Source organism: Caballeronia sp. HLA56, from assembly GCF_054655155.1.
The window spans coordinates 800315-857703 of record NZ_BAAHOB010000003.1; the positions used below are offsets into that span (position 1 = coordinate 800315).

50 protein-coding genes and 1 pseudogene (2 of these 51 running past the window's edge) are annotated in these 57389 nt (G+C 62.1%); 33 read left to right on the plus strand and 18 right to left on the minus strand.

What is annotated here, in order from left to right:
• Nucleotides 1-521: the 3' portion of a LysR family transcriptional regulator gene (locus ACYQ47_RS15560; RefSeq protein ID WP_250469903.1), read on the plus strand. The gene continues 397 nt to the left of window position 1, outside the view; 521 of the gene's 918 nt are visible here — the last part of the coding sequence; its start codon lies beyond the left edge, outside the window; it ends in the stop codon at nt 519-521.
• Nucleotides 522-677: 156 nt separating this feature from the next.
• Here the strand turns inward: ACYQ47_RS15560 and ACYQ47_RS15565 are convergent, their stop codons facing one another.
• The 3 genes from ACYQ47_RS15565 to ACYQ47_RS15575 all read right to left on the minus strand — a co-directional run bounded on the left by ACYQ47_RS15565 (nt 678) and on the right by ACYQ47_RS15575 (nt 3634).
• Nucleotides 678-1832: a hypothetical protein gene (locus ACYQ47_RS15565; protein ID WP_459905882.1), complete on the minus strand. Its 1155-nt coding sequence runs from the start codon at nt 1830-1832 to the stop codon at nt 678-680.
• Nucleotides 1816-2697 (minus strand): aspartyl/asparaginyl beta-hydroxylase domain-containing protein, encoded by an 882-nt coding sequence (locus tag ACYQ47_RS15570; protein WP_459905883.1) that lies wholly within the window; start codon nt 2695-2697, stop codon nt 1816-1818. The genes ACYQ47_RS15565 and ACYQ47_RS15570 overlap by 17 nt, the downstream gene beginning before the upstream one ends.
• Nucleotides 2698-2848: 151 nt before the next feature.
• The gene (locus ACYQ47_RS15575; RefSeq protein ID WP_244831408.1) at nt 2849-3634 is read right to left on the minus strand and encodes an iron-containing redox enzyme family protein; all 786 of its coding nucleotides are present in this window, start codon (nt 3632-3634) and stop codon (nt 2849-2851) included.
• A 362-nt stretch (nt 3635-3996) separates the two neighbouring features.
• Between ACYQ47_RS15575 and ACYQ47_RS15580 the strand changes: the two genes are divergently transcribed.
• Both ACYQ47_RS15580 and ACYQ47_RS15585 read left to right on the plus strand, forming a co-directional pair.
• Complete coding sequence (locus tag ACYQ47_RS15580; protein ID WP_459905884.1) at nt 3997-5280, plus strand: cystathionine gamma-synthase family protein; 1284 nt, start codon at nt 3997-3999, stop codon at nt 5278-5280.
• A gap of 446 nt (nt 5281-5726) precedes the next feature.
• The gene (locus ACYQ47_RS15585; RefSeq protein WP_459905885.1) at nt 5727-6428 is read left to right on the plus strand and encodes a 4'-phosphopantetheinyl transferase family protein; all 702 of its coding nucleotides are present in this window, start codon (nt 5727-5729) and stop codon (nt 6426-6428) included.
• Here ACYQ47_RS15585 and ACYQ47_RS15590 read toward each other — a convergent pair.
• Nucleotides 6383-6919 (minus strand): annotated as a pseudogene (locus ACYQ47_RS15590) (penicillin acylase family protein); the annotation flags it as partial. The gene ACYQ47_RS15585 and the pseudogene ACYQ47_RS15590 sit on opposite strands and share 46 nt — an antisense overlap.
• 488 nt (nt 6920-7407) lie before the next feature.
• Between ACYQ47_RS15590 and ACYQ47_RS15595 the strand changes: the two are divergent.
• The 3 genes from ACYQ47_RS15595 (at nt 7408) to ACYQ47_RS15605 (ending at nt 11185) form a co-directional block, all read left to right on the plus strand.
• Complete coding sequence (locus tag ACYQ47_RS15595) at nt 7408-7965, plus strand: hypothetical protein (RefSeq protein WP_459905886.1); 558 nt, start codon at nt 7408-7410, stop codon at nt 7963-7965.
• A gap of 26 nt (nt 7966-7991) precedes the next feature.
• Nucleotides 7992-9374 carry a DUF1254 domain-containing protein gene (locus ACYQ47_RS15600; RefSeq protein ID WP_459905887.1) on the plus strand — a complete coding sequence of 461 codons (1383 nt, stop codon included), beginning with the start codon at nt 7992-7994 and terminating at the stop codon, nt 9372-9374.
• Nucleotides 9375-9664: 290 nt separating this feature from the next.
• Nucleotides 9665-11185, plus strand: coding sequence for a DUF1254 domain-containing protein (locus ACYQ47_RS15605; protein WP_459905888.1), 1521 nt, complete (start codon nt 9665-9667; stop codon nt 11183-11185).
• Between the two features lie 433 nt (nt 11186-11618).
• Here the strand turns inward: ACYQ47_RS15605 and hutG are convergent, their stop codons facing one another.
• Together hutG and ACYQ47_RS15615 are read right to left on the minus strand one after the other, a co-directional pair.
• On the minus strand, nt 11619-12431 hold the full coding sequence (hutG, locus tag ACYQ47_RS15610) for an N-formylglutamate deformylase (protein WP_459905889.1): 813 nt from the start codon (nt 12429-12431) through the stop codon (nt 11619-11621).
• Nucleotides 12432-12473: 42 nt separating this feature from the next.
• Nucleotides 12474-13442, minus strand: coding sequence for a LysR family transcriptional regulator (locus ACYQ47_RS15615; protein WP_250528563.1), 969 nt, complete (start codon nt 13440-13442; stop codon nt 12474-12476).
• Nucleotides 13443-13706: 264 nt separating this feature from the next.
• Here ACYQ47_RS15615 and ACYQ47_RS15620 point away from each other — a divergent pair, with 264 nt between their 5' ends.
• The 10 genes from ACYQ47_RS15620 (at nt 13707) to ACYQ47_RS15665 (ending at nt 24934) form a co-directional block, all read left to right on the plus strand.
• On the plus strand, nt 13707-14456 hold the full coding sequence (locus ACYQ47_RS15620; RefSeq protein ID WP_244831416.1) for an ABC transporter permease: 750 nt from the start codon (nt 13707-13709) through the stop codon (nt 14454-14456).
• Entirely contained in the window at nt 14453-15682 is a 1230-nt protein-coding gene (locus ACYQ47_RS15625; RefSeq protein ID WP_310390755.1) for an ABC transporter ATP-binding protein, read from the plus strand. Before ACYQ47_RS15620 ends, ACYQ47_RS15625 begins: the two co-directional genes overlap by 4 nt.
• A complete protein-coding gene (locus ACYQ47_RS15630) occupies nt 15679-16401 on the plus strand; it encodes an ABC transporter permease (RefSeq protein WP_459905891.1) in 723 nt (240 codons plus the stop codon). The genes ACYQ47_RS15625 and ACYQ47_RS15630 overlap by 4 nt, the downstream gene beginning before the upstream one ends.
• Before the next feature lie 100 nt (nt 16402-16501).
• Complete coding sequence (locus tag ACYQ47_RS15635; protein ID WP_250528570.1) at nt 16502-17344, plus strand: glycine betaine ABC transporter substrate-binding protein; 843 nt, start codon at nt 16502-16504, stop codon at nt 17342-17344.
• A gap of 10 nt (nt 17345-17354) precedes the next feature.
• Nucleotides 17355-18200 (plus strand): nitrilase-related carbon-nitrogen hydrolase, encoded by an 846-nt coding sequence (locus ACYQ47_RS15640; RefSeq protein ID WP_459905892.1) that lies wholly within the window; start codon nt 17355-17357, stop codon nt 18198-18200.
• Nucleotides 18201-18284: 84 nt separating this feature from the next.
• Nucleotides 18285-19538: an aromatic ring-hydroxylating oxygenase subunit alpha gene (locus ACYQ47_RS15645; RefSeq protein WP_459905893.1), complete on the plus strand. Its 1254-nt coding sequence runs from the start codon at nt 18285-18287 to the stop codon at nt 19536-19538.
• Entirely contained in the window at nt 19531-20634 is a 1104-nt protein-coding gene (locus tag ACYQ47_RS15650) for an FAD-binding oxidoreductase (RefSeq protein WP_459905895.1), read from the plus strand. The genes ACYQ47_RS15645 and ACYQ47_RS15650 overlap by 8 nt, the downstream gene beginning before the upstream one ends.
• Before the next feature lies 1 nt (nt 20635).
• Nucleotides 20636-22000, plus strand: a complete 1365-nt coding sequence (locus tag ACYQ47_RS15655) for an MmgE/PrpD family protein (RefSeq protein ID WP_459905896.1) — start codon at nt 20636-20638, stop codon at nt 21998-22000.
• A gap of 31 nt (nt 22001-22031) precedes the next feature.
• Complete coding sequence (locus tag ACYQ47_RS15660) at nt 22032-23678, plus strand: FAD/NAD(P)-dependent oxidoreductase (RefSeq protein ID WP_459905897.1); 1647 nt, start codon at nt 22032-22034, stop codon at nt 23676-23678.
• 53 nt (nt 23679-23731) lie between these two features.
• Complete coding sequence (locus tag ACYQ47_RS15665; protein WP_250469920.1) at nt 23732-24934, plus strand: NAD(P)/FAD-dependent oxidoreductase; 1203 nt, start codon at nt 23732-23734, stop codon at nt 24932-24934.
• A 30-nt stretch (nt 24935-24964) separates the two neighbouring features.
• On the opposite strand, the gene ACYQ47_RS15670 is transcribed toward ACYQ47_RS15665, so the two are convergent.
• Nucleotides 24965-25981: a GlxA family transcriptional regulator gene (locus ACYQ47_RS15670; RefSeq protein WP_244831425.1), complete on the minus strand. Its 1017-nt coding sequence runs from the start codon at nt 25979-25981 to the stop codon at nt 24965-24967.
• 139 nt (nt 25982-26120) lie between these two features.
• Between ACYQ47_RS15670 and ACYQ47_RS15675 the strand changes: the two genes are divergently transcribed.
• From ACYQ47_RS15675 to ACYQ47_RS15735, 13 genes are all read left to right on the plus strand, one after another.
• Nucleotides 26121-27122 (plus strand): LysR family transcriptional regulator, encoded by a 1002-nt coding sequence (locus ACYQ47_RS15675; RefSeq protein WP_250528569.1) that lies wholly within the window; start codon nt 26121-26123, stop codon nt 27120-27122.
• 134 nt (nt 27123-27256) lie between these two features.
• Entirely contained in the window at nt 27257-28267 is a 1011-nt protein-coding gene (locus ACYQ47_RS15680) for an ABC transporter substrate-binding protein (RefSeq protein WP_250469924.1), read from the plus strand.
• A gap of 9 nt (nt 28268-28276) precedes the next feature.
• Nucleotides 28277-29050, plus strand: a complete 774-nt coding sequence (locus ACYQ47_RS15685) for an ABC transporter permease (RefSeq protein ID WP_244831428.1) — start codon at nt 28277-28279, stop codon at nt 29048-29050.
• Entirely contained in the window at nt 29038-29823 is a 786-nt protein-coding gene (locus tag ACYQ47_RS15690) for an ABC transporter ATP-binding protein (RefSeq protein ID WP_244831429.1), read from the plus strand. The genes ACYQ47_RS15685 and ACYQ47_RS15690 overlap by 13 nt, the downstream gene beginning before the upstream one ends.
• Nucleotides 29824-29936: 113 nt before the next feature.
• Nucleotides 29937-31124, plus strand: a complete 1188-nt coding sequence (locus tag ACYQ47_RS15695; protein ID WP_250469925.1) for an NAD(P)/FAD-dependent oxidoreductase — start codon at nt 29937-29939, stop codon at nt 31122-31124.
• Nucleotides 31105-31713 carry a HutD/Ves family protein gene (locus ACYQ47_RS15700; protein ID WP_459905899.1) on the plus strand — a complete coding sequence of 203 codons (609 nt, stop codon included), beginning with the start codon at nt 31105-31107 and terminating at the stop codon, nt 31711-31713. Before ACYQ47_RS15695 ends, ACYQ47_RS15700 begins: the two co-directional genes overlap by 20 nt.
• 46 nt (nt 31714-31759) lie before the next feature.
• Nucleotides 31760-32509, plus strand: coding sequence for an electron transfer flavoprotein subunit beta/FixA family protein (locus ACYQ47_RS15705; RefSeq protein WP_459905900.1), 750 nt, complete (start codon nt 31760-31762; stop codon nt 32507-32509).
• 14 nt (nt 32510-32523) lie between these two features.
• Nucleotides 32524-33465: an electron transfer flavoprotein subunit alpha/FixB family protein gene (locus ACYQ47_RS15710; RefSeq protein WP_309965008.1), complete on the plus strand. Its 942-nt coding sequence runs from the start codon at nt 32524-32526 to the stop codon at nt 33463-33465.
• Nucleotides 33466-33634: 169 nt separating this feature from the next.
• Nucleotides 33635-34384: an IclR family transcriptional regulator gene (locus tag ACYQ47_RS15715; RefSeq protein ID WP_309965011.1), complete on the plus strand. Its 750-nt coding sequence runs from the start codon at nt 33635-33637 to the stop codon at nt 34382-34384.
• A 40-nt stretch (nt 34385-34424) separates the two neighbouring features.
• Nucleotides 34425-35198 (plus strand): transporter substrate-binding domain-containing protein, encoded by a 774-nt coding sequence (locus tag ACYQ47_RS15720; RefSeq protein WP_459905901.1) that lies wholly within the window; start codon nt 34425-34427, stop codon nt 35196-35198.
• A gap of 17 nt (nt 35199-35215) precedes the next feature.
• Entirely contained in the window at nt 35216-35884 is a 669-nt protein-coding gene (locus tag ACYQ47_RS15725; RefSeq protein WP_250469534.1) for an amino acid ABC transporter permease, read from the plus strand.
• Nucleotides 35881-36645, plus strand: a complete 765-nt coding sequence (locus tag ACYQ47_RS15730; RefSeq protein WP_244831437.1) for an amino acid ABC transporter ATP-binding protein — start codon at nt 35881-35883, stop codon at nt 36643-36645. The genes ACYQ47_RS15725 and ACYQ47_RS15730 overlap by 4 nt, the downstream gene beginning before the upstream one ends.
• A gap of 36 nt (nt 36646-36681) precedes the next feature.
• The gene (locus ACYQ47_RS15735) at nt 36682-38082 is read left to right on the plus strand and encodes a formimidoylglutamate deiminase (protein WP_459905902.1); all 1401 of its coding nucleotides are present in this window, start codon (nt 36682-36684) and stop codon (nt 38080-38082) included.
• 86 nt (nt 38083-38168) lie between these two features.
• On the opposite strand, the gene ACYQ47_RS15740 is transcribed toward ACYQ47_RS15735, so the two are convergent.
• The 6 genes from ACYQ47_RS15740 to ACYQ47_RS15765 form a co-directional block, all read right to left on the minus strand.
• Entirely contained in the window at nt 38169-39011 is an 843-nt protein-coding gene (locus ACYQ47_RS15740) for an IclR family transcriptional regulator (RefSeq protein ID WP_250494786.1), read from the minus strand.
• Between the two features lie 73 nt (nt 39012-39084).
• Entirely contained in the window at nt 39085-40626 is a 1542-nt protein-coding gene (locus ACYQ47_RS15745) for an AMP-binding protein (RefSeq protein WP_459905903.1), read from the minus strand.
• 57 nt (nt 40627-40683) lie between these two features.
• Nucleotides 40684-42465 carry an ABC transporter permease subunit gene (locus ACYQ47_RS15750; protein WP_250469538.1) on the minus strand — a complete coding sequence of 594 codons (1782 nt, stop codon included), beginning with the start codon at nt 42463-42465 and terminating at the stop codon, nt 40684-40686.
• Nucleotides 42466-42475: 10 nt separating this feature from the next.
• The gene (locus tag ACYQ47_RS15755) at nt 42476-43537 is read right to left on the minus strand and encodes an ABC transporter ATP-binding protein (protein ID WP_459905904.1); all 1062 of its coding nucleotides are present in this window, start codon (nt 43535-43537) and stop codon (nt 42476-42478) included.
• A 10-nt stretch (nt 43538-43547) separates the two neighbouring features.
• Nucleotides 43548-44609, minus strand: a complete 1062-nt coding sequence (locus tag ACYQ47_RS15760; RefSeq protein ID WP_250469540.1) for an ABC transporter substrate-binding protein — start codon at nt 44607-44609, stop codon at nt 43548-43550.
• A gap of 54 nt (nt 44610-44663) precedes the next feature.
• Nucleotides 44664-45425, minus strand: coding sequence for an enoyl-CoA hydratase/isomerase family protein (locus tag ACYQ47_RS15765; protein WP_250469541.1), 762 nt, complete (start codon nt 45423-45425; stop codon nt 44664-44666).
• A gap of 338 nt (nt 45426-45763) precedes the next feature.
• Between ACYQ47_RS15765 and ACYQ47_RS15770 the strand changes: the two genes are divergently transcribed.
• A complete protein-coding gene (locus ACYQ47_RS15770; protein WP_459905905.1) occupies nt 45764-46024 on the plus strand; it encodes a hypothetical protein in 261 nt (86 codons plus the stop codon).
• A gap of 192 nt (nt 46025-46216) precedes the next feature.
• On the opposite strand, the gene ACYQ47_RS15775 is transcribed toward ACYQ47_RS15770, so the two are convergent.
• A complete protein-coding gene (locus tag ACYQ47_RS15775; protein WP_244831439.1) occupies nt 46217-47551 on the minus strand; it encodes an MFS transporter in 1335 nt (444 codons plus the stop codon).
• 85 nt (nt 47552-47636) lie between these two features.
• Entirely contained in the window at nt 47637-48422 is a 786-nt protein-coding gene (locus tag ACYQ47_RS15780; RefSeq protein WP_309845815.1) for an SDR family oxidoreductase, read from the minus strand.
• 600 nt (nt 48423-49022) lie between these two features.
• On the opposite strand from ACYQ47_RS15780, the gene ACYQ47_RS15785 reads away from it, so the two are divergent.
• Nucleotides 49023-49259 (plus strand): Flp family type IVb pilin, encoded by a 237-nt coding sequence (locus ACYQ47_RS15785; RefSeq protein WP_459905907.1) that lies wholly within the window; start codon nt 49023-49025, stop codon nt 49257-49259.
• Nucleotides 49260-49309: 50 nt separating this feature from the next.
• On the opposite strand, the gene ACYQ47_RS15790 is transcribed toward ACYQ47_RS15785, so the two are convergent.
• Entirely contained in the window at nt 49310-50194 is an 885-nt protein-coding gene (locus ACYQ47_RS15790) for a LysR family transcriptional regulator (protein WP_250469544.1), read from the minus strand.
• 123 nt (nt 50195-50317) lie between these two features.
• On the opposite strand from ACYQ47_RS15790, the gene argC reads away from it, so the two are divergent.
• Nucleotides 50318-51256 (plus strand): N-acetyl-gamma-glutamyl-phosphate reductase, encoded by a 939-nt coding sequence (gene argC, locus ACYQ47_RS15795; protein WP_250494792.1) that lies wholly within the window; start codon nt 50318-50320, stop codon nt 51254-51256.
• 2 nt (nt 51257-51258) lie between these two features.
• Here the strand turns inward: argC and ACYQ47_RS15800 are convergent, their stop codons facing one another.
• Nucleotides 51259-52935: an ABC-F family ATP-binding cassette domain-containing protein gene (locus ACYQ47_RS15800; RefSeq protein WP_250494793.1), complete on the minus strand. Its 1677-nt coding sequence runs from the start codon at nt 52933-52935 to the stop codon at nt 51259-51261.
• 880 nt (nt 52936-53815) lie between these two features.
• On the opposite strand from ACYQ47_RS15800, the gene dld reads away from it, so the two are divergent.
• A complete protein-coding gene (gene dld, locus ACYQ47_RS15805) occupies nt 53816-55555 on the plus strand; it encodes a D-lactate dehydrogenase (RefSeq protein ID WP_459905908.1) in 1740 nt (579 codons plus the stop codon).
• A 232-nt stretch (nt 55556-55787) separates the two neighbouring features.
• Here the strand turns inward: dld and ACYQ47_RS15810 are convergent, their stop codons facing one another.
• Nucleotides 55788-57389, minus strand: partial view of an ABC transporter transmembrane domain-containing protein gene (locus tag ACYQ47_RS15810; protein WP_459905909.1) — the 3' portion only. 228 nt of this gene lie beyond the right edge of the window; the window shows 1602 of its 1830 coding nt (coding positions 229-1830); its start codon lies beyond the right edge, outside the window; its stop codon occupies nt 55788-55790.

The window sequence follows — 57389 nt, forward strand, 5'->3', positions numbered from 1 at the left end:
GGAAGATGCTTGAGTCCATGGAGACTGAAAACATCGACCTGGTTATCGCGACGAAATATCCCTCCCGCCCCGACGGCGTGCCCTTGGGACATGAGCGTTTGATGTGGGTCTGCAAACAGGGTAGCGACGTCTATCAGCAAAAGCCTGTGCCGCTGGCGGTGTTTCCAGACGGATGCCTTTATCGGCGCGCGGGAATCGCAGCGCTCGACGCGAAAAAGAAAGATTGGCGCATTGCCTACACGAGTTTGAATCACGAGGGACTTCTCGCTGCCGTGGAAGCCGGCAGTGCTGTGTCGATCATGATCGAGAGCGCCGTGACCGAGCATCACCGGGTTTTGGAACCGTCGGACGGTTTTCCAACGTTGGAGCCGACCGCGATTGAATTGTATTCACGCCGATCCGATGTATCACCGGTCGTTCGCAACGTCTCCGAAATCATCCGCAAGCATTTTGCGGCACGTCTGTGCGAGCGCAAAGTCAGCACCATACAGTCTTTAACTGCGCCGGCGATTATCGACTGACGAGCAGAGATAAGCCATCTGCGGATGTCCGGGCTGATGGCTTCATCGCGCTTCACTCGCCCTACGCGCGGTGACGAAAATGCGTCTTTGTCCTGACGCAGTACGGTGAGCCTTTAGGCGCGACACGCTTTTCGGCGGTCTCGTCTTGATACGGCTTCAGATTTCCGCTTCGCTCGCCGCGTCTGAAGTACCGGCATCGACATGCGAAGCTGTCTTAGCCATTCCATTGAAGACATGCGCGATCGCATTGTGAAGACCCCAGAACTCCTGGTAAGGAGGCCAACGTGAGTCACCCGATCTCAGGTCTTCTTCTCGTGCGTACGTTGCGGTAGTCCAGCGCAAGGTAGATGGCATTCGATGATGAAAATCGTGTTGCGATAGATCGCCGGGAATGACAAACAAACGGACTGGCAAATGGTAAATTGCGTGTTCGACGGTCCATGCAATCCAGGACAAAACGTAAAGCGCGACATGCCTTTCGTCCCGCTCAGGAGTTCTTCGTCCGCAAAAACGCCCCCACGAATGCGTCGCATGAATGTACTTAGGCTGATCCCACCTTTGCGCCGGCACAAACCACGCGTGCTCGCTGATAAACTCAAGCAGCACGCTTATTTGGTATAGAACAACGATTGGAAACAGCAGGCCGAAAACCAGCGTTGTTACGGGGCAAAGTTCAATTGCGCCCCAACACGCTAGTGCACCGCCAGCCGCAGCGACTGGCTTGAATTTCGGTGGCAGATTTCGAACCAGGCTCATGAGCCTATGCACGAAGAACGAGACGTGGAATCGCGGCGACAGCAGGGTGACGAAGAGCTTAAGCCAGAGTGACCTGACCGACATTCCAGACTTAAAGCCTGCGCGCCATAGAAAGGCGCCAGCCGGATCACTGATCGTCGTGAATACGGCAGGCCGATGATGCTGGTTGAAATGCTCTTCGCGATAGTCACCCGCGGTCTGCGTCAGCGTCATTACTGCGAGAAGATCGGCGATGAAAAGATCACGAGAAGCTATCCCTGTAAAGCGACCGTGAATGCACTGGTGCGCGACCGTGCTGATCATGCGACGCGCTCCATTCACCGCCATAATCCAGCCGCACGATAGCGCGAGAATGAAGCACGGACCTTCGGTCCTGAAGGCAATGACGGCAAGCGAGAGACCCGTCACATAAGTCGCCACCGCACTCAAGGCGTAAAGCGTCGGCGTCGGTTCGAAAAGAGGTGTTTGTCCGGGCGCCGGCTTTCCTGTCAACCAGGTCCAGAACCTGGCTGTCCACCACGGAAATACCTGATAACTTTCACGCGTCGAGGCCATTTTGCACCTCATCTTGCAGCGTGAAGCGCTCGCCAACGCTGCGTTTGTCGCGGAGGAAACGAACATAGCGATCTGCCTTCGATCGCAACGAGGCGTCGCGCGAATGTTCCGCTACGTAAGGCAGCCACTCGAAGAACTCGGCGATATGCGCTTGCCGAAAGAAATGGACTTTCGATAAAAGGCCAACCGCCTGATGAAAGTTTGCAAGAGTGAGCGTGGCGGCGAGTGAACGAAGCTCTTCCTGGAATGAATCACCCAAAGGCATTCGCTGCACGACTTCGGGTCTATTCACGACGTGCCCGGTTGAGCCCGCACCGGCATTGAATACGCTCTCGATGGGCAGCTTGTCCAAATCAAAGTCGAGACAAAGATTCAAGCGGCGCCCAGCCGAGTAATTGATGGCCGAATGCAGATTCGATGCATCGAGAAACCAAATCTCGTCTGGACGCATGCGAAAGACCGTGTCGCCATCGGAATGCAGACAGATACGATTCGTCAGTAACGGTACATGCACACGAGTCCATGGCGCAGCCGCGAATTCCACAAAATCTCTGTGGGGAACCAACACGCCGTCGCCAAGCGAATGAATTCGAGCAAGTCGAAGCAACGACGTGTCGAACGTCGCGCTTATCCAATCGTTGAGCGCAGGGAGAAGATTCCCGCGTGATGTCGGCCTGACCGATGACCCGCGTTCTAGCACGACGCCATCGTCGTCGCTTCCTGTTTGATTCCAAATGACGAAGCTCTTCCAGTCTCCGAAGTGAAACTCGCTGTAGTGCTTGTTGTCATCGGTAAAGGCAAGAGCTGCGTTGAGTTCGCACGGAGCCATAATAAAGTGCGACTTACCAATTATTCGCGAATTCATCGATTTTTTAGGCCGAGTTGAGCCAGCAGTCGAGCATGAAAACTCGACCGCAACGAGCGTTTGAATGGAGCTGCGCGAGCGCCCTTGTCGCAAGAATCTTTGCTGCGATAAGCGCGCGGGCGTGGGCGGGACTTTTTGAAGAACTGCCGGGTCAGTGGCTTTTAACGGACATCATTTCGCGGGCGACCGCATTCCAAAAGCGCTCGAAAAGTTGCAGGTGCGTGTTGAAGCCTGCGGTTAATCTCGTGAGCGCGTCTGTGTCCGATACGAATTGCTTCGCCGCGCTGAGGGACTCGACTTTGTGTTCCTTCTCTGTAGCGCCGATGTGTGCGTAAAAGTACTCGCAGGACTCGTGAAACTCGTCCTCTTCTTCCCATAGGTCCTTGTAGACCAAAGCTCCGTCATAGAGTTTTCGAAGCATCGTGTACGCCTGCCATTCGAGCGCCAGTTGTGCTCCAGCGGCAGTTGCATTGTCATCGCCATAAAGACGCTTTTCTCCTTCGATGAGCGCCTGCGTTTCCGGCAGAACCTTCAAGTCATGTTGAACCGAAGCCCAGTCAAGACGAGAACCTTCTCCAATCTTGCGACCGAGATCGCTCAACCAAGCGTCGAAGAGAATCGAGTGGACCTTCTCCGGATTGCCGTATCCCATTTCCGAATACAACGTCTTCGCGTATTCCGCTTGCGCGACCACGTTGCGCGTGCTGCTTATCATCACCGCCAAGACTTCTGGGAACGCGCGATTGAATTCGCCGTAGTTTCTCGCAAAGATTGCGATCTGCCGTGCGTTCAAGCGCTCACGGGTCCATAGAGAGTAGAAGTCGTTATCGAGCGCTCCACTCGACATGGCGGATCGGGCTAATGCTTCTAGTTCGTCGGAGAAGTTCTTTGTCGACAGACGTGCCGACCCGTCCCGAACGCTCGTGCGATCAAGCATCTCAGTTTCCTTTTAAATCAAATAAATTCGTTTACTTTCAATGACTTAGACCACACGCGCAGTTTCCACCGCCAACCTGTCATAGCGCCAACAAAAGTTATTGATAAGGTTGATGACGGTTTCTGATGACCGTGAAGACGCCTTGATGATGGGAGTGCTCGAACGTTGCTGCGTGACTCGGATTCACTGCGCGCGAAACCCGGCGCATTCGAATGGCAATGGAGAGCTGCGAGCTTAAACACGATCCAGACGGGAGTAGCATGGCCGAGCATCGACGCGCCGAGAGCGGAGCACTGTGCATGCGACCTTACGCGATCGATGTGAGCCGGAACCGATTCTTCCTGACCCGCATGGAGTGACGAATGGCCTATCACAACTATCACAAGCGCAAGATCGCCAATCAGGATCTGCATCCCGAAACGCAAATGATGTCGTATGGCTACGACCCGTTTCTTTCGGAAGGTTCAGTCAAGCCACCCGTGTTTCTCACATCGACATTCGCGTTCCGCACGGCCGAAGACGGTGCGGCGTTTTTCGATATGGTCGCCGGGCGCAAGCCTTCGCCCGATGGAGAGAGCGCCGGTCTCGTCTACAGTCGTTTCAATCACCCCAATCTCGAAATTGTCGAGGATCGTCTCGCGCTGCTGGACGGCTCAGAAGCCGCCGCCGTCACGTCTAGCGGCATGGCGGCGATTGCCGCGATCCTGTTCGCGTTCCTCCGACCCGGCGATTGCGTCGTGCAGTCCGCGCCGCTCTATGGCGGCACCGAAACTTTGATCTCCAAATTCTTTCCTGACTGGGGCATTCGTTCGCACGTGATTGCCGATGGCCTTTCCCGTGAAGCGATTTCCACCGCACTGGAAGCGGCAGCGAAGAAAGGCCGTGTCGGCATGTGTTACGTCGAAACGCCGGCCAATCCGACCAACGCGTTGTTCGATCTCGACGGTCTGAGTCAGGAAATCGATGCGTTTGAATCGCGGCATGGCTATCGCCCTCTTTCCGTATGCGACAACACTTTGCTCGGGCCGTTGTTTCAGCAACCGGTAAATCGAGGCATCGACCTGAGCGTGTATTCGCTGACCAAGTACATCGGGGGGCATAGCGATCTCGTTGCGGGAGGCGTCACCGGCAGCAAACCTCTGATCACGCGAGTTCGCGCGATTCGCGGCACGCTAGGATCACAACTCGACCCGCACTCCTGCTGGATGATCACGCGTTCGATGGAGACCCTCGTTTTGCGGATGGAGCGCGCAGCGCAGAGCGGCACGGCCGTCGCGCGATGGCTCGCAAACAACCCTTTCACACCGATCGAGGTGCTGCATTCCGAACTCATCGACGACCCGGTTTATCAGACGGTGTATCGACGTCAATGCAGCGGGCCGGGATCGACATTCGCATTCGTTCTCGACGGCGGGCGCGAACAAGCATTCAAGCTCATCAACGGACTCGGCTTGTTTAAATCGGCCGTGAGTCTCGGTGGCACGGAGTCGCTTATTTGTCACCCGGCATCGACGACACACTCTGGTGTTCCCGTTGAAGTACGCGCCGCCGCGGGCGTGTCAGAAGGACTCATTCGTGTGTCGGTGGGGCTGGAGCATCCTGACGATTTGATCGCCGATCTGTCGAATGCTTTAGGGCAATGCTGAGGGCTCGTTGTTCTTCATGATCCATTTGAACTTGGGCGCCTCGATCCAATTTGTGCCGGAGAAGATGTAGGCGGACAATGCCAGGCTCACTGGCTCACGAAATACGACGTAATTCACGAGAAACTTGTCTTCTAAGTCTAGTCGATTGGACATTATTTTTATAATGTCGCTTAGGGTGGGGGCAACCGTCATTAGGAGCATTGCTTCTTTCTGTCGCCAGCTATGAAAGCTGGCGATAGTCAACGCGCCCTCCCATGCGCAGCTGCAAACATTCAAGCAAAATGCGACGGCACATCCCCGATGCTGCGGATCTGCCGCGTCTGCTTCGGTCGTCGACTCTTTGAAGCGTTGCGCAATACCGTTTGTTGGAAGCGACGTGACGCAGAAAGAGCGACCTTTTGTGGATCGTCAACATCAGAATCGCAACACGCATCGAACTATCGTCCATGCCGAAACCATGCTTATCGAAGCCTCCGCTTCATCGCGATGTCCCTGACGACGTCTACATTTGGCTAGTTGAAATCGACGTAACCGCGTCGCTGACGGAAGCGGCGGCCGGCGTCTTGAACGCCGAAGAACTCGCACGCGCGAGTCGCTATCGGCATCAGGCCGATGCCGCGCGCTTCGCTACCGTACGCGCCGCCTTGCGACACGTGTTGTCCCTCACGCTGGATGCCGATCCCGCAGGCCTAATCCTCGAAACCGACGCGAATGGCCGGCCCTTTCTCGCAATGCCTCACGCGCCGGATTTCAATGTCTCGCATTCAGGTGCTTATGGGCTGATCGCCTTATCGGCATTGCGGCGTGTGGGCGTGGATATCGAAGAGACGCGGTCGTCGCTCGACTGGCTCGAACTGCAGTCCGCCGTTTTTGCCGATGCCGACCGGCGCGCTCTCGATGCACTGCCCGAACTTGCTCGCAGCGCAAGCTTTTTCGCTTGCTGGAGCGGCAAGGAAGCGGTGTTGAAGGCACGCGGCGAAGGCCTGGTTAGCGCACAGTTCGGTCTCACCAGCTTTTCGGTGCTGCCTTGTCTGGAGGGCCGCTTCGCCGTATCGAGCGCGGCGGGCGACATTCGCGCCGCGGCGCTCGAAGCGCCGGCAGGCTACGTCGCCGCCGTCGCGTGGTCTTCAGCATCGATCGTGTCATAGCACAACCTCAACCAGCGCCCGTTTCGACGCCCTTCCAAAACCGTCTCGACCACCCCGGGCGACTTATCGATATCCTGTTCCGTGAATGCAAAACGCGTCCACTCCTTGCGCGCGTAACGCTTCGTGCCATCGCGATAACGCGGAGATGCCGGATTGTCCGATTCGGAATGCGCGAGCAAGGTGTCAGCCTGCGGTCCATTTGCGCCGAAGCCGACCACCTGCACATAGCTATTGCCATGTGCATCGCGATCGAGCAGCAGGCCGTGCTTATCGAGGTCGTGCGACGGACACGCCACCGTGAAATAACCTTCGGGATCGCAACCGCCGTAGGGCGGAATTCTCGTGTTGCCATCGAGCGCATGAAGCATTTCGCCGCGCGTCGAATCGAACGCGAAATCTTTCGTCCTCAGCGCCACCGCGGCCGCCGCGAGCGCCTGCGCGATCGCCGGGTTATCCGTTCTGAGGCCAGCAGGCGTCGCGAGCGGACGCGCAGGATCGAATGCTTCGGCTTAAAAGCCGCGTGTCCGGAATATCGCTTGCACGACGTTTGTCGTAGGGTGGCAATCATCTTGACGTTGCCCTTCCAACAATGTTATCTATCATTTGTAGGGCCACCAAAACCGGTCGCGGCGCTGGTCGTTTCCCAGTGCCGGGGAACGCTTCCAGCGTGTGCGCGACCCTGATACGTGTCTGCTGTTTGTGAGGACGGCTGATGTGTGAGCGATATACGAGATCGTTGCTGGCCGGATGTCGATCCACAATCAGCACGATTGTCGCGGCCTCGCTTCTGCTTTTCGGTAACGCGTCGCGCGCCCAAAGTTCCGCGGATGACGCAAACAAGAGTAACAACCCGCTCAATCTCGCGGCGTCGTTCAACATTCAAGACTATTACGTGCCGAGCGTACATGGCGCGCACGCACATACCAACGACTTCCTGCTGAGACCAACCGTTCCCGTCGGTCCCAACAGCATCGTGCCGGTGCCTGAAATTTTCCGATTGACGGCACCGCTCAGCACGAGGCCAAATCCAACCGGCGGCTACAACACCGGACTGGGCGACATCAATCTCTTCGACATTTTTCTGCTCAGTCAGGGACAGACGCAGATCGGCATTGGCCCGCTCATCACTATGCCGACCGCGACCGACCCGAGCCTCGGAAGCGGCAAGTGGCAGGCCGGGCTAGCGGCGGTCGTGGTGAACGCGAATAAAGCCCGGCTCATCGGTGCGTTGGTTCAGTGGCAGCATTCATTCGCCGGACAGAGCAGCCGGCCGACGGTTCAGTCATTGACGGCGGAGCCGTTCGGCATTTTCAATCTCCCCGATGGTTGGTATATCCGGTCGACGGGAATCTGGACCTTCGATCTTCAGCACGGCAGCTACTACATCCCAGTTGGCCTGGGTGCCGGAAAGGCGTGGAAAGGCGGATCGACTATCTACAACGCGTTCGTCGAACCTCAATATTCCGTTGCTCACTCGGGCGCAGGTGTTCCGCGCTGGCAAATTTTCGCGGGACTCAATATGACCTTCGGAAGATAGACGGCAACGTCAAAGGACGAGACGCCATGCATCGAGTCATCACTCGTTTCGGGACGATTGCGCTGAGCCTGTGGTTTCTCGCGCCCGGCGCTTACTCGCAAGATACGGTCAGTCCGGAGGAGGCGCGCGGCATCGCCAAGGATGCGTTCATCTACGCCTACCCAATGCTGTTCAACTACAAAACAATGTATGAGCAAGCGGTCGACCCCAAGTCGAAGAGCTATGTAGGCGGCTTCGGCAAATTTCGCAATTACTCGCAGCCCTATAGTCCCGAGAACAAGGACATTGTCACGCCCAACAACGACACGCCTTATTCCTGGGCGTGGCTCGATTTGCGACGGGAACCTTGGGTGCTGACCGTGCCGCGTGTCCCTGACGAGCGCTACTACGTGTTCCAGTGGATCGACCTTTTCACGTACAACTTTGCATATGTCGGCTCGCGAACCACGGGCAATGGCGCGGGTCATTATCTTTTTGCAGGGCCGAACTGGCATGGCGAAACGCCAAAGGGTGTTGACAAGGTGTTTCGTTCGGAGACGGACTTTATCTTAACGCTCGGCCGTACCGCCCTGAACGGTCCTGAGGACGTTAAGAGCATGCAGGCCGTGCAGAAAGGATACCGGGTCACGCCGCTCTCTGCCTTTGAACACGATCATGCTCCCGCTGCAGCGCCTAAGCTCAACTTTCCGGTATGGAACGAGGCGAAGGCAACGTCTATCGACTTCATCGCCTATCTGAATTTCTTGCTGCAGTTCACGCAACCGCCCGCACCGTCCGAAGCGGAACTCATGCGGCGCTTCGCCAAGATTGGCATTGCGCCGGGCCGGCGTTTCGACGCATCTGCCTTGTCGCCGGACATGAAGCAGAGCATCGCGGCGGGCGTCGCGGATGGAAAAGCCGCGCTCGACGATGCCATGAAGCACACGACCAGTTCTTATGATCTCTTTGGCACGCGGGACGACCTTAAGGGAAACTATCTGACGCGCGCCGTGGCTGCCGCGATGGGAATTTACGGCAACACCAAGGAAGAGGCGGTGTATGTCGGCACTCGACTGGGTGCCGATCACCAACAATTGATGGGCTCGCAACCTTACGTCGTTCATTTCGACAAGAAAGATCTGCCGCCTGCACGCTTCTTCTGGTCAATGACAATGTACGACTTGCCAGGCCGGCACCTCGTCGCGAATCCCATCAAGCGATACTCGATCGGCGACCGCACCAAAGGCATCAAATACGGTGCCGATGGCTCGCTCGATATCTATCTACAGCACGCTTCGCCCGGAGCAGACAAGGAATCGAACTGGCTGCCAGCCCCAAACGGCCCCTATGATGTCATCGCGCGAATCTACGGACCAGACCCGTCGGTCTTTGATGGAACGTGGAAATTTCCGGTTCCGCAGAAGCGTTGAATTCGACTGATTGAACGGTTGATCAACGCTATGGGAGCGTGCTGTGAAGAAGCCCACTGCGGTGCGAGTGACACGCTCTCGGCATTGGCCCGATGGTCACACGATCGGGCACAGTAAGTCACGCCAGTGTCAGCGTCGCTTCGGCGGGTCGACGAATTTCAAGTAAGCCGTCTTCCGAAGCGAATCTCGTACAACTCTCGGTGAGCGCGACATTTCAGTAGGACATTCAGGTAAGCGACGTTGCCGTCTGCTGTGAATTGAACCGTACTTCAAAGAAAAAGGGCTTCGCGATGAAAAGAGCACGTAAGCTCGTCTCCCTTGTGACTGCCGTGACCAGTTTGCCGATGGAGTCGTGCTGCGCGCTGCAACGGCGCAGCGCGACTGCAAACAACAAACGAGCCATCGCGGCCGCACTGATTGCAGTGACACTAACCGCCTGCGACACGACTCACTCGATCAATTCGTCCCAGCCGCCAACGAAGCTTGCGATTACTGCCAGTACGAATGAAATTCGAGCCGTCGCCAAGGAAGCGTATATCTATGGAACACCCATGGTCGCGACCTACACGACGATGTACGCGTTCTCGATCGATTCAAGCAACCCGCAGTACAAAGGTCCTTTCAACACCATCCTGAATATCTCTCGGGTTTTCACGCCGGACGACACTGCCTTCGTCACACCGAACTCGGACACACCTTACTCGTTCGCCGGCCTCGACCTTCGCGCCGAGCCGGTTGTCATCACGATCCCGCCAATGGAGCCGAAACGCTATTTCGTGTTCCAACTGATGGACCTTTATACCTTCAACTTTGCCTATGTCGGCACTCGCACCACTGGTAATGGTGGGGGCAATTTCTTGATTGCCGGACCCAACTGGAAGGAAGCGCCGCCGCCAGGTATCACGCAGGTTATCCGCTCAGAAACCGAGCTCGTTAATGTCGTTGGCCGCACCCAGCTCTTCAACCCAGGCGATCTCGATAACGTCAAGACAATCCAGGAAAGCTATCGGGTGCAAACTCTTTCTTCGTTTGCTGGTAGCGCGGCCCCGCCCTCGGCACCCTCGATTCAATGGATCAAGCCATTACGACCTGACATGCAGCACACGTCGCTCGAGTTCTTCAACCAGCTCGCGTTCGCCTTGCAGTTCACGCCAGTCAACCCAACGGAGAGCGACTTGCGAAGCCGGTTCACGACGATTGGAATCGTTCCGGGACAACCGTTCGACGTCGGCGCGCTTTCCGAGGAACAGAAAGCGGCGTTGCTCTCCGGAATGGAAGACGGTCAGAAAGAGATCGACTCAAAGCGCGCGTCCCTTGGTGGGAAGACTGACACGTTATTCGGAACACGCGCGTACCTGAAGAACGACTATGTTGCACGGGCTACAGGTACGCAGGTTGGTATCGGCGCGAACTCGCGGGAGGAGGCGCTCTATCCGATCCTCGAGAAGGATTCGAGCGGCCAGCAACTTGACGGCAGCAAGCATCGGTATACGTTGCACTTCGAGAAAGGCCAACTGCCACCCGTCAACGCGTTCTGGTCGATGACCATGTATGCCTTGCCAAGCCAGTTGCTGGTGAAGAACTCCATCAATCGCTACTTGATCAATTCTCCGATGCTGCCTTCGTTGAAAACCGATCGCGATGGTGGTACGACGATCTACGTCCAAAGCACATCACCCGGCAAGGCCAAGGAGGCAAATTGGCTACCCTCGCCGGCCGGCCCTTTCATGGTGACAATGCGGTATTACTGGCCCAAGCCTGAGCTTCTAAATGATCAGTGGCACACACCAGAACTTCGGCAAGCACCCTAGAAAAAAAGAATCTCATTTGCTTCGCCGTGACGCGCGACGGCGAAGCCGGTCTGAATCGTCCATGCGATGGGTAGTACAGGTTCTTTTCGCACGTCGCGCCTTATCTGCGCGTGCCGTCGGACCTGATTCGCGCCGGACGACCCCGCGAGCGACATAGTGAAGGCGACGCGGCTGGAGGTGCGAAACGCTGACGCTCAACCCCGAAGCCGCGCGTGACTATTTGCAGCACGCGTAGCGATGTCAGTGTTTCAACTCGACCACGTAAGGCTCGACATCGCACCGCAAGCGCTCAACCCCGAAGCCGCGGCAAAAACCGAACAATCTGTAAAGGCTACCGCAATGGCAATCCAATGACTTGAATTAAGCCCGGCGGCCTTGAAGGCTGCTGGGCTTTTGCGTTGACGCATGCCCGCTCGATGCTCCAGCGAGTTCGTCATCCACCAGTCGTTGACGATATCCCAGCCACCGCTTTCACGGCCCCCCGAACCATCCGCTCGACCACGGCCTGTACGGCATCGGCACGCGCTGGCGCATAGTCGAACGGAGGCGTCTCGTCCATATACGTGCTCTGACACATCTCCAGCTGCACGGCATGAACGCCCTTCTCCGGCGCGCCGAAGTGCCGCGTGATGAAACCGCCCTTGAAGCGGCCATTGGCAATCCACGTATAGCCGCTCTCCGCAGCCCCGTCGACGACCGCCTGCAACACCGGCGGCGCTGCCGTCCGCCCGTCCTGCGTACCGATGTTCAGATCCGGCAGCTTGCCCTCGAACAGACGCGGCAAAACGCTTGCGATCGAATGCGCTTCCCACAACAGCACGTTTGCATGCTTCTCGCGCAGGCGCGCGAGTTCGGCGGCGATGGTGTCGTGATACGGCTTCCAGTAAGCCGCGACGCGGCGCTGCCTTTCGGCGGCGTCGGGCACGCAGCCTTCGCGATAAACCGGCTCGCCGCGAAACGTCAGGTCCGGGCACAAGCCCGTCGTGGTCTGCCCCGGATAGAGGCTTTCGTCCGAAGACGGCCGGTTCAGGTCGATCACATAACGCGACAGGCGCGCGCCGAGCACGGTCGCGCCGAGTTCACGCGCGAACGCGTAGAGGCGGTCGAGATGCCAGTCGGTATCGGCGACCGTCAGCGCAATGTCTGTGTATTGGCCGCGCAGGTCGTCGGGGATGATCGTGCCGAGGTGCGGAATCGACAGCAGGAGCGGCGCATCGCCGCGAGTCAGGGTGAAGATTTCGTTCATGGCGTGAGTAGCGAAGGGTAATCGAGGTTGAGAGCAGTACATTTAAAGCAACGCGTCGTCCTGCAATGTCGGCAAGGCGCGCTTGAGCGCGGGACGAATCAGATGGTCGAGCACGCGGCGTGTGAGCACGGCGATCTCATCGACGAAATCGCTCCATTCGCCTTGTCGATGCAGCAGAAAGAACTCGCGTCGCCCAAGCCGGCTCGCGGGCAGAGGCAGCACGGCGATTTCATCCAGATAATGCCGCGCTTGCCAGAGACACAGCGGTGTCGAGATGGCGAAGCCGAGTTTCGCGGCGACGAGGCTCAGGAGCGGATCGGTCGCATCGAACTCGTAGCGGCGCGGACTTTCGATACCCAGATGCCGCGCGAAGCGCTCCACCTGCTGGCCGATCACCGAGCGCGCTGTATAACGGATCAACGGCAGCTCCGTTGCAAGCTGCCGCCATGACGACGCTCCTTGGCGCTCATCGAGCCAGCGTCGCGACACGACGGCCACGAACGCTTCCGAAAACAACGGCATTTCGACGATACGGCTGTCGTTCAGCACCGTCTGCGTACAGACCGCGATATCGACCTCGCGCGCGTGCATTTGGTCGGACAGGCCCGGCGTGAGTCCCGACCACAAGGCAATCTGCCGCGCGGAGCCGGACATCGCGCGAATGAGTTCGGGGCCGACCGTCGCCGCGAAGGAATCGACGCAGCCAAGCCGCAGGGGCAGCGCTCCCGCCAGCGACGCATCGCCGATACGCGTGCTCACCATTTGCGCATGGTCGAGTAGCGGCCCGGCGAGTTCGAGCAGCGCGCGTCCCGCCAGATTCGGACGCGGCGGGCGGCTGTCGCGATCGAACAAGCCAGCGCCCTGCTCGCGCTCGAGCGACGCAATCGACTGGCTCACCGCGCTCTGGCTCACGCCCAGATGTTTCGCGGCTGCCGTCATCGAACCGGTCTCGCAAACGGCGACGAAGGCCTGCAATGCGCGTAGATCGATAGGTGGTGGGGTGCGTCTCATCGCGTTTCCGTGGTTTGCAGGCACGCGCCCGGCCAAGTCCCGCCGTGCGGCGCTCATGTTGCACGCACTGGGCTGGAAGCCGCGCGTCTCGCGCAAACGCCCGCATGGGCCATAAGTTTGCCTTATGCAAAAAGATCGTGCGCCGTTTGCCGAGATCGGGGCCCGTGTCGCATTGATGACAGTAGACGTCGAGTTTGTGCCGGTTCCGGCGATTTTGGACCGGTACATTCTTTCGTCACGGGCATCGAGGCGCGGGAGGCCGCAGTGGAGACACTGGTTTTTATCTGGAGCAACGCGGCGTCGATCGCTTCCATGCTGGTCGATCACGTGTTGCTGGTGCTTGCCGGCGTCGGCTGCGCCATCGTGACGGGCGTCGCGCTCGGCATCGTCATCACGCTCAACGAGCGGCTCGCGCGCGTGGTGTTGTACGCCGCCGCGATGCTCATGACGATCCCATCCATCGCGCTCTTCGGCTTGCTGATTCCGGTGCTCTCGCTGATCGGACAGGGCATCGGCTTTCTGCCTGCCGCCATCGCGCTCTTTCTGTATGCGCAATTGCCGATCGTGCGCAACACCTACGCCGCGATCCGCAACCTCGATCCCGCGCTGCGCGAAGCCGCCAACGGCATGGGGATGACCGCGTGGCAGCGGCTCTACCGCGTGGAGATGCCGATTGCCGTGCCGATCATCATGGCGGGCGTACGCATGGCGGTGGTCATGAATATTGGCATTGCGGCAATTGCCACGTATATCGGCGCGGGTGGGCTCGGGCGGCTGATCAGCCGGGGCATTTCGCAATCCGATCCGCGCCAGTTGATCGCGGGCGCGGTGATCGTCGCGCTGCTCGCGATCCTCGCCGACCTCGGCCTGGGCGCGCTGCAATGGCGCCTGACGCCGGAAGGCATGCGGCCGCGCCAGGCGCGCTTCTTCTGGCGCCGCAACGCGACGCGCGGGCCGCTGGTGACGGCCGCGACGGCCGCGACGCCGATTTCATCCACAGCGGAGGGACGATGATCGATCTTCGACATCTGACGAAGCGATTCGAAAAGCGCGGCGAAAAGCCAGTCGTCGACGACGTGTCGATGACGATCGGCGAAGGCGAACTCTGCGTGCTGCTCGGGCCGTCCGGTTGCGGCAAGACGACGACGCTCAAGATGATCAACCGGCTCGTGCAGCCCACGTCAGGGCAGATTCTGATCGGCGGCGCGGATACGGCGGGCTTCGACATCGTCGAGTTGCGGCGGCGCATCGGCTATGCGATTCAGCAAGTCGGCCTGTTCCCGAACATGACGGTCGCCGAGAACATCGGTATCGTGCCGAAGATGCTCGGCTGGGACAAAACGCGCATCCGCGAGCGCACCGAAAACCTGTTGGAGATGGTCACGCTCGATCCGGCCATCTACATGCGATGTTATCCGCGCGACCTGTCGGGCGGGCAACAGCAGCGCGTGGGCGTGGCGCGCGCGCTCGCCGCCGATCCGCCGGTAATGCTGATGGACGAACCGTTCGGCGCCATCGATCCGATCAATCGCGCGTCGATTCAGGACGAATTCCGCCATATTCAGACGACCCTGAAGAAGACCGTGATGTTCGTCAGCCACGACATCGACGAAGCCATGAAAATGGGCGACAAGGTCGCGATCTTCCGCAACGGCAAGCTCGAACAACTGGCGAGCCCGGATGAACTGCTGGCGCGTCCCGCGAGCGCGTTCATCGCCGATTTCGTGGGCACTGACAGGGCGCTCAAGCGTCTGCGCCTGATGCGCGCCGTCGATGCGGCGCTGGAACCGGCGCGCGTCGCGCGGCTCGGCTACCCGAGCGCCGATGCCCGCGCGCTCTTGCGCGATCACGTGGCCGACGCACTGGTCGTGCTTGACGCCCACGGCAGACCGGCCGGCCACGTCGGCGCGGCTGAACTCGACGCCAGCGGCGCCACGCTCGAAGCGCCGAGTCTGCGCGCGTTGCCGGGCGTGGTGCGCGCGGGCGACGACCTGCGCGCGGTCATGTCGATGCTGCTCGCGCACGGCGCGTCGTGGCTGCCGGGCGTCGACGCGGACGGACGCTTCATCGGCTACGTGACGTATGAACGCATCGCGCTGATGGCGCGCGCGGCGTGCGTGTCCGGCGCGGCATTGCCCGAAGGCGGCCTGGCCTCGTCCGCTGGCGACGCGGCGAAAGCGGGCGATGCATCGCGCGATGACGGGGCGCATCCCGAACTCGCTTTCGGAGGCGCGCGATGAACCATCGACGCGGCGGTTTGCGTATTGCGTTAGGCGCGATGATGGCGTTGGCCAGCGCATCGGCGCATGCGGACGACTGGCTCGCATCGATCGGGCAGTATCGCGCGGACATCGTCTATCAGTCCGGCCAGCAGATGCTGATGGTGCTGATCGCGGGCGTCGCGGCTATCGTGGTTGCGGTGCCCGCGGGCATCTGGCTGAGTCGCCCCGACAACGGCCGGGCCGCGCAGTTCGTGATGTTCACGCTCAACGCGGGCCAGGCCGTGCCCAAGCTCGCCATTCTCGCGCTCGCCATGAGCGTGCTCGGCATCGGCGCGAAGCCCGCGATTCTCGCGCTATGGCTCGCCACGCTGCTGCCCATCGCGATGAATACATACGAAGGCATACGCGCCGTGCCGCCCGCGCTGATCGAGGCCGCGAACGGCATCGGCATGACGCCGCGGCAGATTCTCTTCAAGGTGGAATTGCCCAACGCCATGTTCGTGATTCTCGCGGGCGTGCGCACCGCGCTCGCCATCACAGTCGGCACCGCACCGCTCGCGTTCCTCGTGGGCGGCGGCGGTCTCGGCGAGCTAATTTTCACGGGCATCGACCTCAACGATTTCACGATGCTGCTTGCGGGCGCCATCCCGACCGCCCTGCTCGCGGTGGCAACCGACCTGTTCGTCGCGCAAATGCAGCACTGGCTCGTGCCGCGCGGCGTCAGTCCTCAACGCTGAACTTTCCTGGATAACGAAGCTCATGCTCAAGCCTTTGCTGTCACGCAAACTGTGGTCGCGTCTTTTCGGCGCATCCCTGTTCACGCTTGCCCTCGGAACGATGGCCCTGCAGGCCGCGCAGGCTGCGCCAACCGTCACGGTCGGCGGCAAGAACTTCACCGAACAAGTGCTGCTGGCGGAAATGACCACGCAATTGCTCAAGGCGAAGGGTTTCACGGTCGTCAAGAAAGACGGCATGGGCAGCACGGTGCTGCGTCAGGCGCAGGAAAACGGTCAGGTGGACGTGTACTGGGAATACACCGGCACTTCCCTCATCACCTACAACAAGGTGACCGACAAGCTCGACCCGCAGCAAACTTATGCGCGCGTCAAGGAACTGGATGCGCAAAAAGGCCTCGTGTGGCTCGACCCGTCGAAGGCGAACGATACCTACGGCATCGCCATGAACCGCGATGTCGCCCAGAAGCTCGGCGTCACGACCATGAGCGACCTCGCCAAGGTGCTCAACAGCGGCAAGGAACTGACCTTCGCGTGTAACTCCGAGTTCTATGCGCGCCCGGACGGCCTGCGTCCGCTGCAAAAAGAATACGGCTTCAGCTTCGGTCCGTCGCAGATCAAGCGGATGGATTCGGGTCTCACCTATCAGGCGCTGAAGGACCGTCAGGTGGACACCGCGCTCGTTTTCACGACCGATGGCCGCGTGCCCGCTTTCAACTTCATCGTGCTGCGTGACGACAAGAGTTTCTTCCCCGCCTACGCGCTTACGCCGGTCGCACGCAAGGCGACGCTCGACGCGAATCCGAATCTCGCGGGCATCCTGAACGCGCTGTCGGCCAAACTCGACGACGCAACGATGGCGCGACTCAACGCCGAGGTCGACGTCCAGAAGAAGTCGCTCGACGAGGTGTCGGCTACTTTCCTCAAGTCCGCCGGACTGATCTGACGCGCGTCCGATGAAGCCTTTTATCGTCGCCGCCGCGCAAACCGAAACCGTCGCGGGCGATCTGGCCGCGAATCTGGCGGCGCATCGCCGGTTTATCGACGAAGCACGCGGGCGCGGCGTTCAGTTGCTCGTGTTTCCCGAGTTGTCGCTTGCCGGTCACAGTGCGGGCGCCGACGCCTTGAGGCTCGCCTTGCCGCGTAACGCCGCCGCGCTCCTCGAGCTGGCTGAAGGGTGCTCGCCGCTTGCCGCCGTGGTTGGCTTCGTCGAGGAAGCAGCGGGCGCGCAGTTCTACAACAGCGTCGCGACACTGTACGCGGGACGCGTGGTGCACGTGCATCGCAAGATCGCGCTTGCCACTTACGGCCGGCTCGACGACGGCAAGCACTACGGACACGGCGCGCGGCTCGATCAGTTCACGCTGCCCGCCGATCCTCGCTGGCAGATCGCCACGCCCGTGTGCGCGGATTTGTGGAGCCCGGCGGTGATGCATCGGCTTGCCTGCGACGGCGCGACGCTATGCGCGGCGCCGGTGAGTTCGGCGGTCGAAGCCGTGGGCGACGCCTTCGACAATCCGCGCGGTTGGGACACGGTGCTGCGCGCCCATGCACTCGTCTACGGTCTGCCTGTCGTGTTCGCCAATCGCGTCGGCCATGAAAACGGCCTGCGCTTTTGGGGCGGCTCGCGCGTCGTCGGGCCGCGCGGCGAAACGCTCGCGCAAAGCGAATCGGCACGTGAGGAACTGGTCGTGGCGCCGCTCGACTACGAAGCCGTGCGCGCCGCGCGCTTCGACTTGCCGACCCTGCGCGATGCCCGCGGCATCCACGCACTCGAAAGCGGCATCGTGTCGGTTTCGTGATCGCGTTGGTCGTGTGTCTGCCCGCACCGGTCATATCCGCGACCGACAATCGATTCAACTGATCGTTCGTATGGGAGTGTGACGATGATCGACCCGACGCGCGTGCGCGCCGCCCTGGCCGAGCGCCAGGACAACTTCTCGCTGCCGCAGCCTTTTTATACCGATGAAGCCTTTCATCGGCTCGACCTCGACGCCGTCTTCAACGACGAGTGGCTGTTCGCCTGCAACAGCTGCGAACTGCGCAAACCGGGCGATTATCTGACGCTGGAAATCGGCGCGACATCGGTGCTCGTGCTGCGCGACATGGACGGCGAAATCCGCGCGTTCTTCAATACCTGCCGGCATCGCGGCTCGCGCATCTGTCTCGAAGAGAAAGGGCATGCGCATCGGCTTACTTGTCCGTATCACCAGTGGGTGTACGACCTCGACGGCGCGCTCCTGCATGCGCGGCAGATGCCGGCGGGCTTCGAGCGCGAGGGCTACGGTCTGCGCGCCGTGCATGTCGAGATCGTGTGCGGCATGGTCTATATCTGCCTCGCCGCGACGCCGCCCGACATCACGCGCTTTCGCGACGCGGTCACGCCCTACCTCGCGCCGCATCAGCCGTGGCGCACCAAGGTCGCGGCCAGCGTGACGATGATCGAGGAAGCCAACTGGAAGCTCGTCATCGAGAACAATCGCGAGTGCTATCACTGCGCGGCCAATCATCCGGAGTTGCTCGCGACGCTCGTCGAATTCGCGTTGCCCGACGATCCCGCTGGCTCGCGCGACTTCCGTCTGTTGATGGAAGCCCAGGCTGCGAAGTGGGACCGTCACGGCTTGCCGCATTTGCCCGCCGATGGCGGCGACGAATTCCGCTGCATTCGGCTGCCGTTTCATCGCGGCGCGGTGTCCTTCACGCCGGATGGATCGCCCGCGTGCGGCAAGCTGCTCGGCGACCTCACCGATCCGGATCTCGGCTCGGTGCGCATGTTTCGCGTGCCGAACAACTGGAATCATTTTCTCGCCGACCACATCATCCACTTCCGCATTCTGCCGCTGTCGGCCACGCGCACGGTGTTGCGCACGACGTGGCTCGTACACGAGGATGCCGTCGAAGGCGTCGATTACGACGTCGATACGCTCACGTCCGTATGGAACGCGACCAACGTGCAGGACGCGCGGCTCGCGGCGAACAATCAGCTGGGCGTAGGCTCGCTCGGCTATGCGCCGGGACCGTATGCGCCGTCCGAGTTCATGCTGCGCAACTTCACGAACTGGTATGCAAGGAAGCTCGCGTCACATCTGGACGGCGCACACGGGCAGCGCTCAATCGCGCTGAAGGTGTCGAATGGCTGATGTGCCGACATCTTCCGATACGGCGTTCGACGGCACCCTCGCCTTCGCCTGCGACACGCCCGCATCGCGCACGCTCGAGTGCATCGGCGTGCGTGACGAAGCGCCGGGCGTCAAGACCTTTCGCCTGCGCGATCCGCACCCCGACGGCGCGCGCCGCTACGCGCCGGGCCAGGCAATGCTGCTGACGCTCGATATCGAGGGGCGGCGCTTCGACCGCACGTTTTCTATCGCCTCGACGCCGCTCGAAGCGGACGCGCTCGAACTGACGATCAAGGCGCAGTCCGGCGGCGTCGTCACCCGCTGGCTGCATGAGCGCTTCGCGCCGGGCATGCGCATCGACACGCGCTATCCGCTCGGACGCTTCACACTCGATGCATCGGCCGATACGCCTCTCGCGCTAGTGTCGGCGGGCTCGGGCGCATCGCCGCTGATGTCGATGCTGCGCACGCTGGCGCGCCGCTCGCCGCACGCCGACATCGCTTGGCTTCATTGCGCGCGCGGCGTGGACGACATTCTTTTTGCCGATGAACTCGCGACGCTTCAGGCGCGCATGCCCAACCTGACAGTACACGTGTGGCTGAGCGCGCCCGCACCCGGCTGGTTCGGTCTGCGCGGGCGCATGTCGCGCGGCGCGCTCTGGGCGATGGCGCCGGACTTCGGACGCCGCACGGTCTATTGCTGCGGTCCAGCCGGTTTCATGCAGAGCGTGCGGCAGATTCATGCGGCCGAAGGCGCCCGCCGCGCGGCGTTTCATATAGAGCATTTCGGTCCCGTGATCGAGCCGATGGAAAGCGAAGCCGCGACGACCGGCGCACCTTCGTCCGACGAACAGCGCGATGCCATTTTCAACGCGTGGCTGAACGGCCGGCGCTTCGATGTGCGCGCGGGCGAAACGCTGCTCGTCGCGGCCACGCGTCAGCAAGTGGTGATTCCGTGCGGTTGCGCGAGCGGCCTGTGCGGCACGTGCAAAGTGCGCCACCTTTCGGGCGAAGTCGCGATGAAACATGCAGGCGGAATTTCCGCGGCCGAAGAAGCGCAAGGCTGGATTCTCGCGTGTTCGAGCCGTCCCTTGACCGATGTCGAAATCGCCTTCTGACATGCAAACGGCACCGACGCTTCATCACGACGCCAGCCGCTTCACGCGCACGCTTGGCTTCGACATGCTTCCCGCTGCCGTCGTGCGCGACGCGCAGCGCCGCATTCTCGACCTGCTCGGCGTCGCGGCGGCGGGCACGTCCACACGGCTTTCGACAATCGCGCGCGAGCATGCGCTCGATTGCTTCGCGGCCGGACGCACCCCCGCGCGCATGCTGTTCGACGGGCGCATCGTCAGTGCTCCGGGCGCGGCGTTCGCGGGCGCAACGACCATCGACAGTCTCGACGGCCATGACGGCCACGCGCTCACCAAGGGCCACGCGGGCGTCACCGTCTTGCCGGCCCTGCTCGCCATGACCGAGCGCGCGCCCGGCATGAGCGGACGCGAGTTCATCGTGCAGACGGTGCTCGGTTATGAAATAGGCACGCGTGCCGGCATCGCGCTGCATGCGACGAGCCGCGAATATCACACCTCGGGCGCGTGGAATGCGTTGGCGGCCGCCGCTATCGCGAGCCGCGCGCTCGGCTTCGACATACCGGCGACGCGCCACGCGCTCGGCATCGCCGAATATCACGGGCCGCGTTCGGACATGATGCGCTGCATCGATCATCCGACCATGCTGAAGGACGGCTCGGGTTGGGGCGCGCTGGCGGGCATCAGCGCCGCCCTGCTCGCCTCGCGCGGCTACACCGGCGCGCCCGCGACCACCGTCGAACGCGATGCGCCCGCCTGCTGGTCCGACCTCGGCGATCGCTGGCTGATCCTCGAACAGTATGTGAAGCCGTATCCAGTGTGCCGCTGGGCGCATCCGGCAATCGCCGCCGCGCTTGCAGTGCGTGCGCTCGACGGCTTCGATGCGGCCAACATCGAGCGCGTGGAGATCGAAACCTTCCACGAGGCGACGCGTCTCTGGTCCGCGCTGCCACGCACCACCGAGGAAGCGCAGTATGGCGTGCTGTTTCCCGTCGCGGCGGCGCTGGCGCATGGCCGTGTCGATGCCGGCACCATCGGCGATTCGGGCCTTGCCGATCCCGCCGCGTGCGCGTTGCTGCCGCGCCTCGTCGCAAAGGAGCACGCCGCGTTCAGCGCCGCGTTTCCCGCCGAGCGCTGGGCGCGCGTGACGGTCGAACTGCGCGATGGCCGCCGCCTCGATTCCGGTCCGATGCAGGCAAGCGGCGACCTCGCGCGCCCGATGACACCCGGCGCCGAGCGCGACAAATTTCGTGAACTCTGCGGCGCGCGCTTCGGCGCACGGTTCGCGCGCGAACTCGAAGACGCGGTGGATGCGCTCGCCGAACCGCACGCCCGCGCCGGGCACCTGTGCGAACTCGTGCTGGGCACGCCGCCCAGTGCGTCGCAAACATGAACACTCCGATCAGCCAACGAAACAACGAGCCATGCCAGTAAATCCCGACGCATTCTCAACGCCGTTCCACGATCCCGCGTCCGTGGCGGGCAAGACGCCGCCCATCGGCGAATCGACCGATCTGCTGATCGTCGGAGCGGGGCCGGCCGGCATCGCGGCGGCACTCGAAGCGGCCGGTCGCGGTACACGCGTCACGCTCGTCGACGAAAACCCCGTGCCGCTCGAAATGATGGGCGAAGACGTGCCGCTGCACTTCGGCAGCCGCATGGGCGCGGAGGCAGGCAACGCCAACGCGATGCTCGAAGCCATGCTCGACGCCCGTCCCGAACTGGGCGACGCGCTCGAAGCGGGTATCGACGTGAAGCTGGGCACGGCAGTGTGGGGACTCTTCCCGCACGGGCCGGCGAACGCTTGGATCGGCACGCACGTGGCCGGTCTCGCGGACGCCGAACATACCTGGCTGCTGCAATTCAGTCAGGTGATCGTTGCGTCGGGGCGGCGCGACATGGGACTCGCCTTCGACGGCTGGCAACGCCCGGGCGTGATGGGTGCAAGCGCCGCGTGGCGGCTCGCGGTTCTCTACGGCGCGCTCGACGCGCGGCGCGCGGTGCTCGTCGGCAGCGACACGGATGCGCTTAACGTCGCGCTCGAACTCGTCTCGCGCGGCGTGCAGATCGTCGCGGTGATCGAACAGGCTGGCGAAATCGTCGGCGATGCGGCGCTCGCGGCGCAACTCGAAGCGAGCGGCGCGCACATTCTCACGCGTCATGTCGTGCGCCATGCACATGGCGATGCTTATGGCGTGACTTCCGTCGACGCAGCCACGCCCGACACGACCGCCCTGACGACATTCGATTGCGATACCGTGCTGCTCGGCATCGCCGCGTTGCCTGCAATCGAGCTGCTCGAAGCGGCAGGCTGCGCGACTGCGTTCGATGCCGCGCGCGGCGGTCATATCGCCCGTGTCGATGCGATGCAGCGCACCTCGTTGCCGTTCGCCTACGCGGCAGGCGACTGCGCGGGCGTCTGGCCGGCGAAGAGCCGCGACGAAACGATCGCGCGTGAAGAAGGCCGCCTTGCGGCGCGCGCGGCTTTATCGTCGTTGGATGAAAGCGCTTCTCTCGCCGACGCGCCGCCCGCGCGCCAACCCGATGCGCCCGCGCAAGACATCGCGCTATCGCGTGTCGAATGGGTGCGGGCAAGCGTCATCGGCGCGGCGGGCGAGCCGTTCGTCTGCCAGTGCGAGGAAGTGACGGCGCGCGAAATCCTCGATGTGCGTCCGCCGCGCTACCTCGGCTGGCAGCCCGCCGACGCGCTTCACGACACACGCGGCGTCGCGGGTCTCGCGCAAAGCGGGCCGCCCAGTCCCGACGCGGTGAAGCGTCTCACGCGCGCATGCATGGGCCCGTGCCAGGGCCGCCGATGCCGCGAGCAAGTCGCCGCGCTGCTCGCGATAGGCTCCGGCTGCGCGCTGCCGCGGATTCCGCTCGCCACATTCCGCGCGCCCGTCCGGCCGCTCGCGCTGCGGCAGCTAGCCGAGGTGGCCGAAGCGCAGGAGACCGGCGCGCATTGGGACAGCTGGTTCGGCATGGCGTCGCAATGGGTGCCGTTTTGGCGTGTCGATCCGCTGTATCGCGCGGCCACGCGCCGTCAGGGCGAACCGGTGGCGAGCGAATGAACGAAGCATCGACCGGCCGTCGCACTCGAATCGAATCTTCCGGACACACAAGCATGAAAGCAGACACGCAACAGGACAGCGGCACGCCGAAGGGCGCTTCGGTGGTTATCGTCGGCGGCGGCGTAACGGGTTTGTCGGCGGGATGGTGGCTCGCGCGCGAGGGTGTCGACGTGCTGGTGCTCGAAGCGGGAATGATCGGCTGGGGCGCGTCGGGCCGCAACGGCGGCGGTTGCTCGCATCATCACAGCCCGCTCTTTCTCGAAGAACAGCGTCTCTGGCCGATGATGGACGACCTGCTCGGCTATCCGACCGAGTTCCGCGCCGAGCGTCTGCGCATTGCGCTCGATGAACAGCAGTTCGTGTTGTACCGGCGCGCGCTCGAAAACGGCGAACACCACGGCCTGCGCTCGGACGTGCTCGATGCGAAACAGGTGCGCGAACTGGTGCCGCTCGCCGGCGACAACGTCCATGCCGGCTACTTCTATCACTTCGGCGGACATGCGAATCCGCATCGCACGTTGCAGGCTTATGCGTGGGCGCTGGAGGATCACGGCGGGCGCATTCTCCAGCACACGCCGGTGACAGGATTCGTCCGGCAAGGCGGACGTGTGAGCGCGGTGAAAACGGCTCACGGCGAGATTGCCTGCGATCATCTCGTGATCGCGGCCGGGCCGCATACCGGCGTGCTCGCGGCGCAACTCGATATCGATGTGCCGCTCGCCGCCGCACGCGCCGAGATGATCGTCACCGAGCCGTTGCCGCCAATGGCCATCGGCGGCGTGGATGGCAATGGCCTCTATGGACGGCAGACGCTGCGCGGCAATCTCGCTTACGGCGGCGGTCCGCACGAATGGATCGGCCTCGACGATGTGCCGAAGGTGCGGCCGCAATCGACTCCGCTTCAATGCAGTATCGCGGCGCGCCTGGCTGCGTTGCTGCCCAAGGCGGCGCACGCGAAAGTCATCCGCAGTTGGGCGGGATATATCGAGAACACGCCGGATGGACGGCCCGTGATCGATCGTCCGGATGAACGAGGCAATGTGACGGTCGCGACGCTATCGAGCGTCGGCTTCGGCCTTTCGCCCGCAAGCGGTCACGCCATCCGCGACCTCGTGATGGACGGGCGCTGCGGCTTTGCGGATTTGTCGTCGCTGAGATTGGCGCGCTTCGCTCATCTCGAACCGGACTGGCGCGAGCTTCAGGGCTGGCTGCCGTTGCCGCTGCGCGCATCGGCGCCGGTGCTGGAAGCGGCCTGAGCGCATTGCGTCGCCTTTACGCCCGCCTGCTCACGACTGCGTCTGTGCCGCTCTCAACTCCGTCGGACTGATGCCGTAGGCGCGCCGGACCCAGCGCGCCAGATGCGAAGGCGACGCGAATCCCGTCGCCACCGCGACATCCGCGACCGGCACGCTCGAATACGTGAGCATTTCGTGCGCGCGCTCCAGCCGCAACTGCACGTAGTAGCGTGCGGGCGTCGCGTTCAGATGCCGCAGGAACAGGCGTTCCATCTGCCGCGACGTCATGCCGATAGCCGAGCCGATATCGTTGATCTGCAACGGCGTCTCGACATGCGCGCGCATCATCTCGATTGCCCGGCGGATGCCGCGCGGCAGACTCGCGTGATTTTGGTCGCGCCAGCCGCGCTGGCTGTCGGCGGTGTCGCGCATGCGCTCGTGATGGAACTGGTTCGCCACGCGCACCGCGAGATCGCTGCCGTGCTGCATCTTGATGAGATGCAGCATCAGGTCCATCGAAGCGATACCGCCCGAGCACGTCATGCGGTCACGATCGATTTCATACAGCTTGCTGCTGCACAGCAGGTCGGGAAAAGCCTCCGTGAAAGCCGGCAGATTTTCCCAGTGGATGGTGCACTGATAGCCATCGAGCAGGCCTGCCAGCGCGAGCAGATAAGTGCCCGTGGAAAGCGATCCGATGACCGCACCGGTGCGCGCCGCGCGTCGCAACGCGGCGACGAAGGCCGGTTCGAGCGCGGGCGCGAGCCGCAGGCCGCCGCAGACGAACACATAGTCCGCGCCGGCCAGCACGTCGTCGAACTTGCGCGCGGCAAGCGCGATGCCGTTCGATGCAGGCGCCGGCTCGCCGTCGAGGCTGGCGAGCGTCCACGCATACAATGTTTCGCCAGCGAGGCGGTTGGCCGAGCGCAACGGCTCGATGGCGGACGAGAGGCTCATCATGGACAAGCCATCGGCCAGCAAGAACACGAACTGGCGAGGCACGGCGGCGGACGAAGAAGCGGATTTGAGCAACGCGCGATTCGCAATGGACGATTCGAACCTCCGCATTCGCGAAGGCGGCTTGGGGCCAGCATGTGAGCGCTATTATGGTCGCTAAAACAAGCGTATGGCCAGAAGCGCCGCAACGGTATGGGATCTGAGCGGCGACACGCGCTGCATCTGCGGCGGAATCGGCCGAGGAGAAAGTATGCGAAATTCGTTCGTCGGGGTCGATCTGCGCGCGTTGCAGGCGTTCGTCGCGGTCTGCGAAACCCGCTCCATGACGGAAGCGGCGCGCGTACTCGGCGTCACGCAAAGCGCCGTGAGCCAACTCATCGCGGCGCTCGAGCGCGAACAAGGCGTGGCGCTCTTCGATCGCGAGTTCCGTCCGGTGCGGCCCAACGCGGCGGGCCGCATTCTCTTCGATCGCGCGGGCGCGCTGCTCGAACACGCGCAGGCGGTCTCGCACGACGTGCGTACGGCGACGAGCGAAGGCGTGCCGAGTCTGCGCATTGGTTGCGTGGATTCCTTCGCCGGAAGCGTCGGGCCGCATCTCGTGCAACGTCTTTCCGGGCGCATGAAAACCTTGTCGATGTGGTCCGGCCTCACGCCGACCCTTAGCGAACAGCTTACCAATCGCGAACTCGATCTCGCCATTTGCACGGAAGCCACGCTCGATCCACGACGCGTCGAACTACGGCCGCTTTTCTCCGAGACTTTCATTGCGGTCGCGCCGAGGCGCTTCAGCGGCAAGCGCGCGCCCGAGTCCTTTCATGAGGTGCTGCGCGAGTTGCCGCTCTTGCGTTATACGGGCCGCTCGCTCATCGGGCAGCAAGTGGAGCGGCTCATCAGGCACATGAATTTCAACGCCCCGAACCGCTATGAATTTGACGATACCGACCCGCTTCTGAGTCTGGTCGGCTCGGGATTCGGCTGCGCCATCACGTCGCCGCTGTGTCTCTGGCAATCGCGCGCGCATCTGGCGGATATCGCGGTCGTGCCGCTGGCCACGACGCGCATCGGGCATCGTCATTTCTACATTCTCACGCGTCAGGCCGAATGGTCGTCGATGGCAGAGGCCGTCGCGCGCGAGTCGGTGGCCGTGACGCGCGACGTAATTGCACCGGGCTTGCTTGCGGCTTTGCCCGGCGCGCCGCCCCATCTTTTCGATGCCTATGCCGCCGCGTTCGCCGCGCAAAGCGCCGCGTGAAATTAGCGGAACTGCTTCAAAACATAAGAGTTTCTGATTCGGCCGCGCGGCTTAATGGCAGGGATGCGTTCGCCTCTACCATCCGTAGCTGACAGCGGATACACGCAGTTCAACCTAAGAGACAGGGCAGGACGATGACCACAAACCGCCGTAGTTTTCTGAAGCAGGCTTCACTCGTCGGCGTAGCCGCGGCCACCTCGGGCCTTGCGTCATTCGCGCGCGCCGCGACCGTCGTGAACTACGGCGGCTCGGCGTGGCTTGGGCACTACGCGGCCTATGTCGCGATGAAGACGGACATCTTCACGAAGCTCGGCATCGACTGCCGCTGGCAATCGTTCTCCACTTCGTCGGCGCGCATGGGCGCGGTGATGGCGGGGAACATCGACATTGCGGGGACCGGCGTCGTCTCGGCGCTCGCGCTGATGGCAAGCGGCGCGAAGCAGTTTCAGCTCATCTCGACGCCGAACAACTTCGGCAAATCGGAAGGCCTTCTCGTGCGTGGCAATGTGAAGTCGCTCGCCGATCTCAAGGGCAAGAAGATCGGCGTCACGTATGCGTCGAGCTCGCATGTCCTGCTGCTCGACGTGCTGCGCCAGGCGAACTTGGACCCGGCGAAGGACGTGAGCATCATCAACTTGCCGGCGACGGAACTGCTGGCGGCGTATCGCGGTAATCAGATCGATGCCGCCGCCGCATGGACACCGACGTTCGACCGCATCAAGGCGCTGCCCGATACCAAACTGCTGCTCGACGATTCCTCGTTCTCGCTTTATAAGCAATATCAGTTGACGCCGGGCCCGGACGTGCTGCTGGTGCGCACCGCATTCGCCAGCGCCCATCCTGATGTGCCGAAAGCCTTTCTGCAAGGTGTCGCGCAAGCCAACGACATGATGACGCACGAGCCGGAGAAGGTCGCGCCCATTCTGATGACGCTCACGAATCTCACGCAGGACGAGCAGATGGCCGTGCTCAAGCAGACGCAGTGGTATTCCCACGCGCAGCAAAAGACGCTATTCGTCGGCAGCGGCGGAAAGCCGGGACCGTTCGTCGACGGCGTACAAAAGCTGAGCGACATGCTCGTCGATCTCAAGCAGATCGACCAGTCGCCGAAAGTGGCGGACTGGATCAACGCGTCGTATCTCTGAGCGCGCAGCATGGCATCCGACAACAAATGGACGAAGCGCGGCGGGCTTTTCGTCGTCAGCGCCTGCTCGCTGATCGGCTTTCTGCTGCTCTGGGAACTCGTGTGCCGCGCGGGTTTGGTCGATGCGGTGTTTCTGCCCGCGCCGTCGCAAGTGCTGAGCCGCGGCATCCGCATGTGGAATCAGCATACGTTGCTCGATAACGTGCTGGCCTCCATACGCCGGGTCATGGTGGGCTTTCTCGCCGCGGCGGTCGTGTCGATACCGCTCGGCATTGCGCTCGGCACCTCGCGCGTGGCGCGCGCCGTGTTCGACCCGCTGCTGTCCTTCCTGCGCCCGCTGCCGTCGATGAGTTGGATACCGCTGTCGCTGCTGTGGTTCGGCATCACCGAGACGCAGAAGTACAGCATCGTCTTCATGGGATCGTTCGCGCCTGCCCTTCTCTATGTGATCGACGCCACGCGCAACATCGACCCGATCTTCGTGCGCGCGGCGCGCAATCTCGGCGCGAACCGCTGGCAGGTCATGCGCGAAGTCATCCTGCCGGGCTGCATGCCGCAGATCCTGTCGGGCATGAAAGTGATTCTCGGCCTCTCGTGGACCTGCGTGATTTCCGCCGAACTCGTCGCCGCGCAGCAAGGGCTCGGCTTCATGATCATGAACGGCCGCGAATTCTTCCAGACCGATACGGTCGTGCTCGGCATGGTGCTGATCAGCATCACGGTGCTCATCACGGATGGCTTGTTCAGGCTCATCGAACGCGGAGTGCTCGCATGGCAACGATAGATGCCCCCATGATTCGCCTCGAAGGCGTGGCGAAGTCCTTCGGCGCGTTGCAAGTGCTCAAGGAAGTCGATCTCGATGTCGCGAAGGGCGAGTTTCTCGTGCTGCTTGGCGCGTCGGGTTGCGGCAAATCGACGATGCTCAACATGATCTCCGGCTTCGAGCCGCCGACGCAGGGCCGCGTGCTCGTCAATGGCCGCGAAGTGAAGGATGTCGAGCCGGCGTGCGGCATGGTCTTTCAGCAATACGCGCTGTTTCCGTGGAAAACGGTCAGCGAGAACGTCGCGTTCGGGTTGAAGATGCGCGGTGTCGGCCGGGCTGAAAGGCGTGATGCCGCGCGTCGCTATATCGAAGCCGTGGGGCTGAAAGGCTTCGAGGACAGCTATCCCGGCGCGCTTTCGGGCGGCATGAAACAGCGCGTGTCGATTGCGCGCGTACTCGCCAACGACCCGGACGTGATGCTGCTCGACGAACCCTTCGCCGCGCTCGACGCCATGACGCGGCAAGTGCTGCAGGAACAGCTTCTGTCGATCTACGAGAAGAGCGGCAAGACGATCGTCTTCATCACGCATTCGATCGACGAAGCGCTGCTGCTCTCCACGCGCATGATCGTGATGGGCGCGAAACCGGGGCGCATCGTGCAGGACATCCGCAACGACCTGCCCTTGCCGCGTACCGCCGAAGTGCAGCTATCGCCTGCGTATCTGGAGATGAAGAAGTCGATCTGGGAAACGGTGCAGGCCGAAGTCATGCGAGGCCTGGAAGGCGCTGGCTGACGTTCGAACGCGCCGGTACTGCTGCTATCCATCGCTTTTGCTTATGAAGCGCTCGCGATGGCGGCAACCCGGCACACTGCAAACATCATCCGCATGAGAAAGGAAGCGCGACAGTGAATACGTACGATGTAGTGGTGATCGGCGCGGGCGTGATCGGCAGTTCCGTTGCGTTTCATCTGCAAAAGCTTGGCGCCAAAAGCGTGCTCGTGCTCGATCGCGCGACCATCGGCGCGGGCACGACGTCGCAATCGTCGGGCATTTTGCGCACGCATTATTCGGTCAAGGAAAACGTCGAACTCGCACGCAAGTCGTGGGCCGTGTTCAACGATTTCGCGGGCTACGTCGGCGACGATGAAGCCTCGTGCGGACTCGTGAAGTGCGGCTACATGATCGTCGCGGCCGATGGCGACAAGGTCGAACCGCTGCGCGCATCGCTCGAACAGCAGAAGCAGCAAGGCATTCCGCTCGAATTGCTCGATGCTCGCCAGGCTCACGAGCTCATGCCCATCGCGCAGTTCGACGACGCCGCGTTGATCGGCTATGAACCCGAGGCGGGCTTCGCGGATGCATATCTCACGGCGACCAGTTTCGCTCGCGCGGCGCGGCGCGGCGGCGTGACGATCCGCGAGAACGTCACCGTGAACCGCTTGCTGATCGAGCACGGCAAGGTGAGCGGCGTTTCGACGAGCATCGGAGATTTTTCAGCGGCAATGGTCGTGAGCACGCAGAACATCTGGACCCCGGAACTCGCCGGATGGACCGGCCGCACACTGCCCGTCTCGCCGGAGCGTCATGCGGTGCTCGCGCTCGAATGCGAGGGCGCGGCCTACACCTACACCATGCCGGTGTTCAAGGATCTGGCCTCGCCCGGCATGCTCTATTACCGCTGCTATGGCGGCAATCAGATGCTCGTCAGCGAAGGCACCGCCGGAGAAAAACTCGCCACGGCCGATACCGAACAGGGCGACATCTCGATGGACTATGTCGTCGAGGTCGGCGCTCAGGTCGCCGAACGGTTTCCCGCATACGAAACGGCGGGCATTGCGTCGTCGTGGACGGGCGTGTACGACGTCACGCCCGACTGGAATCCGGTGCTCGGCGCGCTGCCCGGCATCGAAGGGCTCGTCGTCGGCTACGGCTTTTCGGGGCACGGCTTCAAGCTCTCGCCAACGGTCGGCAAGGTGCTTGCGCAAGCCGCACTCGGCTTGCAAACCGATGTCTCGCTCGCGCCTTACTCGATCGAACGCTTCGAGACCGGCGCGCTGCTCACTGGAAAGTACGGTGTCGGCGCCGTCTCCTGAAGCGCGCGCGCCCGAGGGCGTCGCCATTGCACCGCTCGCGTCTTTTGCGCCGCAGGCGTGGCGCAACGGCGGCGGCACCACGCGCGCGCTCGCGGAAGATGCGGAGGGCGGCTGGCGCATCAGCCTGGCCGACGTGGAACGCGACGGTCCGTATTCGCGCTTTCCCGGCATGACGCGGCAATCGCTCGTCATGACCGGTGCGGGCGTCACGCTGCAAGACGACGCCGTGCAATGTCACTTGCGGCGCGGTATCGCCATGGAATACGACGGCGGCGTTGCGTGGCAAGCCACGTTGCACGACGGCCCTGTTGTCGCGCTCAATGTCATGGCGTTGCGCGGGCGCTATCGAGCACGCATCGAGCCATTGCGCGACGCCGCGTTCGTGCCCCTCGAATGTGTCGCGCTCGTGCTGACGATTAATGGCCGCTGCCTCGTCCACGCTGCCGACAGCGACGACGAGATCATGCTGGCGGAAGGTCACGTGTTGACGCGCATGCCGGGCGCGCCTGCGCTTCATCTCGCGCCTCGGTCGTCGGGAAGCGATGCATCGATTGCGCTCGTCCTCGTCGAGCCCGACAGTCGGCGCTGATCCGCGCGGCTCTTTTCGAATCATTCAAGCAAGGAGATATGCACCCATGAAAATTCTGGTGCCAGTCAAGCGCGTGGTCGACTACAACGTGAAGGTCCGGGTGAAGTCGGACAACACGGGTGTCGATATCGCCAACGTGAAGATGTCCATGAACCCGTTCGACGAGATCGCCGTGAAAGAGGCGGTGCGTCTGAAAGAAGCGGGCGTGGCAACCGAAGTGATCGCCGTGTCGTGCGGCGTCACGCAATGCCAGGAAACGCTGCGCACGGCGCTTGCAATCGGCGCGGATCGCGCCATTCTCGTCGAGTCCGCGGATGAGTTGCAGCCGCTTGCCGTCGCCAAACTGCTCAAGGCATTGGTCGATCAGGAAAAGCCCGAACTCGTCATCCTCGGCAAACAAGCAATCGACGACGACTCGAACCAGACCGGACAGATGCTCGCCGCGCTGGCAGGCTTGCCGCAAGCGACGTTTGCATCGAAGGTCGTCGTGGCCGACGGCAAAGCCACCGTGTCGCGCGAAGTCGATGGCGGCGCGGAAACGCTGTCGTTGAAGCTGCCCGCTGTCATCACCACCGACCTGCGCCTGAACGAGCCGCGTTATGTGACGCTGCCCAACATCATGAAGGCGAAGAAGAAGCCGCTGACGGTCGTGAAGCCGGCCGACCTCGGCGTGGATGTCGCGCCGCGACTGAAGACGCTGAAGGTCGTCGAGCCGCCCAAGCGCAGCGCAGGCATTACGGTGCCGGACGTGAAGACGCTGGTCGAGAAGCTCAAGACCGAAGCCAAGGTCCTGTAACGGAGACGCACGAAATGACGATTCTGGTAATTGCGGAACACGACAACGCGTCCATCAAGGCCGCGACGTTGAACACGGTAGCGGCGGCGGCAAAAATCGGTGGCGATATCCATGTGCTGGTCGCGGGTGCGAACGCGCAAGGCGCGGCCGATGCGGCAGCCAAGATCGCAGGCGTATCTAAAGTGCTGCTTGCGGATGCGCCTCAACTCGCCGAAGGTCTGGCCGAGAACGTCGAGGGCACGGTGCTGAATATCGCGAAGGACTATTCGCACATCCTCGCGCCCGCGACGGCCTATGGCAAGAACATCGCCCCGCGTATCGCGGCGCATCTGGATGTCGCACAGATCAGCGACATCACCGCCGTCGACAGCGCCGATACCTTCGAGCGTCCGATCTACGCGGGCAACGCTATCGCGACGGTGCAATCGAGCGATCCGATCAAGGTCATCACGGTCCGTGCAACGGGCTTCGATCCGGTGGCAGCAGAAGGCGGCAGTGCATCGATCGAGAAGATCGAAGCGGCAGCCGACGCTGGCATCTCGTCATTCGTCAGCCGCGAAGTCACGAAGCTGGATCGGCCGGAACTGACTTCGGCTTCGATCATCGTGTCGGGTGGACGTGGTCTTGGCAGCGGCGAGAACTACACGAAGGTGCTCGAACCGTTGGCCGACAAGCTTGGCGCCGCAATGGGCGCATCGCGCGCGGCGGTGGATGCCGGCTACGTGCCGAACGACTATCAAGTGGGGCAGACGGGCAAGATCGTCGCGCCGCAGTTGTACGTGGCCGTTGGTATTTCGGGTGCCATTCAGCATCTGGCCGGGATGAAGGACAGCAAGGTCATCGTCGCCATCAACAAAGATCCGGAAGCGCCTATTTTCAGCGTCGCGGATTACGGCGTCGTCGGCGACCTGTTTTCGCTCGTGCCGGAACTGACTGAATCGATCGACATGCGCTGACCCAGGAGGCGTATCGGGCAAACCTTGCCGCGCCTCGCGTGCATGACCCCCTTTCGTTCGACTAAAAACCTCACCTTCATTCCCAATCGCTGGGAATCCCTTTTTTGTCCGCCGGGAGCGATGTGGCATTCTGCGCTCATCGACATCGCCTTTCCGGCTGGACATCACAGTGAAACGGGAATCTAACGTCACCGGCGCCGAGCGCTTGCTGCTCGTGCTGACCGCGCTCGCTAGCCACGGCAAGGCCATGTCCGCGAAGGACATACTCGCCGCCACCGGTCTCGCGCAGAGCACGCTTTATCGGCAAGTGGCGTTGCTCAAACGCTGGGGCTTCGTCGCCGAGGACGCCGGTTTTTACGCGCCCGGCCCGATCAGTCTTCAACTCGCGCTCGGCTTCGACGTCAATTCGCTGCTGGTCGAAGCGAGCCGCGAAGGCATGCTGAAGCTCGCGAACGCCACGCAGGAAAGCGTCGGCCTGATCGTCGCCGTGAACGATCAGGTGATCTGCCTCGAAATGATCGAGAGCACGCAGTCGTTGCGCTGCTCTTTCGAAAAGGGACGCTCGGTGCCGTTGCGCTCGGGCGCATCCGCCAAGTCGCTGCTCGCCTTCATGGCCGACAAACTGCGCGCCGAGACGCTGGAGCGTCTGTTCGCCAACGACGATGCCACCCGCGCCGCCCTCGAAACCGAACTGGAGCGCATTCGCTCGCGCGGCTTCGCGGTGAGCGAAAGCGAAGTCGATCCCGGCGTATGGGGCGTAAGCGCGCCCGTGTTCCGGCGCGCGTCGCGCAGCGCGGGCGCGAGCGCATCGATCACGCTGATGGCGCCCTCCTCGCGCGCGGCAGGCCGGGAGCAGCAACTCGCGGACTGGACCGTGCGCGCCGCCAATGCCATATCCGCGCGGCTGCAGGCCGCCTGAACCGCCAATCAACGACAGACCACACCCCTGGAGCCACGCCATGAAAATCAAGAACCTGCTTTCCGCCGCGAGTTTCGGTATCGCCATGATGATTGCCGCGCTGCCTGGCGCCGCGGCCGCGCAAGACTCGAACGTTTTGAACGTCGCCACGGACGCTACCTTCCCGCCGATGGAGTTCGTCGACAAGGGTCAGCGCACCGGCTTCGATATCGACATCATGAACGCGCTCGCCAAGAGCATGGGCAAGCAGATCCAGTGGACCGATATCGACTTCAAGGGACTGGTTCCGGGTCTCGTCGCCCATCGTTTCGATGCAGCCATCTCCGGCATCTACATTACGCCGGAACGCGCCCAGGTGATCGATTTCACCCAGTCGTACTTCGCGGGCGGCCTGTCCGCACTGGTCAAGGCGGATTCGCCGATCAAGACGCTCGCCGATCTCAACGGCAAGAAAGTGACGGTGCAGGTCGGCACGAAATCGGTCAACTTCCTGCGCGACAACTATCCGCAAGTGCAGCGCGTGGAAGTGGAAAAGAATCAGGAGATGTTCGATCTGGTCGGCATCGGCCGCGCGGATGCCGCCGTGACGGGCAAGCCCGCCGCATTCCAGTTCGCGCGCACGCGCCCCGGCTTTCGCGTGCTGGACAAGGAGCTGACGACCGAGGCATATGGCATCGCGGTGCGCAAGGACGAGCCGCAATTGCGCGATCAGATGAACGCCGCGCTCGTCAAGATCAAGGCGGACGGCACCTACGACGCGATCGTGAAGAAGTGGTTCAGCGCAAGCGCCGGCACGACGGCAAGCGCGAAGTAAGCCGGCGGACCTGAACCATGCAACTCGACTTCACGCCAGCCTTCGCCGGTTGGGACGATCTGGCGCATGGCGCGCTCGTCACGGTGGAAGTGACCGCCGCCGCGCTCGTGCTCTCGTGCCTGCTCGGACTTCTGATCGGCATCGGCCGGCTCTCGCCGCAGCGGCGCATCGTCTACGGCTTCTGCACCGGATATCTGATCTTCTTTCGCGGCACGCCCCTGCTCGTGCAACTGTTTCTGCTGTTCTTCGGCCTGCCGCAGTTCAATATCCTGCTGCCTGCCTTCGTGTGCGGCATGCTCGGGCTCGGCCTGTATTCGGCGGCCTACGTGTCGGAGGTCGTGCGTGGCGCGATTCAATCGGTGGATCGTGGACAGATGGAAGCTGCGCGCTCCATCGGCATGTCGGCGGGTCAGGCCATGCGAGCGATCATTCTTCCGCAAGCCGTCGTGCGCATGATTCCGCCGCTCGGCAACGAGTTCATCGCGCTCATCAAGAACTCGGCGCTGGTGTCGCTTCTGACCATCGACGATCTCATGCACGAAGCACAGAAGATCATCAGCGTGTCGTACCGGTCGCTGGAGGTGTATCTCGTCGTCGCGCTCGTCTATCTCGTGCTGACGCAGACGACGAACTACATTCTTCATCGCGTGGAGCGACGGCTGCGCGCAGGAGGCATGGTGCAATGAACAGCGCCCAACCCATTCTCAGCATTCGCGATCTCACCAAGTCGTTCGGGACGCATCGCGTATTGAACGGTATCGACTTCGATATTGAGCCGAGTCAAGTTGTCGTGGTGATCGGGCCAAGCGGCTCCGGCAAAAGCACGTTTCTGCGCTGCTGCAACGGTCTGGAGCAGCCCGAGCGCGGAACCATCGACATCTGCGGGCATCGTCTCGTCGATCAGGGAACCATGCTCAAGGAGCGCGCGCTGAATGCGTTGCGCACGGAAGTGGGCATGGTGTTTCAGTCGTTCAACCTGTTCCCGCATCTTTCGGTGCTGCACAACATTACCGTGGGACCGCGGATGTTGCGCGGTGCATCGAAAGCAGATGCCGAAACGGCCGCGCTCGGCCTGCTCAGGAAAGTCGGCCTCGAACACAAGGCGCATGCCATGCCCGCGAGTTTGTCGGGCGGCCAGAAGCAGCGCGTCGCCATTGCGCGGGCGCTGGCCATGCAACCGCGCGTCATGCTCTTCGACGAACCCACGTCCGCGCTCGATCCCGAACTCGTCGGCGAAGTGCTTCAAGTGATGAAGCTGCTCGCCGCCGAAGGCATGACCATGCTCGTCGTCACGCATGAGATGGGCTTTGCGAGAGAAGTGGCGGATGTCGTCGTCGTGATGGATGGCGGCGAGATCGTCGAGGCAGGCCCGCCCTCGCAAATCTTTTCGACGCCCACGCAGCCTCGTACACGCTCGTTCCTGCAAGCGGTTTTGTCGCGTGCGTGAATGTTTCACCGATGCCCGATACCGAGTAGTCCGCTCATGAATACACCCACGAAATCACTCTTTGCGGCGCATGCGCTTTTGCCCGAAGGCTGGCGCACCGACGTGCTGCTCGAATGGGACGCCACAGGTACGCTCGTGGCGGTCACACCCGATAAGCGCGATGCGCCCGCGGGCGTCGCGCGTGCCGCCGGACCGGTCATTCCCGGCATGCCAAATCTTCATTCGCACGCGTTTCAGCGCGCGATGGCCGGACTCACCGAGTATCGCGCGAACCCGACCGACAGTTTCTGGAGCTGGCGGGAACTGATGTATCGCTTCGCCGCGCGCATCACGCCCGAGACGCTCGGCGCCATTGCGCGCTGGCTGTATGTCGAGATGCTCAAGGCTGGTTACACGTCCGTCTGCGAGTTCCATTACGTGCATCACGCGGAGGATGGAACGCGCCATGCAAACCCCGCCGAGCTTGTGCAACGCGTGGTGGATGCGGCGAGCGAAACCGGCATCGGCATGACGATGCTGCCGGTGCTCTATCAGTTCAGCGGCTTCGGCGAAGAGCCGCCTCGCGACGATCAGCGGCGCTTCGTCAATACCACCGAAGGCTATCTCGATCTGCTAGCCGCGTTGCGTCATGCCCGGCCCGAACACGGCGCGCTGCGATACGGCGTCGCGCCGCATTCGCTGCGCGCGGTGTCGGAGGCGTCTCTGCGCGTCGTCATCGAAGCGTTGAACGACATCTCGCCTGACGCGCCGGTTCATATCCACATCGCGGAGCAAACGGCGGAAGTGGATGCTTCGCTTGCCGCGCTGGGCGCGCGGCCCGTGCAATGGCTGCTGGATCGTTTCGACGTGAACGCGCGCTGGTGCCTCGTGCATGCGACGCATATCGACGCCAGCGAAACCGCTGCGCTCGCGAAAAGCGGCGCCATTGCGGGCCTGTGCCTCACCACCGAAGCGAATCTCGGCGACGGGATTTTCCCCGCGAACGAATACCTCGACGCAGGCGGCGCTTTCGGTATCGGCTCGGATAGTCATGTCGGCGTGGACTGGCGCGCGGAACTGCGACTGCTCGAATATGGTCAGCGTCTGTCGCGGCGGCAGCGTAACGTGCTGGCATCGCACGAAACGGCGCAGGTTGCCGATCGCCTGTTTCGCGACGCCCTCGAAGGCGGCGCATGCGCGACCGGCCGCGCAGTCGGCGCGCTCATGCCGGGGGCGCGCGCGGACTGGATTGTGCTCGACGCCGATCATCCGAATCTCGCGGAACAGACGAGCGCGACGTGGCTCTCTTCCGTCGTATTCTGCGAACACGGCGAATCGCCCGTGCGCGATGTGTTCGTTGGCGGCGAGTGCGTGATCCGTGAGCGTCGGCATCGCGATGAAGCGCGGCATTATCGCGACTATCGTGCGGCGCTTGCGCGGCTTTTTGCCGGCGCTTGAATCTACACAGTATCGCTGTTGTGCCCGTCGTTGGAGGGCGTGCCGATCGTCGCGCTCCAAGCGGCGTCGAACGTATCCGTTGCGGCTTATTCGATGCGCCTGCGCGTGGAAATGGCGGACGCCGTGGAAATGACGAGGTCCGCGAAGCGCTTTTCGTCGCGATCGGCCTGCCAGCGCGAACGCGCCACCGCAATGTTCACCGCGCCGATGCCTCGTCCGTGCGCATTGGTGATGGCGGCCGCGGTGGAGATGTCGCTGACGAAATATTCGTCCTCCGTGTGCGCATAGCCCTGCTTGCGAATCTGTGCAACACGCTCCTTGATCTTGCGCGGCTGATACACCGTCGAGGCCGTATAGGGCACGAGGTTGGTACGCGAGAGAATGTCGTCGATCTCGCCGTCGGCGAGCGTGGCGAGGATCGAGAGACCGGGCGCCGTGCAATAAGCCGGCAAGCGCGAGCCGGTGATGACGTGCGCGTTGAACACGTTGCGGCTCACGATGCGCAGCACGAAAACGATGTCCGTGTCGTCCAGCACGGTGAGATTGGTGGCCTCTTCCGTCTCGGATCCGAGTTGCTGCAGATACGGCGTGGCGCGGCTCACGAGATCGTTAGACGTGAGGTAGTGATAGGTGAAGTCCAGCAGCCGTGGCGACAGTTCGTACTTGCGGCTGTCGGGGTCCTTGAACAGATAGCCGAGCGCCGCCAGCGTAAAACTGAAGCGCTGCGTCGCGCTCATGTCGAAGCCCGTGATGGCCGAGATTTCCGAAAGCGACAACTGCCGCTTGCTACCGTCGAAAGCCGTGAGCACCTTCATGGCCTTTTCGACGGACTGCACGTACAGCGACGACGCAGTTGCGTCCACCGCCTCGCCCGCCCCTTTCGCGGCGGCGTTCTTGCGTTTTCGCGGGGCTTTGGACTCGTCGCTCATCTCTCGTATGCTTTTGTCGTCGATGGCAAAATTATCGCATAGCCCTATTACCCTATCTGAATGCGATAACTCCTCAGGCTTTCACGCTGGCCAGCCAATCCCACGCGTCTTCCACGCTGCGCGACAGCAGATGCTTCTTGATGCGTTCGCTCGCCGTCAGTTCGAAGCCCGGCACCGCGCGGTAATAACGCGGCAACTGAAAACTCGCGAGGCGCTCTCGCGCCCATAAGTGCAGCGTTTCCCAGTCCACCGGCTCGTCCTTGAACTGCACGTTGAGCAGAATGTCCTGCTCGCCGACCGCCGACGCCACGCCCATCGCAGCGCTCAACCGCACCGCCGGATGCGTCGCGAAAACGCGTTCGATCTCCCATGCCGACACGTTCTCGCCGCGCACACGCATGCTGTCCGTCTGCCGGCCGACGAAATACAGATCGCCATCGGCGTCGCGGCGCGCGCGATCGCCCGTGTGCAATTTGCCGTTGCGAAGCGCAGATTTCGTCGCTTCGGGATTCTTCAGATACGCTGGCAAAAAGGTCCCTTCCACTTTGCTCGACAACACGATCTCACCCGCCTCGCCTGGCGGCACCGGCTGGCCGTGTTCATCGAGCAATTCGATATCGAGCCACGGCAGCGCGCGGCCGATGGACCCCGGCTTGCCGGTAACGTTCGCGGTAGCGAAGCTGGAACACTCCGTCATGCCGTAGCACTCGCGCAGACGCACCTTGAGGCGCGCTTGTATCGGCTCCCACGCGGACGCGCTCACGCCCGCGCCCCACGCCACGCGCAACGAATGCGCTGAAGGCTGCGCGGCTTCGGGCAACTGCATCAGGATATCGAGCACGCCGCCAAGGTAATGCAGTTGCGTCGCGCCCGCGCGCTCCACTTGCGGCCAAAACTGCGAAGCCGAGAAGCGCGGCACCGCATGCAGTGTCACCGGTTCGAGGAACGGCAGCAACAGCATCTGCGCGCCGCCGATGTGGCACAGCGGCTCCCACAGGAACAGGCGGTCGCCCTCGCGCACGTCGGCGACACGCAACGCCGCTTCACTCGCAATGCGCATCATGCGATGCGTGAATACGACGCCCTTCGGCGCGCCCGTCGTGCCGGATGTATAGATGATGCACAACGGCGCGTCGACGGGGATCGCCGGCGTGGCGAACGCGGCGTTCGTATCCGCCGCATCGAACGCGGGCAGGCGCGTGCGTTTGGACATGCCGCAGTCGATCGATGCCGTGATCGCGTCGAACTCGCCGTCGATGACGAAGAGTTTCGGTTCTGCATGTTGCAGCAGATAGTCGAGGCCCGACGCGCGCAACTTGATGTTCACCGGCACCCAGACGAGGCCGCTCAACACGAGTGCGTAAATCAGATGAATGTGTTCGGGACTGTTGCCGAGCATCACCGCGACGCGATCGCCCGGCACGAGCCCCTGACCCGCGAACCAGCGTTGCAATTGCACGATATGACGCGAGGCGTCCGCGCACGAGATTGCATGATCGTCGAAATGCACGACGGTGCGCGCGGGCGTGGCGCGCAATCCGGCCGCGAGGAGCGGCGCGCAATCGAGTTCGTCGTTCGCGTGCCGGTGGCCAAAGTATTCTGAATAACGATGCATGTTCGAATCGGGTTATGGACTGCTTTTATGGCTGGGTGTCGCTGAATGGTGTCGAAATCAGCGCGCGCGGCGCTTGATCCACGACGACACCGCCACCACCAGCGCGATCAGCACGATCAGCGTGGTCGATACCGCCGCGAGCGTGGGCGTCACGGCCAATTGGATGTCGTCCCACATCTGTTTGGGTAGCGTCGAGTTGATGCCGCCGCTCACGAAGATCGCAATGGTGAGATCGTCGAAGGAAACCAGAAATGCGAACAGGAACGCCGCCGTCACGCTCGCCATCAGAAGCGGCAGCACGATCGACGTAATACGCCGCAGCGGCGATGCGCCCATGACCCGCGCGGCATCGTCCAGACGCCAGTCGAAGCGCTGGAAGCCGGCTGCAAGCGTCACCACCACGTAGGGAATAGCGAGCACCGTATGCCCGATCACGAGCCCGAGGTTGGTGCCCGTCAGCCCGAAGCGTCCGAACAGATACAGGAGCCCGACCGCCACCACGATACGCGGCACGATCAACGGCGCGACCAGCAGCGCGAACACCGGTTTGCTGGCGCGGCGCGGCATGCGCGTCATCGCGAGCGTCGCGCCGAAGCCGAGCAGCAGCGACAGCACCGCGGTGCCGAATCCCACTTCGAACGATCGGATGATCGCGCTGTGCCACACGGGCGAATCCATGAAGGTGCCGAACCACTTGCCGCTGAAAAGCTTCGGCGGGAACGCGATGTAGTCGCTCTTCGTGAACGCGTACGGAATCACCGACAGCACCGGCGCGACCAGCACCACCATGATCGCGCAGGTGTAGACGCCGAGCGGACTGGCTGCGCGCGCGGCGGTATCCGCATGCGGATTGCGGCGCATGAGAAACGGCGCGAAGAGGCGGCCGGCCAGCATCAGAACGGCGAGCTTGATGCCTTGCGCCCGCGAGCCGCGCGAACGCTCGGTGACTTCGCCCGTGAGCGAAGTCAGGCCGACCATGCGGTCATAGACGAAGAAGATCACGATCGAGCAGACGAGCAGCACGGTCGAGAGCGCGCCGGCGAACCGCATGTCGAAGAGTTCGAGCACGGACGAGATCACGAGTTGCGCGATCATCGTTTCCTTCGGCGAGCCAAGCAGCGCCGGCACGATGAAGAAGCCGAGACTCGAGATGAACACGAGCAATCCCGCCGCCGCGACACCCGGCGACGACAAGGGCAGAAACACCGTGAAAAAGCTCATGCTGCGTTGCGCGCCGAGCGTTTCGGCGGCTTGTGTCAGACGGTCGTCGATACCGCGCATCACAGGCAGCATGGTCATCACGGCGAGCGGCATCATGGAATGCACCATGCCGATCAGGACGCCGGTCAGCGATGGAATCGTACCGCTCGTTTCCCGCACGAGACCGAGCGACAGCGCGATGGTCGACAGCACGCCGGTCTTGGAGAGCAGCAGCATCCACGCATAGGTTTTGACAAGGTAGCTGGTCCAGAACGGCAGCATGATCCACAACAGCCAGCGTTCGCGCACGCGCTCCGACAGACGGCTCAACATGTACGCAACCGGATAGCCGAGCAGAATGGACAACGCCGCCGTCATGAACGAGATGCCGAACGTAATCCACAAAACCTTGGCATAAACCGGCGTGCGCGCGATGCGTTCGAACTGCGAGAAACCGTATTGCCCGTCCGCGCCGACGAGTCCGCCTTGCAGAATCTCGCCGACCGGCACGATGAAGAACACCAGCAGGAACAACAAGGTCGGCACGATAGGCAAGATGCGCAACGTGCGCGCGGTCCACACGGACCGGCCGCGCCGCGAGCCTTCGTTCTCGCGTTGCGCGTGAAGTGCGATGGTCATATGCGCGTCCTCAGCCGTGCAGCAACGTGGTGCGATACGGGTCCCACACGAGGCCCACCCTTTCACCGATGCGTGGCGACAGGCTGCGCTCGCAGCGCACCGTGATCTCGCTGCCGTCGTTCATGGCGAGTTGCACGCGCGTATCGCTGCCGAAGAAAACGACATCGGCGATGGTGCCGTCGATGAAGCCGCTCTTCGGTTCCACGAGGCGCGGCGCCTCGGGACGCAGCAACAGCGTGTGGCGTGTCGACGGTGCGACTTGCGCGTTCATCGGCAAGGGAATGCGTCCGCCGGCGGCAAGCAGAATGGGCTCGCCGCCCTTGCCGCGCATGTCGTCGAGCGCGCCTTCCAGCAGATTCGAGTGACCGATGAAGCCCGCCGCGAATCGCGTCGCCGGGCGGTCGTAGAGATCGGCGGGCGTGCCTACCTGTTCGATGCGCGCCTGATTCATGAGGCAGATGCGGTCCGAAAGCGTGAGCGCTTCGTCCTGATCGTGCGTGACGTAGACGAAGGTCGCGCCAAGCTCTTTGTGCAGACGGCGGATTTCCGACTGCATATGCTCGCGCAGCTTCTTGTCCAGCGCGCCGAGCGGCTCGTCCAGCAAGATCACCGACGGACGATACGCAAAGCATCGCGCCAGCGCGATACGCTGCTGCTGGCCGCCCGACAGTTCCTTCGGAAAGCGCTTGGCGTATTCGGTCATCCGCACCATGGCGAGCGCGTCGTCCACGGCGGCGCGCACGTCCTCGCGCGACTTGCGCCGCATGCGCAGACCGTATGCGACGTTGTCCCACACGCTCATGTGCGGAAAGAGCGCATAGCTCTGAAACACCATGCCGATGCCGCGCTTGCCCGGCTCGACATGCGTCACGTCGCGGCCATCTATCTCGATACGCCCCGCGCTCGGCGCAACGAGCCCGGAGATCATCTGCAACAACGTGGTCTTGCCCGAACCCGAGGGACCGAGCAGCGTCAGGAACTCGCCCGCCTGCACGGCGAGGTCCGTCGCTTCCAGCGCGATGGCGTCGCCATAACGCTTCGCGATGCCGATTGCCTCGAGTTTCGAGCTCATCTTCCGCTCCTTACGAAATGATCCACGAATTGAACCGCTCGGTGACTTTCTGGCGATTCTCTTCCCACCATTGCGGACTCGGCAGCTTCATGTCCTTAATGTTTTCCGGCGCCGTCGGCAACAGCGCGGCACGCTCCTTGTCGATGGTCTCGAACGACTTCTTGTTGGTCGGTCCGTAAGCCAGCGTGCGGGTGAGCGCGGCCTGGCGCTTCGCATCGGCGCAAAAGCGCACGAACTGCCTGGCTGCATCGGCGCGCGGCGTGCCCTTCGGAATGCCCCAGCCCTCGATGGAATACAGGCCCTGATTCCACACGATGTTGACCGGCGCGCCCGAATCCTTCGCGGCTTGCGCGCGGCCATTCCAGGTCGAGATCATGTCGACGTCGCCGCTCTGGATCGCCTGCATGGCCTGCGCGCCCGAGGTCCACCAGATGGCGATATGCGGCTTGATCTTGTCGAGACTCTTGAAGGCGCGATCAACGTCAAGCGGATAGAGCTTGTCGAGCGGCACGCCGTCGGCCAGCAGCGCCTGCTCCAGCGTGTCGAGCGGACTGCGCCGCAGGCAGCGGCGGCCGGGAAATTTCTTCACGTCCCAGAAATCCGCCCACGACTTCGGGCCGTTGTCCTTGAACTTGTCGGCGCGATAGGCAAGCACCGTCGAATACACGTCCACACCAAGCCAGTTCGGCGTGATCGCCTCGGGCATGATGTCCGGGAAGTCGCTCGCCTTCAGCCCGATCGGTTCGAGCAGCCCTTTCGACTCGAGATACGGAATGTCGGCGGACAACGTGAGCGTGGTCACGTCCCACACGTAGTTCTTGGTTTGCACCATCGCCGCGAACTGCGCCACCGGTTGCGATTCGCGCGCGACGCTCACCACCTTGATGCCGGTGGCTTTCTCGAACGGATCGTAGAAGGCCTCGCGATACGCCGTCGTGTACGGGCCGCCCGGGTCCGACACCACGATCTGCTTACTCTGCGCGCGTGCTGCAAGCGGCATTGCGCCAGTTACGGCTAGCGCAAGCGCGCCTTGCAGGGCGCGGCGTCGCGTCGGGTTGAAGTCTTGCGTCATGTTTCAGGTCTCCCGCACAGGGATTGAAAAGGAACGGCTCGGCTTCAGCCCGATTTATTTGGCGCGCTTTTTGAAGAACGCTTCCATCATGCGAGCCGGCTCCCCGGAGTCGTACGCTTCGCGCTGAATGCGCATGCCCGCTTCGATGCAATCGACGAAACCCGGCTCCGTCATCTCGCGAAAACGCTGCTTGTCCAGACGCATGGCAACCGGTGGCTTGTCCGCGAGTTCGGTGGCGATTTCGAGCGCCTTCTCGAACACCTTTTCTTCCGGCACGAGGTGATGCATGAGACCGATGCGGTGACACTCCTCCGCGTCCATCAGGCGACCGGTGAGCGTGAGTTCGATGGTTCGCGACATGCCGAGCATCGAGTTCATGATCCACGGACCCGTCGTGCTGGCGATACCCGCGTTGATTTCCGGCTGACCCATGCGCACGCCCGGATGACCGACGCGAATGTCGCCGAGCAGCGCGACCTGAAATGCCGAGCCGGCGGCCGTGCCGTTGAGCGCCATGACGAGCGGCTTCTGAAGGCCGCGCAGCGCGGCGTAGTAGCGCTGCCATTCCTTGACCCATTCCACGGCGCGCTCGCCGTCGAAGTCGTGCGCTTCCGACAGATCCTGCCCCGCCGAAAATGCGCGGTTGCCGGCGCCGGTCATGATGATCGCGGCGACCTGATCGTCGTCGTTGTAGCGATCGAGCGCGTCGATGATCTTGTTGCGCATCGGCGTGGTCCACGCGTTGAGGCGCTCGGGACGATTCAGCGTAATGACCGCCACGCGGCCATGACTGGAAAACAGGACGTCTTCACTCATAATTATCGCATCGCAATAGTTGATGGTGAATGGCAATATAGGCCGATCAAAATTACGATGCAAGCGGGTTTACGAGATGGACTGCGGCCGGTTGCCGAGAGACGCTTGCGCTTAGGCGTTGAGCCGTTGGTCAACGCATCGCAACACGGCGTTCTCGCTAACCGCTCTGCACGAAGAATGCGCATGGCCCGCATGGCGGCGATGAACCGCGCCCGCCGCGTACTGACCGCGCACGGTGTCGCAGGCGATATCCGCGACCGACATGGCCTGCAGCGACTTAGACGTTTTTAGGGGTTGTCAACGCGGGCTCCTTCTCCGGCGCCGCGCGCCAGAAGAAGTTGGAGCAGCCGGCCGTAGCGAAGACGGTTGCGCACATGGCGGAACGTCTAGGCGCGCGTCTGCCGCTGCGTTCGACACGAGGGCTCGCGCCGGCGGAAGCCGGTCAGCGCTTTTATTTGCACGCGCGCCGGACCATCGAAGAGGCGGAGCAAGCCGAGCAGGCGGTGCGCGATTCGTCGGACGGTTTTTCCGGAAGACCGCGCATGGGCGCGGCTGCGTGTCTCGCCGGCGCTCAAGTCGTTCCTCGATCGACGCCTTGACCTCAGCGTCGACATGGTTCTCGAAGAAGGCGTCGATGTTGCGTTGCAGGTGCGGAACGCGCCGGAGCAGTCGCCAATACGACTCGGGATGCTGGCGGCTAGATGATGGATGGATCGCTTGACGCAGTGAGTGGCTCGCGTGGGAACGAGGCGTGGACCACTTTCCAGGTTCCCACGCCTCGCGCCGTATTTTTAGTTTTGTCCTCGCGCTACCACGACATCGCGGAACCGAATCTTCCGGGGCAATCCCCACGCGATGAGCACGGCCGTAATCGCGCACACCACGGCGATTGCATAGAGTCCCATCGACGGGCTCCCCAGCAGGTCCTTGACCTTGCCGACCATATAAGGCGCAACGATGCCGCCGAACTGTCCAAGCGAGTTGATCAACGCAAGCCCGGCTGCTGCCGCGGCACCCGTCAGCATTCTGGCCGGGAACATCCAGAAAATGCCGAACGAAGCGATGACACCCGTAGCGGAGATGCTGAGGCCGAGCACGAGCAACACCGTATGGCCGGGCCATGTGGCGCTGATCAGATAGCCGAGTGCCGCCGCGATCGCGCAGCCGGCCAGATGCCAGCGCCGCTCACCGGTACGGTCCGAACTATGACTGATGAGCACCGTGCCAGCCATTGCCGCGAGATAGGGAATCATCGTGATCAGACCGATGATGAGCGGGTCGCTCGTGCCCGCGCTCTTCACCAGTTGCGGCATCCAGAAGAGGAAGCCGTAGATCCCCATGCACAGCCCGAAATAGATCAGTGAGAACAAGTAAATCACGGGCCAGCGCAGCGCAACGAGGAACGAATGCGTGCTGTCGACCTTGCGGTCGCGCGAGAGGATCGAGGCAAGAAGCGTCTTCTCCGCAGGCGTCAGCCACTTGGCGTCTTCCATCCGGTCATCGAGCACGATCAGCACCACGATGCCGAGCAGAACCGACGGCAAACCTTCGAGCAAAAACAGCCACTGCCAGCCGGGCATGCCGTTCAAGCCATCGAAGAACTTCAGGATGCCGCCGGAAATCGGGCCACCGATGATTCCGCACAGTGCAATCGCCCCGAAAAAATACGAGTTCACGCGACCGCGCCGTTCGGCGGGAAACCACTGCGTGTAGAAGTAGAGCACGCCCGGCACGAACCCGGCTTCGAGTGCGCCGAGGAGAAAGCGCAGGATATAGAACCAGGTTTCGTCGCGCACGAACATCATTGCCGCCGACGCGATGCCCCACGAAATCATGATGCGCGCGATCCAGCGTCGCGCACCGGTGCGCACCATGATCGCGTTACTTGGAATCTCGAACAGCAAATAACCGACGAAGAACACGCTTGCGCCAAAGCCGTACGCGGCGTCGCTGAAGCCGAGTTGGGCCTGCATTTGCAGCTTGGCGAAACTGATGTTCACGCGATCGAGGTAAGCAACCACGAAGCAGGCGAGGATCAAGGGAACGATACGTCGGGTTACTTTATTGAAGAGGTGCGCCTCGGCAGCGGTATCCATCTCCGGTATTTCGGTCAGCGTTTCGAGCATACCTGTCTCCATCGATTTGTTTTGTCTTCTAATTGCGGGGCACCGGTTTCCAATCAACCAGTACACGCTGCGCTCGCCCGATTGTCTAGCCGCGTCCTATGAACGGCATCTTGGTTGCCATCACCGTCATGAACTGCACGTTCGCGCCGGGCGGCATGCTTGCCATGTAAGCGACGGATTGCGCCGCATGCGCCAAGTCCATCGTCGGCTCCGGCGCTCGCTCGCCGTTTGCCTGAAGAACGCCACCGGCCATTCCCGCGGCCATCTCTGTCAGAACGTTGCCGAAATCGATCTGACAGACCGCGATGTCGTACTTGCGCCCGTCCAGCGCGCAGGCCTTCGTCAAGCCACTGACTGCGTGCTTGCTTGCCGTGTAATCCGCGGAATGAAGACGCGGCGTATGTGCCGACAAGGAGCCGTTGTTGATGACCCGGCCGCCCGGCGGGTTATTTGCACGCATCCGGCGAAAGGCGGCTTGCGTGCACAAAAGCGTGCCGATCACATTGATATCGAGCATCGTGCGAAAGCGCTCTATCGAAAGATCCTCGACCGACACGCCTTCCACGCCCACTCCCGCGTTGTTGAAAAGCAGATCGAGGCGACCGTAGCGCTCCTGCACCGTGTCGAAGAGACGTTGTACCGATGCCGAGTCGGTGACATCGGTGGCAATGGCCATCAACTTGCTGGCGGATTCGGGAACGTGTTGCTCGTAGTCTCGAATGACCGCGTCGAGCGCCTCTTGCCGACGTCCGGCGAGCGCGACACACCAGCCATCGTTCGCGAGCGCGTGCACCGTTGCCCGACCAATACCGCTGCCTGCTCCCGTGACGATGGCTACGCGCAATGTCTTCTCTGTGTCGTGTCGAGTCATGACGGCTTCTGTTTGTTCTCGTCTGCGGTTGGCCCGGAGCGGTTTATCCGGCATGGATAGGCACTTATGACTTTGCAGTGAATCTAGCGAAAACTTTACAGGCCGGGTACTGAGACTTTTTGATAGCGGTATGACTTTGCGTTATACCGGACGCTGTCGATTCACACTGCAGATGACGGCCCATTCGGCGCGAGAGCCAGTCCCCGTCTGCGTTCCCGAGGCGGCAACCACCCCGTAATCCGAATCGAGAACTTCCCTGCTTTGTCACAATCGCCCTTGCGCATAAGGGAATGTGCGTAGTACGACCGTATCGTTTCGAAAAGAATGGTTCGGCGGCTCGCATATCGATTACGAGCCAGCTTGCGCAACCGCGGTTTCGGTAAAAAGGTGCGCCCCCGACGCCACGGCGGAACAAATCCCCTCTCGCTCATTCATGTTCTATCGCCGGGAGCCGTTATTGGATACATGGAGCATCGCATCAGGCACTGTGCGCTCAAGCGACGCTTCATACCTAGAGCCTGAACCGTAGGCCCGGGTACACGATGAAGCTTCTGCGCATTCAAAACCTTCGGATTCGTCAACTGAGAGAGACGACTACCGATGCAGACGACCAATCGGTACACCGGGCAAAGACACCACAACTTTGAACCCGAGGATCAAATCATGACGCACTTCTTCAAGCGCTATCTCAAGGATACGCGCGGCATTACCGCGATTGAATATGGCCTGATCGCCGGCGTACTTGCGCTCGGCATCATGACGTCCGTCAGCGGCGTCGCCACTCAACTGTCGACCACCTTTTCCGCCATCACGACCAAGCTCTCTACGATCCACTAAGCGTGGTCGGCGTTCTCTTCGGGAGTTTCGTGAGCCTCGACCCGGCAACGCTAGGCCAGTCGTAGATCCCACAAGACATCGAGTACCTGTCGAGTGGTGCGCTCAACGTGCCCCACACGGTGTGCAATGCCTAGCCGACGCCACAACGCCGGGCGCAGCGGACGCATGACGACGCGTCCGTCGGGCGATGGCGTCGTCGCCTCATGCGGCAGAAGCGCCGCGCCGTAACCTGCCGCCACGAGACTCTTGATCGCGTCGTTGTAGTTCAGCTGAATGCGCGGCGTCGGATGATGACCCGCCGTCGCAAACCACTCCGCTGTCAGACGCGAGAGACGCGTAGTCGCATCATTCAATATGAGAGGCCGAGCGGCCAGCCAATCAGGCGTGACACGGGCGGGACAACGCCAATGCGCGGGCACGAACGCCATCACCGGGTCGCGGCGCCAAGGCTTTATCACGAGTCCGGCCACGGAGAGTTGAGGCAGCGCGACCAGCCCGACATCCAGTCTCCCATCCGCCAATTGGGACAGCGTTTCATGCGACGTGAGCACCGCAAGCTGAATATCGATTGCGGGATTGTGCTGGCGCAACACGTCGAGCGCTTGCGGCAACAAGTGCGCGATCACACCAGTCGATGCACCGAGCCGCACCCGCCCTTCCAGTCCCTGCACCTGGCGTTCGATATCGTCCAACGCCTGCTCCGCATCGGCCAGCAGCCGACGCGCGCGTTCCACCAGCAACTCTCCTATTGCCGATGGCCTGACCTGCCCGCGCTTGCGTGACAAGAGCGGCGCCCCAATGCGGTCTTCGAGTTCAGCGACATGCAAACTGACCGTCGGAGGCGCCAGATGCAGAGCGCGCGCTGCATCGGCAAATGAGCCCCGCTCGGCAACCGCGATGAGAGTGCGCAAACGGTCAAGGCTGATCTCTCGCATGTTGGCGTCCAAATTCAGAAAAGTTGAATGTTCAAGTCATGAAATTCGAATTTTCTTATTCTAACGATTGGATGAACATAGGCGCTCGTTCTGCTCGTTACCACCACTCGGAGTATCTCGCGTATGAGCGCCCCCATTGTTTTCATCGATGGCGACCAAGGCACCACCGGATTGCAAATCCACGAACGGCTGCGTGATCGGACCGACATCACGCTGTTCACGCTTGCCGCCGAAGAACGTAAAGACTCACGCCGTCGCGCGGAAGCCATCAACGCCTGCGACATTGCAATTCTTTGTTTGCCCGATGCCGCCGCACGCGAGGCAGTGGACGCTATCGTCAATCCTGCCGTCAGAGTCATCGACGCGAGTTCGGCCCACCGCATACAGCCGGGCTGGACATACGGCTTTCCGGAGATGACGGCAGGACAAGCCGATCGCATTGCAAGCGCCCGTCGCGTCACCAATCCCGGCTGCTATCCGACAGGGGCAATTGGCTTGCTGCGTCCGCTGTTGCAGGCCGGACTGATACCAGGCGGCTATCCTGTCAGCATTCATGCGGTATCCGGCTACTCGGGACGCGGTCGTGCCGGCGTGGAGAAACACGAAGGTAAAGATGCCGTCAACGCGCCTTCATTCCAGGTATATGGTCTGGAGCTCGCGCACAAGCACACGCCGGAGATCCAGGCGCATGCCGGACTCGCGCAGCGCCCGATTTTCGTGCCTGCGTATGGTGCGTTTCGCCAGGGCATTGTGCTGACGGTGCCGTTGGAGTTGCGGCTGCTCGCATCCGACGTGGATGGCGCCACGTTACACGCTTGCCTCGCGCGCCACTATGCGGACGCGGCCCACGTGCATGTCTTGCCGCCGCATGAATCGAGCGTTTTGCGGCATCTCGATCCTCAGGCGCTGAACGGTACGAACGACATGCACCTGAGCGTATTTTCCAACGTGGAACACGGGCAGGTTCTGCTGTCCGCGGTGTTCGACAACCTTGGCAAAGGGGCATCCGGCGCTGCGGTCCAGAACCTGAACCTGATGCTTACGCGGCAATGCCAAGGGTGAACTCAGGCGATGGCCTTTTGCTCTCCAGCGGCCTCGCGCATGCGACGTGCTTCGTCGCGCAGGAACTGCTGGTAATCGTCCAGATCGCCGTCGAAGGGTTCGACGCCGCCCTTGGTTACGAGCCAGAACTCGTCGCATACCGCGCGCAGCAGGGACCGGTCGTGACTGACCAACATCACCGTGCCTTCGAATTCGTTGAGTGCCATGCCTAGCGCTTCGCGTGTGGCCAGGTCGAGGTGGTTCGTAGGCTCGTCGAGCAGCAGCAGGTTAGGACGCTGCCATACGATCATGCACAGCACGAGCCGCGCCTTTTCGCCGCCGCTCATCGTGCCGACTGCCTGATGCACCATGTCGCCACTGAAGTTGAAAGTACCTAGGAACGTGCGAAGCGATTGTTCGGTGCCACTTTGGCCGGGCGCACGCATGTTCGCGGGCGTGTCCTTGGCAAGGCGGATCATGTGTTCCAGCGGCGTGTCGAGAGGACGCAGCACGTCGAGTTCTTGCTGCGCAAAGTAGCCGATGTTCAGGCCCTTGCCTTCGCTGATTTCGCCCGCAATCGGCGCAAGTTCGTGCGCCACCGTCTTCACCAGCGTGGACTTACCCTGGCCGTTGGCACCGAGAATACCAATGCGCTGTCCGGCCAGCACCGACCGGTTGATGCCTCGCACGATGACCGTCGGCGGCGTGCCGGGCTCGGCATCGCTCGGCGCCGGGTAGCCGAAGGTCGCGTCCAGCATCGACAACAACGGGTTTGGGACGTTGAGTGGCTCCTTGAACTCGAAGTTGAACTCTGCGTCGGCGAGCACGGGCGCGATCTTCTCCATGCGTTCGAGCGCCTTGACCCGGCTCTGCGCCTGCTTCGCCTTCGAAGCCGTTGCCTTGAATCGGTCGATGAACTTCTGCAGGTGGGCGATCTTGTCCGCCTGCTTGGCCATCGAGGCCTGCTGCAACGCCATCTGCTCGGCGCGCATGTCTTCGAATTTGCTGTAGTTGCCGCCGTAACGCACGAGCTTGGCGTTATCGACGTGGACCGTTACCTGCGTGACCGCATCGAGGAATTCGCGATCGTGGCTGATCACGACCAAGGTTCCCTGATAACGCTTGAGCCACGCCTCCAGCCAGACCAGCGCGTCGAGATCCAGGTGATTGGTCGGTTCGTCGAGCAACAGCAAGTCGGACGGACACATGAGCGCGCGCGCCAGTTGCAGCCGCATGCGCCAGCCGCCGGAGAAACTATTGACCGGCTGGCTAAGTTGCGCAGCACTGAAACCGAGCCCCAGGATCAGCGCTTGGGCACGCGCGGGGGCATCGTGCGCACCGGCGTCGTGAAGGGCCATGTAGGCGTGCGCCATGCGCATGCCATCGTCGTCGGTCTCCGCGGCGGCGACTTCGATCTGCGCGGCCAGCAACACAGTGTCGCCTTCAATTACGAAGTCGGTCGCGCTCTGCTCGGTCTCCGGCATCTCCTGCGCGACCTGACCCATCTTCCAGGCAGCGGGAATCGAAAACTCGCCACTGTCCTCGTGCAGCGTGCCATTGAGAAGGCCGAAGAAGGACGACTTGCCGGCGCCATTGCGCCCTACGAGGCCGATCTTTTCGCCGGGGGTGAAGGTGACGGACGCGGAGTCGAGTACGACATTGACGCCACGGCGTAGCGTGACATTACGGACGGAAATCATAGAGAGCTACTTCGAAGAGGATAGGCATGATAGCCGACCGAGCGCGCCAAGCCTGCTTTTTTATGAACATGCGAGTCTCGGATCGCGCGCGATATTCAATCGATGTCACGATTTTCGCGAAATGTCCCCGTTAGCGCTCGTCATTCACGCCAAAGGTGCAAGCCATTGAAAATATGGCCTGATGTACGGGTAATTCAACACGTCCGTTCGCATCATGCCTTAAAAGAAATTCGCATTGCGGGCGCTCATTAATAACACGTATGGGCTTTTTTTACGGTTGAGCGCCATGAATTACCCACTTCTACACTGACGCTCAAGCAAATCACTCGCGATCTCTGGCTAATCGCTCCAAGAAAAGTGGCTTAGTCGGAACATACTACCTATATAGTTAAAATATCCAAACCGTGTGGTGTAAATGCGACCTTCTCGCAAGTTGATCTGGATAATCTTCGTTTGAACCCGAGGGCCGATAACGACTGATCGAGAAGAGCAGGAAATGCTGGCTCGTCGTTCGGTGCGGTTCACTGGTAGAGAGCCGAGACGGCCCATCAGTGCTATTACCCGCGATTTTCGCGGGTTTTTTTTCGCCTTCAAGTTTTGAGAGGCGCAATTTAATTGGTGCGCCGCGCGGCTGCCTCGATTCGTCGTGTACCGGCGACAAGCGGCCTGCATTTTCCAGATGCGAAAACTGCCCACCGTCGATGCCCAAGTACATCGCATAGTCCGACCTACTCGTTAAAACCCTGGAACGACATAAAGCGAGCCGTCCGGTTTCGATCTCGACGTGTCCGGCGATGTCATTTCCGGATGAATCGCGTAAAGTTTCACCGTTCGATTCTCAAACTCGTCATGACCGCCCCAGGGTCCAAAGTCCTCAACCATGCATGAACTCATTCAGTCGCTTGGCGACATCGTCGGCAGCCAGTTCGTCTTCACGGGCGCCACTGAAACGCGCCGCTTCCGGCAGGGTTATCGCTATGGCAGCGGCCAGGTGTTGGCGGCCATTCAGCCCGGCACGCTGGTCGAAATGTGGCGGGCGCTTCAGGCCTGTCATCGTGCACGGACTATCGTCATCTGTCAGGCGGCGAACACCGGGTTGACGGGCGGATCGACGCCTGCGGACGGCGGCTACGACCGCCCGGTCGTCGTGCTCAACACCATGCGATTGCGGCGGCTGGACGTGATTCGAAACGGCGAGCAGGTCATCTGCCAGCCGGGCGTGACGCTCGATCAGCTTGAAAAGCGACTGCAGCCGCTCGGCCGCGAACCGCATTCAGTGATCGGCTCAAGCTGCATCGGCGCTTCGGTAACGGGCGGCATCTGCAACAATTCGGGCGGCTCGCTGATTCGCCGAGGACCCGCATTCACCCAATTGTCGATCCACGCGCGCGTCACGGCGGACGGCGAACTGAAGCTCGTCAATCATCTGGGAATCGATCTGGGCGACTCCGCCGAAGTCATACTCGGCCATCTGGACGCGGGCGAATTGCCGGACGATATTCCGGCAGCCGCAGGGCTGCTCGCTTCGGATAACGGGTACAGCACCCATGTGCGCGACATCGATGCGTCCACGCCCGCGCGCTTCAATGCCGACCCGCGCCGGCTCTATGAAGCATCGGGCTCGGCCGGACACCTTGCGGTTTTCGCTCTGCGGCTCGACACCTTTGCGGCGGACGAACAAACTCAGGTGTTCTATATCGGCAGCAACGACGCCGCCGAGCTGGAAACCATACGCCGCGACATACTAAGTGGCTTCCGTAGTCTACCGATCGCCGGTGAGTACATGCACCGCGGAGCGTTCGATATCGCCCGTCGCTACGGCAAGGACATGTACATGTACATTCGTGCGTTCGGCACGGATAAGGTGCCGCATGCATTCGCGGCGAAGAGCAGGTTCGACGGGTTCACCGAGAAAGCGCGTCTTGGTAACGGCATCAGCGATCGGCTGTTGCAGGCGGCGAGCCGGCTTTTGCCCGAGCATCTGCCGCGCCGGCTCATCGAGTATCGCGACCGGTTCGAGCATCATCTGTTGCTGAAGATGGGCAACGACGGTGTGCACGAAGCGCGAACCTACCTCGAATCGCGTTTTCCGTCGCAACAGGGTGGCTATTTCGAATGCACGCCCGAGGAAGGCAAGGCGGCTTTCCTCAACCGCTTCGCGATTGGAGGCGCCATGGTGCGCTATCGGGCAGTCCATTCGCGAACCGTGGAGGACATCGTCGCGCTCGACGTTGCGCTTCCACGGAACACGACCGACTGGTTCGAACGGTTGCCAGCGCATATTTTGAAAGACATCGAGTTCACGATGTATTGCGGCCACTTCTTCTGCCACGTTCTGCACCAGGAATACCTGGTGAAGAAAGGTGTCGATTGCGACCGGATCAAGGACGACATCCTCGCTCTGCTCGCCGCGCGGGGTGCCGAGTATCCCGCCGAACACAACGTCGGTCACCTGTACGAAGCGAAAGCGTCTCTTGCACGGTTCTACGAAGAACTGGACCCGACCAATGCCTTCAATCCAGGCATCGGCAAGACCTCGCGGCTCTTCAACTGGGGACGATCATCGGCCTACGAGTGCGCATGCGAGTCGGATCACGAGGTGCTACAAAGAGAGCAGTAAGCGTCATTGCACCCGGCGTGTTCGGCATGATCTTTTCGATGTCGTCGCTCGGCCAAACGACGACTGCTTGTTCGTCGGCCGTCGGGACGCTTCGTTGGCCACGATGCTTTGGCCGATGGAGCGACCGGGTTGCCACATCGACCGTCCGATGCCGTCATGCGCCAAGTTGCAGCGCTGTAGCGGGAGTCGTCTCAACGCGTGTGCTGAGCAAGCGACGGCTGTCATGCGAAGCTCAAGCCGAAGCCTCATGCCCGCGAGCAATCCCGGCAACCCCCATCTGATCCCCGAACTGCAACGCAGCCAACTGCGCATAAAGCGGCGAACTCAAGAGCAGCTCCGCATGACGACCCTGCGCGACAATACGCCCCTGTTCCAGCACGACGATGCGATCGGCCTGCTGAACCGTCGCAAGCCGATGCGCAATGACGAGCGTCGTGCGGTTGTGCGCCGCGTTGTCCAGCGCCTTTTGCACGAGCCGTTCGCTGGCGGCATCGAGGGCACTGGTGGCTTCATCGAGCAGCAGGATGGGCGGGTTCTTCAGAATCGCGCGGGCAATCGCAATACGCTGGCGCTGACCGCCTGACAATCGCACGCCGCGTTCGCCGAGAAACGTGTCGTAGCCTTCCGGCAGTTCCTCGATAAACCCGGCCGCGGCGGCCATGTCGGCGGCGCGCTGCACTTGCGCGAGCGTGGCGTCCGGCGAGCCGTAGCGGATGTTGTCGATCACGCTGCCAGAAAAGATCACCGATTCCTGCAGCACCACGCCAATCTCCTTGCGCAATTCGACGAGCGGCACATCGCGCGTCGGCACGCCGTTGATCAGAATGCGGCCTGACTGAGGATCGTAGAAACGCAGCAGCAGTTGAAACAGCGTGGATTTTCCCGCGCCGGATGGCCCGACCAACGCGACATGCTCGCCCGGACGAACCTGCAGCGAAAGCCCCGAAAGCGCGGCAATACCCGGCCGCGACGGATACGAGAACCCGATATTCTCGAAGCGGATGCCCTCGCCTCGCGCGGGCAGCGTGACCGTGCTCTCGGCCTCCAAGACCGGCGAGCGTGCGGCGAGCAATTGCAGCAAGCGTTCGGTGGCGCCGGCGGCGCGTTGCAGATCGCCCCATACCTCGGCGACCGCGCCCACGGCGCCCGCCGTGAACACTGCGTAGAGAATGAACTGGGACAACTGGCCCGCCGTCATGCGACCGGCGAGCACTGCCTGCGCGCCTAGCCACAGCACGAAGACGATTGCGCTGAACACCAGCACGATCACCACGGCCGTCAACCAGGCGCGAGCGCGAATGCGCGTGAGCGCGGTCTCGAAAGCGGCTTCCACCGCGCCGGCATATCGTTTCGTCTCGAAAGGCTCTTGCGTGTACGACTGCACGGTCGGCATCGCGTTGAGCACCTCGCCTGCCAGCGCGCTCGTGTTCGCGATCTTGTCCTGGCTCGCGCGCGAGAGTTTCCGCACGCGCCGCCCGAAGATCACGACAGGCGCGACCACGATGACGAGCGTCGCGATGATGTACGCGGACAGCATCGGGCTCGTGACCGCGAGCATCGCCACGCCGCCGGTCAGAAGGAAGAAATTGCGCAGCCCGAGCGACAGGCTCGTACCCACCACCGTTTGAATCAGCGTCGTGTCGGCGGTGAGTCGCGACAGCACTTCGCCAGTCTGTGTGGTTTCGAAGAACTGCGGGCTCATCCGCAGCATGTGGTCGTACACGGCTCGACGCAAATCGGCCGTCACGCGCTCCCCAAGCGAGGAGACGAGATCGAAGCGCAGCGCCGTCGCGGCCGCCAGCACCAGCGAGACGACCAGGAGCGCCAGAAAATA

Excerpts from the sequence above, each read along its gene's own strand:
- ACYQ47_RS15565 (WP_459905882.1), bottom strand. The coding sequence starts at position 1,832 with ATGGCCTCGACGCGTGAAAGTTATCAGGTATTTCCGTGGTGGACAGCC.
- ACYQ47_RS15570 (WP_459905883.1), bottom strand. The coding sequence starts at position 2,697 with ATGAATTCGCGAATAATTGGTAAGTCGCACTTTATTATGGCTCCGTGC.
- ACYQ47_RS15575 (WP_244831408.1), bottom strand. The coding sequence starts at position 3,634 with ATGCTTGATCGCACGAGCGTTCGGGACGGGTCGGCACGTCTGTCGACA.
- ACYQ47_RS15580 (WP_459905884.1), top strand. The coding sequence starts at position 3,997 with ATGGCCTATCACAACTATCACAAGCGCAAGATCGCCAATCAGGATCTG.
- ACYQ47_RS15585 (WP_459905885.1), top strand. The coding sequence starts at position 5,727 with ATGCCGAAACCATGCTTATCGAAGCCTCCGCTTCATCGCGATGTCCCT.
- ACYQ47_RS15600 (WP_459905887.1), top strand. The coding sequence starts at position 7,992 with ATGCATCGAGTCATCACTCGTTTCGGGACGATTGCGCTGAGCCTGTGG.
- ACYQ47_RS15605 (WP_459905888.1), top strand. The coding sequence starts at position 9,665 with ATGAAAAGAGCACGTAAGCTCGTCTCCCTTGTGACTGCCGTGACCAGT.
- hutG (WP_459905889.1), bottom strand. The coding sequence starts at position 12,431 with ATGAACGAAATCTTCACCCTGACTCGCGGCGATGCGCCGCTCCTGCTG.
- ACYQ47_RS15615 (WP_250528563.1), bottom strand. The coding sequence starts at position 13,442 with ATGAGACGCACCCCACCACCTATCGATCTACGCGCATTGCAGGCCTTC.
- ACYQ47_RS15625 (WP_310390755.1), top strand. The coding sequence starts at position 14,453 with ATGATCGATCTTCGACATCTGACGAAGCGATTCGAAAAGCGCGGCGAA.
- ACYQ47_RS15630 (WP_459905891.1), top strand. The coding sequence starts at position 15,679 with ATGAACCATCGACGCGGCGGTTTGCGTATTGCGTTAGGCGCGATGATG.
- ACYQ47_RS15635 (WP_250528570.1), top strand. The coding sequence starts at position 16,502 with ATGGCCCTGCAGGCCGCGCAGGCTGCGCCAACCGTCACGGTCGGCGGC.
- ACYQ47_RS15640 (WP_459905892.1), top strand. The coding sequence starts at position 17,355 with ATGAAGCCTTTTATCGTCGCCGCCGCGCAAACCGAAACCGTCGCGGGC.
- ACYQ47_RS15645 (WP_459905893.1), top strand. The coding sequence starts at position 18,285 with ATGATCGACCCGACGCGCGTGCGCGCCGCCCTGGCCGAGCGCCAGGAC.
- ACYQ47_RS15650 (WP_459905895.1), top strand. The coding sequence starts at position 19,531 with ATGGCTGATGTGCCGACATCTTCCGATACGGCGTTCGACGGCACCCTC.
- ACYQ47_RS15655 (WP_459905896.1), top strand. The coding sequence starts at position 20,636 with ATGCAAACGGCACCGACGCTTCATCACGACGCCAGCCGCTTCACGCGC.
- ACYQ47_RS15660 (WP_459905897.1), top strand. The coding sequence starts at position 22,032 with ATGCCAGTAAATCCCGACGCATTCTCAACGCCGTTCCACGATCCCGCG.
- ACYQ47_RS15665 (WP_250469920.1), top strand. The coding sequence starts at position 23,732 with ATGAAAGCAGACACGCAACAGGACAGCGGCACGCCGAAGGGCGCTTCG.
- ACYQ47_RS15670 (WP_244831425.1), bottom strand. The coding sequence starts at position 25,981 with ATGCGGAGGTTCGAATCGTCCATTGCGAATCGCGCGTTGCTCAAATCC.
- ACYQ47_RS15675 (WP_250528569.1), top strand. The coding sequence starts at position 26,121 with ATGCGAAATTCGTTCGTCGGGGTCGATCTGCGCGCGTTGCAGGCGTTC.
- ACYQ47_RS15680 (WP_250469924.1), top strand. The coding sequence starts at position 27,257 with ATGACCACAAACCGCCGTAGTTTTCTGAAGCAGGCTTCACTCGTCGGC.
- ACYQ47_RS15685 (WP_244831428.1), top strand. The coding sequence starts at position 28,277 with ATGGCATCCGACAACAAATGGACGAAGCGCGGCGGGCTTTTCGTCGTC.
- ACYQ47_RS15690 (WP_244831429.1), top strand. The coding sequence starts at position 29,038 with ATGGCAACGATAGATGCCCCCATGATTCGCCTCGAAGGCGTGGCGAAG.
- ACYQ47_RS15705 (WP_459905900.1), top strand. The coding sequence starts at position 31,760 with ATGAAAATTCTGGTGCCAGTCAAGCGCGTGGTCGACTACAACGTGAAG.
- ACYQ47_RS15710 (WP_309965008.1), top strand. The coding sequence starts at position 32,524 with ATGACGATTCTGGTAATTGCGGAACACGACAACGCGTCCATCAAGGCC.
- ACYQ47_RS15720 (WP_459905901.1), top strand. The coding sequence starts at position 34,425 with ATGAAAATCAAGAACCTGCTTTCCGCCGCGAGTTTCGGTATCGCCATG.
- ACYQ47_RS15725 (WP_250469534.1), top strand. The coding sequence starts at position 35,216 with ATGCAACTCGACTTCACGCCAGCCTTCGCCGGTTGGGACGATCTGGCG.
- ACYQ47_RS15730 (WP_244831437.1), top strand. The coding sequence starts at position 35,881 with ATGAACAGCGCCCAACCCATTCTCAGCATTCGCGATCTCACCAAGTCG.
- ACYQ47_RS15735 (WP_459905902.1), top strand. The coding sequence starts at position 36,682 with ATGAATACACCCACGAAATCACTCTTTGCGGCGCATGCGCTTTTGCCC.
- ACYQ47_RS15740 (WP_250494786.1), bottom strand. The coding sequence starts at position 39,011 with ATGAGCGACGAGTCCAAAGCCCCGCGAAAACGCAAGAACGCCGCCGCG.
- ACYQ47_RS15745 (WP_459905903.1), bottom strand. The coding sequence starts at position 40,626 with ATGCATCGTTATTCAGAATACTTTGGCCACCGGCACGCGAACGACGAA.
- ACYQ47_RS15750 (WP_250469538.1), bottom strand. The coding sequence starts at position 42,465 with ATGACCATCGCACTTCACGCGCAACGCGAGAACGAAGGCTCGCGGCGC.
- ACYQ47_RS15755 (WP_459905904.1), bottom strand. The coding sequence starts at position 43,537 with ATGAGCTCGAAACTCGAGGCAATCGGCATCGCGAAGCGTTATGGCGAC.
- ACYQ47_RS15760 (WP_250469540.1), bottom strand. The coding sequence starts at position 44,609 with ATGACGCAAGACTTCAACCCGACGCGACGCCGCGCCCTGCAAGGCGCG.
- ACYQ47_RS15765 (WP_250469541.1), bottom strand. The coding sequence starts at position 45,425 with ATGAGTGAAGACGTCCTGTTTTCCAGTCATGGCCGCGTGGCGGTCATT.
- ACYQ47_RS15775 (WP_244831439.1), bottom strand. The coding sequence starts at position 47,551 with ATGCTCGAAACGCTGACCGAAATACCGGAGATGGATACCGCTGCCGAG.
- ACYQ47_RS15780 (WP_309845815.1), bottom strand. The coding sequence starts at position 48,422 with ATGACTCGACACGACACAGAGAAGACATTGCGCGTAGCCATCGTCACG.
- ACYQ47_RS15785 (WP_459905907.1), top strand. The coding sequence starts at position 49,023 with ATGCAGACGACCAATCGGTACACCGGGCAAAGACACCACAACTTTGAA.
- ACYQ47_RS15790 (WP_250469544.1), bottom strand. The coding sequence starts at position 50,194 with ATGCGAGAGATCAGCCTTGACCGTTTGCGCACTCTCATCGCGGTTGCC.
- argC (WP_250494792.1), top strand. The coding sequence starts at position 50,318 with ATGAGCGCCCCCATTGTTTTCATCGATGGCGACCAAGGCACCACCGGA.
- ACYQ47_RS15800 (WP_250494793.1), bottom strand. The coding sequence starts at position 52,935 with ATGATTTCCGTCCGTAATGTCACGCTACGCCGTGGCGTCAATGTCGTA.
- dld (WP_459905908.1), top strand. The coding sequence starts at position 53,816 with ATGCATGAACTCATTCAGTCGCTTGGCGACATCGTCGGCAGCCAGTTC.